Source organism: Pseudophaeobacter leonis (genome assembly GCF_002087335.1).
GTDB classification, from domain to species: Bacteria; Pseudomonadota; Alphaproteobacteria; order Rhodobacterales; family Rhodobacteraceae; genus Pseudophaeobacter; species Pseudophaeobacter leonis.
The window spans coordinates 54,591-112,261 of record NZ_MWVJ01000076.1 but is presented as its reverse complement, the minus strand read 5'-3'; the positions used below and the strand labels follow the sequence as shown (position 1 = coordinate 112,261).

At 59.5% G+C, this 57,671-nt stretch carries 47 protein-coding genes, 1 other RNA gene, 8 pseudogenes and 1 riboswitch (2 of these 57 cut by a window edge); of the genes and pseudogenes, 34 read left to right on the top strand and 22 right to left on the bottom strand.

Annotation, left to right across the window (positions count from 1 at the left end):
* Together B4968_RS17045 and ltaE are read left to right on the top strand one after the other, a co-directional pair.
* Positions 1-597: the 3' portion of a DUF1013 domain-containing protein gene (locus B4968_RS17045; RefSeq protein ID WP_083100615.1), read on the top strand. It extends 165 nt beyond the left edge of the window; only the last 597 of its 762 coding nucleotides appear in the window; the start codon falls outside the window, past its left edge; the stop codon is at positions 595-597.
* A gap of 257 nt (positions 598-854) precedes the next feature.
* Positions 855-1,907 (top strand): low-specificity L-threonine aldolase, encoded by a 1,053-nt coding sequence (ltaE, locus tag B4968_RS17040; RefSeq protein ID WP_083100614.1) that lies wholly within the window; start codon positions 855-857, stop codon positions 1,905-1,907.
* A gap of 40 nt (positions 1,908-1,947) precedes the next feature.
* Here the strand turns inward: ltaE and recR are convergent, their stop codons facing one another.
* Positions 1,948-2,547, bottom strand: a complete 600-nt coding sequence (gene recR, locus B4968_RS17035) for a recombination mediator RecR (RefSeq protein ID WP_083100628.1) — start codon at positions 2,545-2,547, stop codon at positions 1,948-1,950.
* Positions 2,548-3,086: 539 nt separating this feature from the next.
* Between recR and B4968_RS17030 the strand changes: the two genes are divergently transcribed.
* Positions 3,087-3,293: a cold-shock protein gene (locus B4968_RS17030; RefSeq protein WP_009809887.1), complete on the top strand. Its 207-nt coding sequence runs from the start codon at positions 3,087-3,089 to the stop codon at positions 3,291-3,293.
* 173 nt (positions 3,294-3,466) lie between these two features.
* On the opposite strand, the gene B4968_RS17025 is transcribed toward B4968_RS17030, so the two are convergent.
* Both B4968_RS17025 and B4968_RS17020 read right to left on the bottom strand, forming a co-directional pair.
* A complete protein-coding gene (locus B4968_RS17025) occupies positions 3,467-3,811 on the bottom strand; it encodes a YbaB/EbfC family nucleoid-associated protein (RefSeq protein WP_083100613.1) in 345 nt (114 codons plus the stop codon).
* A 157-nt stretch (positions 3,812-3,968) separates the two neighbouring features.
* A pseudogene (locus B4968_RS17020) lies at positions 3,969-5,825 on the bottom strand (DNA polymerase III subunit gamma/tau).
* A 195-nt stretch (positions 5,826-6,020) separates the two neighbouring features.
* On the opposite strand from B4968_RS17020, the gene B4968_RS17015 reads away from it, so the two are divergent.
* Positions 6,021-6,566 (top strand): protein-tyrosine phosphatase family protein, encoded by a 546-nt coding sequence (locus B4968_RS17015; protein WP_420916543.1) that lies wholly within the window; start codon positions 6,021-6,023, stop codon positions 6,564-6,566.
* A gap of 83 nt (positions 6,567-6,649) precedes the next feature.
* Here the strand turns inward: B4968_RS17015 and B4968_RS17010 are convergent, their stop codons facing one another.
* From B4968_RS17010 to nudC, 3 genes are all read right to left on the bottom strand, one after another.
* The gene (locus tag B4968_RS17010; RefSeq protein ID WP_083100612.1) at positions 6,650-7,060 is read right to left on the bottom strand and encodes a hypothetical protein; all 411 of its coding nucleotides are present in this window, start codon (positions 7,058-7,060) and stop codon (positions 6,650-6,652) included.
* A gap of 105 nt (positions 7,061-7,165) precedes the next feature.
* Positions 7,166-7,397: riboswitch (cobalamin riboswitch) on the bottom strand.
* Positions 7,398-7,614: 217 nt separating this feature from the next.
* Positions 7,615-8,082 carry an SRPBCC family protein gene (locus tag B4968_RS17005; RefSeq protein WP_083100611.1) on the bottom strand — a complete coding sequence of 156 codons (468 nt, stop codon included), beginning with the start codon at positions 8,080-8,082 and terminating at the stop codon, positions 7,615-7,617.
* Between the two features lie 68 nt (positions 8,083-8,150).
* A complete protein-coding gene (gene nudC, locus B4968_RS17000) occupies positions 8,151-9,137 on the bottom strand; it encodes an NAD(+) diphosphatase (RefSeq protein ID WP_083100610.1) in 987 nt (328 codons plus the stop codon).
* A 345-nt stretch (positions 9,138-9,482) separates the two neighbouring features.
* Here nudC and B4968_RS16995 point away from each other — a divergent pair, with 345 nt between their 5' ends.
* The 7 genes from B4968_RS16995 (at position 9,483) to B4968_RS16965 (ending at position 18,841) form a co-directional block, all read left to right on the top strand.
* The gene (locus B4968_RS16995) at positions 9,483-11,363 is read left to right on the top strand and encodes a 5'-nucleotidase C-terminal domain-containing protein (protein WP_083100609.1); all 1,881 of its coding nucleotides are present in this window, start codon (positions 9,483-9,485) and stop codon (positions 11,361-11,363) included.
* Positions 11,364-11,552: 189 nt separating this feature from the next.
* An RNA gene (gene ffs, locus B4968_RS16990) (signal recognition particle sRNA small type) lies at positions 11,553-11,651 on the top strand.
* A 598-nt stretch (positions 11,652-12,249) separates the two neighbouring features.
* Entirely contained in the window at positions 12,250-13,152 is a 903-nt protein-coding gene (locus B4968_RS16985; protein WP_083100608.1) for an ABC transporter permease, read from the top strand.
* A 17-nt stretch (positions 13,153-13,169) separates the two neighbouring features.
* Positions 13,170-14,141 (top strand): sugar ABC transporter substrate-binding protein, encoded by a 972-nt coding sequence (locus tag B4968_RS16980; protein ID WP_083100607.1) that lies wholly within the window; start codon positions 13,170-13,172, stop codon positions 14,139-14,141.
* A 66-nt stretch (positions 14,142-14,207) separates the two neighbouring features.
* A complete protein-coding gene (locus B4968_RS16975; protein WP_161492603.1) occupies positions 14,208-16,337 on the top strand; it encodes an ABC transporter permease in 2,130 nt (709 codons plus the stop codon).
* A gap of 3 nt (positions 16,338-16,340) precedes the next feature.
* Positions 16,341-17,354, top strand: coding sequence for a hypothetical protein (locus B4968_RS16970; RefSeq protein WP_083100605.1), 1,014 nt, complete (start codon positions 16,341-16,343; stop codon positions 17,352-17,354).
* Positions 17,351-18,841, top strand: a complete 1,491-nt coding sequence (locus B4968_RS16965) for a sugar ABC transporter ATP-binding protein (protein WP_083100604.1) — start codon at positions 17,351-17,353, stop codon at positions 18,839-18,841. The genes B4968_RS16970 and B4968_RS16965 overlap by 4 nt, the downstream gene beginning before the upstream one ends.
* Before the next feature lie 41 nt (positions 18,842-18,882).
* Here B4968_RS16965 and B4968_RS16960 read toward each other — a convergent pair whose 3' ends face one another.
* The 3 genes from B4968_RS16960 to B4968_RS16950 form a co-directional block, all read right to left on the bottom strand.
* A complete protein-coding gene (locus tag B4968_RS16960; protein ID WP_083100603.1) occupies positions 18,883-20,796 on the bottom strand; it encodes a helix-turn-helix domain-containing protein in 1,914 nt (637 codons plus the stop codon).
* A 174-nt stretch (positions 20,797-20,970) separates the two neighbouring features.
* Positions 20,971-21,831 (bottom strand): PAQR family membrane homeostasis protein TrhA, encoded by an 861-nt coding sequence (gene trhA, locus B4968_RS16955; RefSeq protein WP_338153298.1) that lies wholly within the window; start codon positions 21,829-21,831, stop codon positions 20,971-20,973.
* Between the two features lie 117 nt (positions 21,832-21,948).
* On the bottom strand, positions 21,949-22,782 hold the full coding sequence (locus tag B4968_RS16950; RefSeq protein ID WP_083100602.1) for a prephenate dehydratase: 834 nt from the start codon (positions 22,780-22,782) through the stop codon (positions 21,949-21,951).
* Between the two features lie 121 nt (positions 22,783-22,903).
* Between B4968_RS16950 and B4968_RS16945 the strand changes: the two genes are divergently transcribed.
* The 5 genes and pseudogenes from B4968_RS16945 to B4968_RS16925 all read left to right on the top strand — a co-directional run bounded on the left by B4968_RS16945 (position 22,904) and on the right by B4968_RS16925 (position 29,496).
* The gene (locus tag B4968_RS16945; protein ID WP_083100601.1) at positions 22,904-23,410 is read left to right on the top strand and encodes a c-type cytochrome; all 507 of its coding nucleotides are present in this window, start codon (positions 22,904-22,906) and stop codon (positions 23,408-23,410) included.
* A 278-nt stretch (positions 23,411-23,688) separates the two neighbouring features.
* Positions 23,689-25,680: pseudogene (locus B4968_RS26235) on the top strand (extracellular solute-binding protein).
* A gap of 9 nt (positions 25,681-25,689) precedes the next feature.
* Positions 25,690-26,779 (top strand): annotated as a pseudogene (locus tag B4968_RS16935) (microcin C ABC transporter permease YejB).
* A 4-nt stretch (positions 26,780-26,783) separates the two neighbouring features.
* Entirely contained in the window at positions 26,784-27,920 is a 1,137-nt protein-coding gene (locus tag B4968_RS16930; protein WP_083100600.1) for an ABC transporter permease, read from the top strand.
* Positions 27,917-29,496, top strand: a pseudogene (locus tag B4968_RS16925) (ABC transporter ATP-binding protein). Before B4968_RS16930 ends, B4968_RS16925 begins: the two are co-directional and overlap by 4 nt.
* Positions 29,497-29,738: 242 nt before the next feature.
* Here B4968_RS16925 and B4968_RS16920 read toward each other — a convergent pair.
* Positions 29,739-31,061, bottom strand: coding sequence for a radical SAM protein (locus B4968_RS16920; RefSeq protein WP_083100599.1), 1,323 nt, complete (start codon positions 31,059-31,061; stop codon positions 29,739-29,741).
* 61 nt (positions 31,062-31,122) lie between these two features.
* Between B4968_RS16920 and fnrL the strand changes: the two genes are divergently transcribed.
* Positions 31,123-31,863 (top strand): transcriptional regulator FnrL, encoded by a 741-nt coding sequence (gene fnrL, locus B4968_RS16915; RefSeq protein WP_083100598.1) that lies wholly within the window; start codon positions 31,123-31,125, stop codon positions 31,861-31,863.
* Positions 31,864-32,162: 299 nt separating this feature from the next.
* Here the strand turns inward: fnrL and B4968_RS16910 are convergent, their stop codons facing one another.
* Positions 32,163-33,002, bottom strand: a complete 840-nt coding sequence (locus B4968_RS16910) for a universal stress protein (protein WP_083100597.1) — start codon at positions 33,000-33,002, stop codon at positions 32,163-32,165.
* Between the two features lie 206 nt (positions 33,003-33,208).
* Here B4968_RS16910 and ccoN point away from each other — a divergent pair, with 206 nt between their 5' ends.
* From ccoN to ccoP, 4 genes are read left to right on the top strand one after another with little or no spacing between them, the layout of a single operon-like run.
* Positions 33,209-34,819: a cytochrome-c oxidase, cbb3-type subunit I gene (gene ccoN, locus B4968_RS16905; protein ID WP_083100626.1), complete on the top strand. Its 1,611-nt coding sequence runs from the start codon at positions 33,209-33,211 to the stop codon at positions 34,817-34,819.
* Between the two features lie 13 nt (positions 34,820-34,832).
* On the top strand, positions 34,833-35,561 hold the full coding sequence (gene ccoO / locus B4968_RS16900; protein WP_083100596.1) for a cytochrome-c oxidase, cbb3-type subunit II: 729 nt from the start codon (positions 34,833-34,835) through the stop codon (positions 35,559-35,561).
* 12 nt (positions 35,562-35,573) lie between these two features.
* Positions 35,574-35,786, top strand: coding sequence for a cbb3-type cytochrome c oxidase subunit 3 (locus B4968_RS16895; protein ID WP_083100595.1), 213 nt, complete (start codon positions 35,574-35,576; stop codon positions 35,784-35,786).
* Entirely contained in the window at positions 35,783-36,652 is an 870-nt protein-coding gene (gene ccoP / locus B4968_RS16890) for a cytochrome-c oxidase, cbb3-type subunit III (RefSeq protein ID WP_083100594.1), read from the top strand. Before B4968_RS16895 ends, ccoP begins: the two co-directional genes overlap by 4 nt.
* 342 nt (positions 36,653-36,994) lie before the next feature.
* Here ccoP and B4968_RS16885 read toward each other — a convergent pair whose 3' ends face one another.
* Positions 36,995-37,240 (bottom strand): hypothetical protein, encoded by a 246-nt coding sequence (locus B4968_RS16885; protein ID WP_139792878.1) that lies wholly within the window; start codon positions 37,238-37,240, stop codon positions 36,995-36,997.
* 100 nt (positions 37,241-37,340) lie between these two features.
* Here B4968_RS16885 and B4968_RS16880 point away from each other — a divergent pair, with 100 nt between their 5' ends.
* The 5 genes and pseudogenes from B4968_RS16880 to ccoS all read left to right on the top strand — a co-directional run bounded on the left by B4968_RS16880 (position 37,341) and on the right by ccoS (position 42,657).
* Complete coding sequence (locus B4968_RS16880) at positions 37,341-38,234, top strand: LysR family transcriptional regulator (protein ID WP_083100592.1); 894 nt, start codon at positions 37,341-37,343, stop codon at positions 38,232-38,234.
* 134 nt (positions 38,235-38,368) lie between these two features.
* Positions 38,369-39,814 carry a cytochrome c oxidase accessory protein CcoG gene (ccoG, locus tag B4968_RS16875; protein WP_083100591.1) on the top strand — a complete coding sequence of 482 codons (1,446 nt, stop codon included), beginning with the start codon at positions 38,369-38,371 and terminating at the stop codon, positions 39,812-39,814.
* Positions 39,815-39,816: 2 nt separating this feature from the next.
* Positions 39,817-40,281: a FixH family protein gene (locus B4968_RS16870; RefSeq protein WP_083100590.1), complete on the top strand. Its 465-nt coding sequence runs from the start codon at positions 39,817-39,819 to the stop codon at positions 40,279-40,281.
* A 6-nt stretch (positions 40,282-40,287) separates the two neighbouring features.
* Positions 40,288-42,466: pseudogene (locus tag B4968_RS16865) on the top strand (heavy metal translocating P-type ATPase).
* A gap of 32 nt (positions 42,467-42,498) precedes the next feature.
* Positions 42,499-42,657 (top strand): cbb3-type cytochrome oxidase assembly protein CcoS, encoded by a 159-nt coding sequence (gene ccoS / locus B4968_RS16860; RefSeq protein ID WP_083100589.1) that lies wholly within the window; start codon positions 42,499-42,501, stop codon positions 42,655-42,657.
* Positions 42,658-42,786: 129 nt separating this feature from the next.
* Here ccoS and B4968_RS16855 read toward each other — a convergent pair whose 3' ends face one another.
* The 3 genes and pseudogenes from B4968_RS16855 to B4968_RS16845 all read right to left on the bottom strand — a co-directional run bounded on the left by B4968_RS16855 (position 42,787) and on the right by B4968_RS16845 (position 46,265).
* Positions 42,787-44,463 (bottom strand): D-alanyl-D-alanine carboxypeptidase family protein, encoded by a 1,677-nt coding sequence (locus B4968_RS16855; protein ID WP_083100588.1) that lies wholly within the window; start codon positions 44,461-44,463, stop codon positions 42,787-42,789.
* Positions 44,464-44,801: 338 nt separating this feature from the next.
* On the bottom strand, positions 44,802-45,128 hold the full coding sequence (locus B4968_RS16850; RefSeq protein ID WP_083100587.1) for a hypothetical protein: 327 nt from the start codon (positions 45,126-45,128) through the stop codon (positions 44,802-44,804).
* A gap of 422 nt (positions 45,129-45,550) precedes the next feature.
* Positions 45,551-46,265, bottom strand: a pseudogene (locus B4968_RS16845) (HAD family hydrolase).
* Positions 46,266-46,352: 87 nt separating this feature from the next.
* Between B4968_RS16845 and clpS the strand changes: the two are divergent.
* The 4 genes from clpS (at position 46,353) to hemF (ending at position 49,620) form a co-directional block, all read left to right on the top strand.
* Positions 46,353-46,697: an ATP-dependent Clp protease adapter ClpS gene (clpS, locus tag B4968_RS16840; RefSeq protein WP_083100586.1), complete on the top strand. Its 345-nt coding sequence runs from the start codon at positions 46,353-46,355 to the stop codon at positions 46,695-46,697.
* A 27-nt stretch (positions 46,698-46,724) separates the two neighbouring features.
* The gene (locus tag B4968_RS16835; RefSeq protein ID WP_083100585.1) at positions 46,725-47,741 is read left to right on the top strand and encodes a class I SAM-dependent methyltransferase; all 1,017 of its coding nucleotides are present in this window, start codon (positions 46,725-46,727) and stop codon (positions 47,739-47,741) included.
* Between the two features lie 93 nt (positions 47,742-47,834).
* A complete protein-coding gene (locus B4968_RS16830) occupies positions 47,835-48,638 on the top strand; it encodes an SDR family NAD(P)-dependent oxidoreductase (RefSeq protein WP_083100584.1) in 804 nt (267 codons plus the stop codon).
* Positions 48,639-48,726: 88 nt separating this feature from the next.
* A complete protein-coding gene (gene hemF, locus B4968_RS16825) occupies positions 48,727-49,620 on the top strand; it encodes an oxygen-dependent coproporphyrinogen oxidase (RefSeq protein ID WP_083100625.1) in 894 nt (297 codons plus the stop codon).
* A 12-nt stretch (positions 49,621-49,632) separates the two neighbouring features.
* On the opposite strand, the gene B4968_RS16820 is transcribed toward hemF, so the two are convergent.
* The 3 genes from B4968_RS16820 to B4968_RS16810 are packed head-to-tail and all read right to left on the bottom strand — an operon-like array spanning position 49,633 to position 51,069.
* Positions 49,633-50,229, bottom strand: a complete 597-nt coding sequence (locus B4968_RS16820) for a hypothetical protein (protein ID WP_083100583.1) — start codon at positions 50,227-50,229, stop codon at positions 49,633-49,635.
* Positions 50,230-50,233: 4 nt separating this feature from the next.
* Complete coding sequence (locus tag B4968_RS16815) at positions 50,234-50,647, bottom strand: hypothetical protein (RefSeq protein ID WP_139792877.1); 414 nt, start codon at positions 50,645-50,647, stop codon at positions 50,234-50,236.
* Positions 50,648-50,694: 47 nt separating this feature from the next.
* Positions 50,695-51,069, bottom strand: coding sequence for a hypothetical protein (locus B4968_RS16810; RefSeq protein WP_139792876.1), 375 nt, complete (start codon positions 51,067-51,069; stop codon positions 50,695-50,697).
* A 537-nt stretch (positions 51,070-51,606) separates the two neighbouring features.
* Between B4968_RS16810 and B4968_RS16805 the strand changes: the two genes are divergently transcribed.
* On the top strand, positions 51,607-52,248 hold the full coding sequence (locus tag B4968_RS16805) for a glycoside hydrolase family 25 protein (protein WP_420916541.1): 642 nt from the start codon (positions 51,607-51,609) through the stop codon (positions 52,246-52,248).
* 37 nt (positions 52,249-52,285) lie between these two features.
* Here the strand turns inward: B4968_RS16805 and B4968_RS16800 are convergent, their stop codons facing one another.
* Entirely contained in the window at positions 52,286-53,230 is a 945-nt protein-coding gene (locus B4968_RS16800) for a fatty acid desaturase family protein (protein ID WP_083100580.1), read from the bottom strand.
* A 124-nt stretch (positions 53,231-53,354) separates the two neighbouring features.
* Positions 53,355-54,314: a hydroxymethylbilane synthase gene (gene hemC / locus B4968_RS16795; protein ID WP_083100579.1), complete on the bottom strand. Its 960-nt coding sequence runs from the start codon at positions 54,312-54,314 to the stop codon at positions 53,355-53,357.
* Positions 54,315-54,435: 121 nt separating this feature from the next.
* Between hemC and hemE the strand changes: the two genes are divergently transcribed.
* The 3 genes from hemE to B4968_RS23715 all read left to right on the top strand — a co-directional run bounded on the left by hemE (position 54,436) and on the right by B4968_RS23715 (position 56,313).
* Complete coding sequence (gene hemE, locus B4968_RS16790) at positions 54,436-55,470, top strand: uroporphyrinogen decarboxylase (protein ID WP_083100578.1); 1,035 nt, start codon at positions 54,436-54,438, stop codon at positions 55,468-55,470.
* On the top strand, positions 55,463-56,002 hold the full coding sequence (locus B4968_RS16785; RefSeq protein WP_241525814.1) for a GNAT family N-acetyltransferase: 540 nt from the start codon (positions 55,463-55,465) through the stop codon (positions 56,000-56,002). Before hemE ends, B4968_RS16785 begins: the two co-directional genes overlap by 8 nt.
* Positions 56,003-56,154: 152 nt before the next feature.
* On the top strand, positions 56,155-56,313 hold the full coding sequence (locus B4968_RS23715) for a hypothetical protein (RefSeq protein ID WP_162843574.1): 159 nt from the start codon (positions 56,155-56,157) through the stop codon (positions 56,311-56,313).
* A gap of 128 nt (positions 56,314-56,441) precedes the next feature.
* Here the strand turns inward: B4968_RS23715 and B4968_RS16780 are convergent.
* Positions 56,442-57,601 (bottom strand): annotated as a pseudogene (locus B4968_RS16780) (acyl-CoA dehydrogenase family protein).
* A gap of 5 nt (positions 57,602-57,606) precedes the next feature.
* Positions 57,607-57,671 (bottom strand): annotated as a pseudogene (locus tag B4968_RS16775) (CaiB/BaiF CoA transferase family protein); it runs 1,029 nt beyond the window's last position.

Genomic DNA, 57,671 nt, shown 5'->3' with positions numbered 1-57,671 from the left:
AACAATCAGCTGACCCAGGAAGAGATCGACAGCGCCGAAGGCAATCCGCTGCACAAGCTGAAGATCAAGTTTTATGCCGCAGCCGCCGGTGAAGAAAAACGCCGCGGTCCGCGCTACACGCCGCTGTCCAAACGTCAGGACCGGCCCAACTCGATCCTGTGGCTGGTCAAGTTCCACCCCGAACTGTCCGATGGTCAGATCGCCAAACTGGTTGGCACCACCAAGCCGACCATTCAGTCGATCCGCGAGCGCACCCACTGGAATATTTCCAACATGCAGCCGATCGACCCTGTTGCTCTGGGCCTGTGCAAACAATCCGAGCTGGATTCGATCGTGCAAAAAGCCGCCGCGAAAAAAGCCGCCGAAGGTGGCGTGATGAGCGACGATGAGCGCCGCAAGCTGGTCTCTACCGAGCAGTCGCTTGGCATGGACACAGAGCCCAAGATGCCCTCTGGGATTGAAGGCCTCGAAAGCTTCACCCTGGGCGGCGGCAACGCGCGTCCCTCGTCGACGAACCCGATTGCGGATGCGGACAGCTTTTTCAATCTGCCCGACGCAGATCAGGACGACGATGAGGATGAAGACGCCCGCGGCTGATCTGATCGCGCGCCTCAGTTTTTATTAAGGCCATGCCCCGTGGGGTGTGGCCTTTTTTCATGTTCAAACCTGACCCCGCTGATGCAGCCTCAGCGCGCACATCATTCGCCGGGACAGTCAGATGTAATGGGCTGTCAGAGACACGATAAAGACCCCAAATAGTGCGCAGGCCCCAATTGTAACCGGTGCAATGATCTCTTTGTCTTTGGGCGATGCTGCTTTTAGGGTGACGCAACACTCAAAAGCAGGAGAGCGCCATGAACCAATATGCAGGCATGACCCAGGCCGAGGGGCGCAATCATCCGATCTGCGATCTGCGCAGTGATACTGTGACCCGGCCAGACGCCGGTATGATGGCGGCAATTGCCGCTGCTGATCTGGGGGACGACGTCTACAGAGAAGACCCACAGGTCAATCGCCTTGAGGCCAGTCTGGCCGAGCGTTTGGGCAAGGAGGCGGGGCTTTTTCTGCCAACGGGGACGCAAAGCAATCTGGTGGCGCTGCTGGCGCATTGTGGCCGCGGCGAAGAAATCCTGGTGGGGGTCGACTACCATGTGAACAAATACGAGGCCGCCGGGGCCTCGGTTTTAGGCGGTATCGCGCTGTGCCCGCTGCCAATCAGCGAGACGGGCGCGCTGCTGCCCGAGGCGATCCGCGCGGCGGTAAAGCCAGACGACAGCCATATGGCGATCAGCCGCCTTTTGTCGCTTGAGAACACCCATAACGGTCAGGCCATCTCGCTGGCGCAAACGCAGGCCGCCGCCGATGCTGCCCGCGCATCCGGTCTCGCGGTGCATCTGGATGGCGCCCGGTTCTTCAATGGCATCGCGGTGCTGGGCTGCGCCGAAGGTGATTTGGCAGCCATCCCCGATACCCTGTCGATTTGCCTCTCCAAGGGCCTCGGCACCCCGGCGGGATCGGTTCTGGTCGGGCCAAAGGATCTGGTCACGCGGGCGCGGCGCTGGCGCAAGATGCTGGGCGGCGGCATGCGTCAGGCCGGCATTCTGGCGGCGGCCGGGCTTTATGCGCTGGAGCACAATGTGGCCCGTCTTGGCGAAGATCATGCCAGGGCCGAAGCGCTTGCTGCGGTGCTGCGCAGGCTGGGGGCAGGGCCGGTGACACAGGCCAGCAATATGGTCTTTTTCACCCCGCAGGACGGGTGCAATGCGGCACTGCAGGCCCATTTATCACAAAGCGGAGTGGTGATTGGTGCAGGCGACAGCGGCCCGATCCGTCTGGTGTTGCACCGTGATGTCAGTGATGCCGGACTGGATCTTGTGACAGAGGCCCTGCAACGGTTCTACAGTTGAGCCGGCCAGCCAGCCCTGACGGGGCAAAAGCACGCGGGGCCTAGAGCGCCTTGCGTGCCTTCAGCGCGGCAGTGATCGTGCCATCATCGAGATAGTCCAGCTCGCCACCGATGGGCACGCCCTGCGCCAGCGTGCTAAGCTGCGCCTGGTTCTCCAGCTGATCTGCGATGTAATGGGCCGTGGTCTGGCCGTCGATGGTTGCGTTGAGCGCGAGGATCACCTCTCTGACGCCCTCGCTGGCGACCCGGTCCACCAAGCGTGGGATGCGCAGATCTTCGGGCCCGATGGCATCCAGCGCCGACAGGGTGCCGCCCAGCACATGATAGCGACCTTTGAACACCGCAGCCCGCTCCATCGCCCAAAGATCCGAGACCGTCTCGACCACGCAGATCTCGCCATTGGCGCGGCGCTCGTCGCTGCAAATACCGCAGATATCGCTGGTGCCCACGTTGCCACAGTTCAGGCATTCACGGGCGGTTTCGGCCACCGTGCTGATGCACTCGGCCAGCGGCGAAAGCAGCAGCGCCCGTTTGCGAATGAGGTGCAGCACAGCCCGCCGGGCCGAGCGTGGCCCCATGCCGGGCAGTTTTGCCATCAGTGCAATCAGGTTCTCGATGTCGCTGGTGCTGTCGTCGGTCATGCTTTGGTCCTTTGCGCTTGCCGCATATAGGCGCAAAGCCAAGGGCGGCTGCAAGGGGTGTGAATGATCTGGCTGCCAGTTGTCTTTACGTAACGTCCAAATGCAGCGCCCCATTGACCCAAAGAGGGCTGCGAATCAAGTGGGCCGGAGTCAATCTGTTGGGATACTTAAGAAGGTGCCGGCAGAGATTTTGCCCTCTCTTTACGCGTGTGCGTCAAAATTTGTGCAACTCAAAGCTATGCGGAATTCCGCTGAATGCATCCATTTTGGGGCAAGGTGAATTTTGTTAAGCTATTTGTTTTATTGTTAAAATCATCACATTCTGACAAAAATAACACGGCTTCACCGGGTGGCAGGGCGACAAGAGCTGGCATCATATTCTCTCTTGAAAAAAAAATCCCTTGCGCGCATATAGAGCGGGCTAACGTTTTTCTTTTTCGACCACTGTCTCCCGTTTACGGCGCTCAGTCTTTCGATCCAGACCTACCACGCCGGGCTGTCGCACCTAAGCGGACAGCAAATTACAGGAGACTACGGACATGGCTTCAGGCACCGTAAAATGGTTTAACTCGACCAAAGGTTTTGGCTTTATCGCACCCGATGGCGGCAGCAAAGACGTATTTGTTCACATTTCAGCTGTTGAGCGTTCCGGTCTGACCGGTCTGGCCGACAACCAGAAAGTGACTTTTGACATCGAACCCGGCCGCGACGGTCGTGAGTCCGCTGTGAACCTCGAACTGGCGTAAGCCTTTTCCGAGCCAGAATTTGAAACGCGGTCTCCTGTCTGGAGGCCGCGTTTTTTTGTGTCTGCTCTCGTCTCACCCGGGCGGGCACAGATCCGCCGCCAGGTTGACAGGCCACAATGAAAAAAGGCGTCCTCATCGGAGCCGCCTATTGAGCGATGTCGCTGTGCTACGTATTAGAACGGCAGCTTGATATCCTTGGGCAGGCCCATGCTCTCGGTCAGGCGGGCCATTTCTTCCTGCGCTTTCACCGTGGCTTTGGACTGGGCGTCCTTGACGGCGGCGAGGATCAGATCCTCGACAACTTCCTTGTTGTCGCTGGTGAAAATCGAAGGATCAATGTCGAGCCCCTTGAGCTCACCCTTGGCAGAGGCGGTTGCCTTTACCAGGCCGGCGCCTGCTTCGCCTGTGACCATGACATTGTGCAGCTCTTCCTGCATCTCTGCCATTTTGGTCTGCAGTTCCTGTGCCGATTTCATCATCTTGGCCATATCGCCAAGACCACCAAGGCCTTTAAGCATAGTCTTCTCCTATTTGCGGGAGCGCAGCGCGCCATACGTCATTAGGGCACATATCGCAATTGCGAGCGCAATGAACAAGTGGGGCAGGGCAATGAAGCCCTCTTTGATGGCGATGCCGTTAAGGTCATTCACCACAGCTCAGGCGCGTGTTCCAGTATCAGTCTTCCTCGAAGGGATCCCATTCGTCTTCCACTTCGGGCAGGGCCTCGGCCTCAACCTCGGCGGCCAGTTCTTCGGCGGTGCGGATGCGGGTGATTTTGGCCTTGGGAAAGCTTTCGAGCACAGCCTGAACCAAGGGATGCGCCCGCGCTTCGGCACGCAGCGCATTTTCTACGGCGTTTTCACGCTCGGTAATGGTCTCGCCGCCGCCCTCGTTTTCAAGGGAAATGATCCAGCGGGCCTGGGTCCAGTTCTGCAGCTGCTGTCCCAATCGTGCGGCCAGATCCTTTGGCGCGTCCTGAGTGGGCTGGATAGTGATCCGGCCCGGCTGGTAGGACACAAGGCGCAGATAGGTTTTTACATATTCAAGCAGCAGCCCGTCTCGTTTGAGGCGGATAAAGCGACCACATGTTCAAAGGTCGGATAGCGCGCCAGCGCCTGCAGGGTTTCGGGCGCCAATGCGGTTGCCGCTCCAGAGCCGCCCTGCAGACCCGAGGTACCATGCGCCGCACCACCTGATGCCATATGTGCGCCGCCCGGCGCGCCAGTATCTCCCGCAGGGGCTCCCATCGCCTGGGTTGCGCCCTGTCCGGCGGAAGGCCCGCCAGCATAGCCGCCGCCATTTCCCAGGACCACCATTTGGGCCACCACTGGGGGCACTGGGCGCACTGGGGGGAGGGGTGCTTTGCAACTTGCGGATCAGCTCTTCCGGGCTGGGAAGATCAGCCACATGGGTCAGGCGGATCACCGCCATCTCGGCCGCCATCATGGCGTTGGGGGCGGCGGCGACCTCTTCCAGGGCTTTCAGCAACATTTGCCACATCCGGGTGAGCACCCGCATTGGCAGGGCCTCGGCCATTTGCTGTCCGCGCGCGCGCTCATCCGGGCTGACGGTAGGGTCATCTGCTGCATCCGGGGTGATCTTCACCACCGAGACCCAGTGGGTGATTTCAGCCAGATCGCGCAGCACGGCCAGCGGGTCAGCCCCTTCTGCATATTGAGAGCCAAGTTCGGTGAGGGCTGCCGCCGCATCGCCGCGCAGGATCATATCTATCAGGTCAAGCACCCGCCCCCGGTCGGCCAGACCCAGCATGGCGCGCACCTGATCGGCGGTGGTTTCGCCCGCGCCATGCGAGATGGCCTGATCCAGCAAGGAGGTCGCGTCCCTGGCCGAGCCTTCGGCGGCGCGGGTGATCAGCGCCAGCGCGTCTTCGTTGATCTCGGCGCTCTCAGCTGCGGCGATCTTGCGCATCAGGGCAATCATCACCTCCGGCTCAATCCGGCGCAGATCGAACCGCTGGCAGCGCGACAGCACCGTCACGGGCACTTTGCGGATTTCGGTGGTGGCAAAGATGAATTTCACATGCTCCGGTGGCTCTTCCAGAGTTTTCAGCAGCGCGTTGAACGCACTGGTCGAGAGCATATGCACCTCATCGATGATGTAGATCTTATAGCGGGCCGAGGCGGCGCGGTACTGGACCGAATCAATGATTTCGCGAATGTCGCCAACACCGGTGCGGCTGGCGGCATCCATCTCCATCACATCGCCATGGCGCCCCTCCATGATGGCGGTGCAATGTTCACAAGCCCCGCAGGGCTCGGTCGTCGGCTGGCCGGTGCCATCGGTGCCGATACAGTTCATGCCCTTGGCAATGATCCGCGCGGTGGTTGTCTTGCCGGTGCCGCGAATGCCGGTCATGATAAAGGCTTGGGCGATGCGATTGGTTTCAAACGCATTTCGCAGGGTTCTGACCATGGCGTCCTGGCCGACAAGATCGGTAAAGGTCTCGGGGCGGTACTTGCGCGCCAGAACCTGATACTGAGTTTGGCTGGTGTCGCTTGTGCTGTCGTTCATGATGTCTCTTGCCGGATTCGGAAGGCGGGATCGCGCGTGGTGCAAGGTACGCGGGCAGACGGGCTTCGTCCACCGCTGTTGACAGGCTGGGTGACAGACTGGGTGACAGGCCGGTTGACCGAGGGGGGCTTCTCAGGCCAGTGTTTGATGCCTAGAGGGCGCAGGCGTGCAAATTGGCGTGGCCCATGGCTGGGTCTGCGCGGGAGGAGTAACGTGGGTGATGACATCGACAGCAGGGATGTAAAGCCTCTGACGCTGCACGCCCTCTCTGTCTCAAACGGGATACTGGCGCTGTGTCCTCTGCCCGGTGCCGGTGGCGACTACGCGGGAGATATGGACCATCTGCACGACTGGCTGCCCGGGCTGGTGATTTCGATGACCTCTGAGGCAGAACATGTCGAGGCAGGTGCCGCGGGGCTGGGGCAGGACTTCCCGTCGATGGGGTGCCGGTGGCACCATTTGCCGCTGCCGGACTTTTCTGCGCCAACGCCGGACATGTTGGCGCGATGGTCTGAGGTCAGCGGCCTCACGCTGCAGGCCTTAAAGGGAGGCGGCCGCGTTCTGGTACATTGTAAGGGGGGCTGCGGACGGTCTGGCATGGTGGTTTTACGGCTGATGATTGAGGCCGGCGAGGGGCGTGAAACCGCATTGCACCGCCTGCGCGCCGTGCGCCCCTGCGCTGTGGAAACGCAGGCCCAGATGCAGTGGGCGCTGGCGGCCGCCACGCGCGCCTCCTCATAGAGGGCCGCGAATAGAGGTCGCGAAAAGATTTGCCTTGCGGCCTTTTGCTGCCGCAAAACAACCTGCGGCACCTGCCTTGGCTGTTACAGCATCGCACTGGTGTCTTTAGGGGCTGACGGCTGATGCCGAGGCTGGGGGCGGACCTCGCCAAAGGCACAGGGGCGCTGCGTTATCCCGGTGGTGGGGGACCCCGGACCTGCGGTCATGAGGAGCGTGTCGGCAAACAGGTCCAGCTCGGCGGTGTCTGCCGCTGGGGTGACATCGCAAAACACCCGGACACGGTCATGCGTGGCGACAAACCGTGCCGGGCAGTGCCGGGCGCAGCCGCCCAGAACGCTGTCGCCACTAACCTCGAAATCCGCATCCGTAACCGTGCGTGCTTTGCTGAGGGCGTGAGCCAAAGTCTGCAGCATCTTTGTCAGGGCCGGGCAAGGGGCACCCAGATGCATGCATGTGGTTTGGGAGAGGTGATCTGAGTCGTCGGCCTGTGTCATAAGCGCCCTCCGCGCAGGGGCGGGGATCCGGTTTTGGCAGACGTCAAGGGGCCCCATGTGGAAAATAGCCCATCTCACGTACCCGCCAGGACTCCCCGTCCAGTTTCGAGTGGTCATGCGATGGCAGGTCTCCTGACTTGCGGGTCAAGGCGACTTCGGTCCTTCCCAGCTCAGGGGCTTATCCCCTGTGCCAGTGGCTGTTCCGACGCGCTCTCCGCCTACAGTTGCGGGGGCAGTCACGGAGTTGGCCAGGCTGTAAGAGCCAGGTCGCACCGCGTTCCCTTTTCATCCCGGACATAAAGCTGATGTCGCGAGAACCATCTTCCTAATGGCTACAGCCGCCGACATTGAGTCGTCAATCCTGTTTTGCCGCCAGTTTTGCCGCCAGTTTTGTCAATGGGCGAAGCTGATCTGCGCTGCTGTGGAGGGGTGCGTGGGGCTGGGGGCTGTGCGGAGGGCGCTATAGAATGGGCAGGCCTGACTTTGTCTTTGTCGCCACGGGGGGGAGGAGGCTGGGACTAGCGGCACTCAGGCGCGGCACTCAGGCGTTGTTCTCAGGCGCTGCGGTTGAGACGCTCTTCGGTCAGGCTGGCGAACTCAGCCACCCGATGCTTAAAGCGGCGGTTGGCCTTTGAACGCGCCAGTTTGAGCGATTGCAACAAAAGCCGCCCCGAGAGGGTCTTTGCCTTGAGCTTGACCGTCACCGAAAAGCGCGTGCGCTGAGGGGACAGGGCCAGAAGCTCGATCTGGCCGGAGCCCTGCAGGGCGGCGCTGTCACCGTCGAGACTGATCTTTGTGCTTGGCTCATAAGAGGAAACCTGCAACCGCATTTCGCGCGGCTTGCCACGGAAATCGGTGCGTACATCCCAGGCCAGACCAACCTGAGGTGTGATATCGTCGCTCAGGCGTTGTACGTCGACGCCCCGCCGGATTGCAGATCGCTCAAAGCTGGCAAAATCGGAGATCGCTTCAAACACCTCGGAGAGGGGTGCGTCTACGTCCTCTTTGCTCGATAATTCCATGATATACCCCCTGCCTTTTGGTCAGCTCTTAGTACTGATTATTGCGTCTCAGAGATAGGGTAATCTTCTTAATCCAAAGTGTCCGCAAGCCAGTTCTCAAGGAGAAAATGCGCAATCGCGCCCTTTCTTGCGGGTTTGAGGACCGGGTGCTCGCCTGCAAAGACAGTCATCATATCCTGACGGCTGACCCAGATTGCATCTTCGATTTCTTTCGGGTCAATCGTGATGTCCCGGCTGGTGGCGCGGCCGCTGCAGCCAAACATCAGCGACATGGGAAAGGGCCAGGGCTGGCTCGAGAGATAGCCAACCTCGGAAACTGCAACGCCGGTCTCTTCAAACACCTCGCGCCGCACGGCGGCCTCAAGAGTTTCGCCGGGTTCGACAAATCCGGCCAGCAGCGAATACATGCCCGCAGGCCAGCCGGGCGAGCGTCCCATCAGCACATCATCTCCATGGGTGATCAGCATGATGACAACCGGGTCGGTGCGGGGGAAATGCATCGCCTTGCAGGTGGGGCATTTGCGTTGCCAGCCGGCCTGGCTAACCTCGCTTTTGCTGCCACAGCGGGCGCAGAACTGATGCGACTGATGCCAGGACAACAGGGCCTTGGCCGTTGCGGCCAGTTCTGCCTCCAGCGGGGTGAGCCGGGCCATGATCCGGCGCAGCTCGGCAAAAACATTACCGGAGGGCAGGTCGGGGTGTTGCTGTTCGCTGAGATCGGCAAAGCTGGCCAGGGCCATCTCATCCAGCGCATCAGGCTGCCAGTTGCCCAGATCACAGGCAAAGAGCTCTGCACCATCCGGCCCGGCCCCAAGGTAGAGCGCGGTGGCGCGATGCGCGTCAGCCAGCGGGTGCGCGGCTGTGATCCAGGCCAGCCCGTCCGGGCCGCGATCCGGGTCAGAGCGCTGGCTGAGCACCTTGCCACGCCAGGTCATCAGGATCCTGGTGCCGGCAGCACTCCAGGCAGAGTCGAGGGCCGCAGGGTCTTCCCGCAGCTGCGCCTTGCGATCCAGTCCGCCACCACCGCCAAAGGTTACCTGTTCTGCACGTTTCATCCGCAGCTCCCTGCTGTATTTTGTGGCACCAAACTGTGGATGCGGTCCCGGCTTGGCTTGCTGTGCACCGTGATGCCTCCTTGTGGCATAAAAGACCAGAGTTTCGCTGCGCGAAGGTGCACAACGCGGGGTATGAGCCGCGAGCATTGCTTTTTGTCCCGCCTGCCTTGACTTTAAACGCGCTCCAACTAGCTGGTCTGCAACGTGGTTATTTTTTCTTAAAGACAATGTAATTGTTGGCTTTGCAAATCCATGAAACGCTGTTTCAAAGGTGAGGCAGCTCTCAGAAGGGGGCGGGGGAGGCAAGAGATTGGAACAGGCAGTGACAGCTGCGATTTCAGCATTATGACAGATACGGTATCTTCCGGGCGCGAGGGCCGCGCTCTGTTGCGCATTCTGGCGACAACGGATTTGCACAGCAACCTGCTCAGCCATGACTATTACGCGGACCGCGTTGATCCGGGCGTTGGTCTGTCGCGGCTGGCCAGCCTGATTGCTGAGGCCCGTCAGTCGGTCGAGGCGCTGGGCGGCGCCACCCTGCTGCTGGACAACGGCGATGCGTTGCAGGGATCTCCTATCGGTGAAGCCGCCCTGAATATGGATCGCACATTGGCCCCGGATGCGCCCGCCCCCGTCCACCCCCTGATGGCGGCGTTTGCAGCGCTCGACTATGATGCTTTGGGGCTGGGCAACCACGATTTTAATTTCGGCCTGCCGGTGCTTCAGGCTGTTTTGCAGGATGCGCCCTGTGCGGTTGTCTGCTCGAACATGCATGCGATTGGACCCGAGCGCGTGCTGCCCTTTGTCAAAACCACCATTGTTGAGCGTGCGTTTGCGGCTTTGCCAGAGGCGCCGGTCCTGCGCATTGGCATTCTTTCGGTTTTGCCACCGCAGACGATGATCTGGGACGCGCATCTGTTGCAAGGCAAAGTGCAGGTGCAGGACATGGTAAAGGCGGCGGCCGCCAGTGCTGCCGAGCTGCGGGCTGCGGGCTGCGATTTGGTTGTGGCGCTGGCTCATACCGGGGTTGGCGGTGAACACGCGGTACCTGAGATGGAAAACGCTCTGTATCCCATTGTGGCAACGGCCGGGATTGATGCCGTGATTGGCGGCCACACCCATCTGGTGCTGCCCGACCCGGAACATGCCTTTGCCAAACCGGTGGTCATGCCGGGAGCGCATGGCTCTCATCTGGGTCAAATCGACATTCATTTGCACCATGACGATGCGGGCTGGCGCATTGACACCTGGCGCGCCAGTGCCAAACCCATCGCGCGGCGGGATGCCTGGGGTAAGTTGACGCCTTTGGCGTCAGAAGACCCGGCACTTTTGCAGGTTCTGGCCGAGGCACATGGCCAGACGCAGGCCCGTATGAAAGAGCCAGTGGGGCGTAGCAAACAAGCGCTGCACTCGTATTTCACCTTTTTTGGCGAGGACCACGGTCTGTCCCTGGTGGCCTGCGCGCAGCTGGCGGCGGTGCGCCCGTTGCTCGAAGGCACCTCTGCGGGCGTTCTGCCGCTGCTTTCTGCGGTATCACCGGGTAAATTCGGCGGCCGCTCCGGGCCAGAACACTATACTGACATTGCAGCAGGGGATCTTTGCATGCGCAATGTCGCGGATCTGCAGATTTTCCCCAATGCTCTTTGGGGCGTCATGGTCAATGGGGCGCAGCTGCGCGACTGGCTGGAGATGTCGGCGGGAATGTTCAACCAGATCACGCCGGGCTCGCGCAATGTTGAGTTGGTCAACCAGGACCCGGCCGGCCATAATTTTGATGTGCTTTTTGGCGTGGAATACGAAATCGACCTGTCGCAACCGTCGCGGGTTTCGTCTTCGGGTCTGTTGATCAACCGCGAGGCGCATCGGGTCAGGAATTTGCGATGGAACGGGGTGGATGTCACCAGTCAGCAGAACTTTGCGGTGGCGACAAACAGCTATCGGGTCAGCGGCGGCGGCAACTTTAAAATGGTACAGCAGGCCGCGCGGCTGCAGCTGCCCGCGATCAAGGTCAGGGATGCGATCTGCGACTACGTCGCCGGTCATGTGGCCAAAGACCGCCTGGAAGAGGCGCGTTTCCCCTGGCGTCTGGCCGGGCTGGAGGGGACAAAGATCATCGCCTTTACCGGCCCGGTGGCGCGCAACTATCTTGCAGAGTTGCCCGCAGACCTGGCCGAGGATCAGGGGATTACGCCAAGTGGCTTTTTGAAACTGCGCCTGACCCTTTAGTTTATCAGCCTCTGCAGTTTACCTGGGCGCTGCAATAAACTTGGCCCCTGTGGAATAGCTGCCTCTGGACAGCAGTGTCTTTACGCGCTGTTTTCAGGGCTTTTGAGGGCATGCCTGTCAGGGGCGGTTTTCCATGGGCACAGCTGCAATGCCCTTGTCATTGCGCCATTCTCTGCCTATATTTCGAATCGAGAGGTTGGCGCGGGCAGGCGCCTCGCCAACCTGGTCAGATCCGGAAGGAAGCAGCCACAACGAGCCCCGCTTGGGTCGATGTCCAACCTCTCACCTTATCCTCCCTTACGTTTTGAAGCTCGGAAAACCCTGCCTGCAGGTCTATGCCAATGCGCTGGATAAACCCACAGAAAATGCGGGTTAGCTCGTCGGCAAAGCGTGGCCTGGCATTTCTGTCCTGTGTCGCTGCAGAGGCGTCTGGCAAACCGCGTGGTTTCAGGCAGGGCAGCCTCCTGGAATGTATGATGCATACAGGTGAACGTCAAAAAACTAGAGCCTCCGCACATAGTACATCCGATCGGTGAATGGTCAGATGCCCGCATACGGACACGCGTTTCAATGGCGCGCTTCCAGAGGGGGACTGATGATCAATTTAGGAAACGTGGTAGCCTTTAGGGCAGCTGTTGTACGGTGTGAAATGCCCGCTGGCGCCTATGAAAAGGCTGGCTCCTGTGAGCAGACAGGCCCCTGTGAGCAGACAGGCCCCTGTGAACAGACAGGCCCCTATGAACAGGCGGGCCCCTATGAACAGGCGGGCAGCCCGTTTTTGGCAAAGCACCTCTCGTTCGGGGTGAACGCAAATGGCTGATCTGGTCTTGCGCTACAACAAAAACAGCTTGCTTGAATACATCGTGATGGCGGCAACGGCTCTCTGGTGCTGTTTTTTTCGCTATTTGTTGATGGGTTTGCCAACCTGGGCAACTTCAAAGTGATCGCCTCCAATTCAGCGGCGCTGCTGATGCTGAGCTGCGGCATGGGGGTGGTTATCATCTCTCGCGGGCTGGATCTTTCTATTGTCGCGGCGATGGTTGCCGGGGCGGCAACCTTTGGCATTCTGACCGTGGCTGGCTGGTCTGTGTTTCCGGCCTTTGTGGTGACGGTTTTGGCTGTTCTTGCAATTGGCGTCTTTAATGGCTGGCTGATTGCCTATGTCGAAATTCCAGGGATGCTGACAACCCTGGCCTCCGCGATGGTGATCACCGGTTTCTTTCGCTACGAGGTCCTCAACGGCGAATACCTCTTGATGCTCCCGAGCGATAGCCGGGCGGTCCAGCTGTTATCGGGGGATGCCCCTGCGATCCTGGCTGTGCTGGTGTTTATCGCGAGCTGGTTGATCCTGCGCTACACTACAATGGGGCGGGTGACCTATGCCCTGGGCGACAACGCCGCTGCGGCGCGCCTGTCAGGGCTTCCTGTCCGGCTGACCACCCTGGGGATTTATGCCTTTGCCGCCCTGACAGCGCTTTTTGCAGGGCTGGTGGTGGCTGCGGCCAGCAGCACGGTCGACTTTCGCATTGTCACAAACGGCAGCCTGCTTTTTGAAGCGATTTTGGTTGTCGTGCTGGGCGGCATCCCTCTGCGCGGCGGGCGTGGCGGCATGCGCAACATTCTCGTGGGTCTCGCGCTGATCGCCGTGCTGCGCAACGGCATGACCCTGCTGAATCTGACAACCCAAACTCAGGACATGTTCAAGGGTGTCGTCCTGCTCATCGCTATTGTGATCGACAACTACATCAACCCTAGAGACACCGAGAACGACACGGTTGGGGATCTATAACTTTGGAGGAGGAAACTATGAAAACAACAACCAAAACAAGGCTTTTGGGTCTGGCAGCAAGCGCAATTCTGGCGACAGGCTCTCTGGCACATGCCGAAAGCAAAATGGCGGGAAAGAGCGTTATCTTTGTTCCGATCACCATGGGTATCTCGCTGACTGAGGCCTGGGCCAAGCGGATGAAAGAACACGCAGAAATCGGCGGATATACCGTTGAGATCAAAGATGCGGCGCTGAATACCGGCGTGATGTCGGAACTTCTTGCGGCGGCAATTGCGCAGCGCCCGGACGTTCTGGTTGTCCATAACCCAACTGTTCAGCTGCTCGCGCGGCAGATCAAGCAGGCCGAAGCCGCAGGCATCAAAGTTTTGCAGCTGAAACTGCAATCCAACCAGCAGTCCTCTGCATTTACCGGTGCCAACTGGACCCGCATCGGGACCGAAGTCGCCCAGGATATCGTCAAAGAATGCGGCGCGGGCAGTGGGAAATCCGGCAAGGTCGCGATCATTCCGGGCCAGCTCACGGCGGCGGACAGTGTTTTGATGAACGAAGCCTCTTTCAAGGTCTTTGCCGAACACCCTGAAATTGAAGTTGTGTCCAATCAGGCCTCCGACTGGGAGCCGGAAAAAGCCCGTCAGATCACCGCGACAGTGCTGCAACAAAACCCTGATCTCTGCGCCATCTTTGGCCATTGGGATGTTCACACCATGGGCGCGGGCGCCGCTGTCAAAGATGCAGGCAAGCAAGACAGCGTTTTGGTCTATGCCACCGGCGGTGGCGATGCGGATGCGTGCAAAGCCATCGAAGACGGCATTCTGGATCGCGAATGGAGCTATGACGCAGACGGACAGGGCCGTGATGCGGCCACGATGATCGACTTGCTGTTGCAGGGGGTCACCTCAGCTGATGGCTCGATGATTTCTGTTGAGTCGCCTCTCAAAGTTATCAAGGCCGGTGAGGGCTACCGGCCCGATCTGTGCTTCAAGCTCTAAGGCACAGGCGGGGCCCCAATGGCGGGCCCCGCACCTTTTCCCATGCGTCCGACTGATGGAAACAACGTGAATAATTCAATTAAGTTTAACAGCTTAACGCGGTACAAGGTGCCGCGTCTGGTCCTGTCTCCACGTCGGATCTTTTCCGATATTCTTTCCAAAGGCTGGGTGGAAAGTGCCATCCCTCTTTTGGGGTTCCTCGCCGTCGTGATCACCATTGCGCTGACCACCGACTCGTATTTTTCAGGCTCTAACATGCGTATTCTGGCGCTTTATGGCGCCGATACCGGATTGGTGATCCTGGCGCTGCTGATTGTCGTGGCTGTGGGCGGGCTGGATTTATCGGTGGGATCAAGTCTGGCCATGTCCGCCTTTGTCGCGCTGTATGGGTTTCACATTCTGGAATTACCGGTCCTGCTTGTGCTTGTGATGAGCGTGGCAAGCGGTGCGGCGGTTGGTGTCGTGAATGGCGTTCTGGCCGGGTTCATGGGCTGTGGCGCATTGCTCACGACCCTTGGCACAATGATCACGGTGCGCGGTTTGTTTACCCTGGCGTCGCAGGCCAAACTGGTGGAAATTTCATTGAGCGCCCGCTCCGATGATCTGTGGGATTGGGTTGGGTTTGCGCAATTCATGACATTGCCGGTGGTGTTTTGGGTGCTGGCCTGTGTGGCATTGCTGACATTTTTCATGTTTCGGCAATCCCGGTTTGGCTGGCATATTCTGGCGGTCGGCGGCAATCGCAAGGCGGCGCGCAATGGCGGGATTGGCGTCAAGAAAACGATCTTTTCGGCCTATGTTCTGGCGGGGGCGATTGTTGGCCTTGCCGGCTTTATCTATGCGGCGCGGCAAAACAGTATCGCCGCAGATACCGGGATCGGGCTGGAGTTCTTTGCCCTGACAGCGCTTGTGGTTGGCCTGGGCGGCTTTGTGCCCGGGCGCGGTGCTGTGGTCTCGGTTCTGCTGGGCTTTGCGACGATCTATTTTATGAACAATGTGCTGGTGAACTCGGGCTTTCGGGGTGATTTTGTGCAGCTCGTGATGGGCAGTGTCATTATCGTGATCCTCGCCATTGATGTGCGGTTTCGCAAAAACCGCCATCGTCTGCTGGCGGCCACATATCTCGACCCCGTGGCGCTAAAACTGCCGCCTGTTCAGAACATGACGGGCCTCATGCCCTCGGATCTTGCACCAAAACTGGCGGAGGCGACGGTTTTGGGCTCAGGCGAGATTGACGGCCCGGAGGATGTGATCCTCGACGCCGGGGGCAATCTGTATTGTGGCACGCGCGATGGGCGCATCATGCGCCTTGCTGCCCCGGATTTCACCGAAATCACGGTGCTGGCCAAAATTGGCGGCCGTCCGCTTGGGCTGGCGTTTGATGCCGCGGGCGATCTCATCGTCTGTGTGGCTGGCATGGGGCTGGTGCGCGTTGGCCTGAACGGCGATGTTGAGCTGTTGAGCGATCAGACAGAACGCAGCCTCGTTCAGGTGCAGGATGATACCAGCATTCGCATGGGTGATGATCTGGATATTGCGCCGGATGGCACCATCTACTTTACCGATGCGACCAAACGATACGACATGGAGAACTGGGGGCTCGATCTTTTGGAGGGGCGGCCAAACGGGCGGCTGCTGAGCTATGATCCCAAGACGAAAAAAACCCGCACGGTCTGTGACAATCTGATATTTCCAAACGGAGTGTGCCTGACCCACGATGGTAAACATCTTTTGGTCGCCAGCACCTGGACCTGTTCAATTCTGATCTTTGATCTGGCAGATCTGGCGGCAGGCCCCCGCGTTTTCATGAGCGGGCTGGCGGGCTATCCCGACAATATCAACCGCGCCTCAGATGGCGGCTATTGGATCGCGCTGGCCGGCATGCGCAACCCGGTGGTCGACCTCGCAATGAAGCTTCCGGCGCTTCGCTTGCGCATGTCAAAGCAGGTGCCGCCAACCGACTGGCTGTTTGGCAACCTCAACATCGGCGGCGTGCTTAAGGTGAACGGCACCGGCGACATCAAGGATGCGCTTTGGGACAGGGCCAGCGGACCGCTTTATATGATCACCTCGATGCGGGAACATAAGGGGGCACTGTACCTGGGCGGCGTGAACAACAACAAGATCGGGCGGCTTGATCTTCCGGGTGCAGACCCGGACTGGACCGGCCCGAACCGTTATCGGAAGGAGAGCTGAACGATGTTTTTTTTCCGCAAAAAGATGGCGCCACCCCCGTCCCTGACGCTGGAAGGCTCACTTGGCCCCAATGATCGTCTGGATGAGGCCGATGCCATCCCGGTTACCGCACCCGAAACAATCTGCGTTGCAGGTGATGCGCTGTTGATTTCCTCCGGGCGTGATCTCTACCGCCTTGAGGCATGGGGCGCGCCGCTTGAACGGGTGCAGAGCTTTGAGGCCGATATAACAGCCCTCACCGCCAGCCCTGAGGGGCAAATCGCTGTGGTCCTTACAGGCGGCCAGCTGCAGGTCTTTGGCGGCGAGACGCCCTGGAGCGCGCCGCAGCTGAACGGTGTCGCCGACCTTGTGTTCCTGTCCGAAAGCGAGCTTGCGGTGGTGGAGCACGGCTACGCCGAAGATCAGCCGGTGCTCTCTTATGCGCCCTGGGACACTGCGCGGCGCGGGCAGGTGCTGGCGGTTCACCGCAATGGCAGCACCCGGCGCCTTTCAGAGGCGTTGCATTGTCCGATGGGCATCGTCGCCGCTGGTGAAGCGCTCTGTGTTTCGCAACTGGATCAGGCCTGCATTGTTGAGGTCGAAGGCGCGTTGCGCCAGCAGGGCTTTCCGGCCTATCTGGGCAGACTGTGCGAGACCAGAACCGGCTATGCCATTGCCTGTCTGTCGCGCCGCAACCCGCTGATTGAATTTCTCAAAACCGAGAAATCCTTTGTTCGGATGATGAAAGAAACCATTGATCCGCGCAACTGGATCGCGCCGCGCGCCACACCAGAATTCGCCCATGACTTTCCGATGGCGCTGGGCGCGACACGGCTGTTTGGCGAAATAAAACCCTGGGCTCCCTCCTTTTCCTATGGGCTGATCATCGAAACCGACAAGAACTTTGTGCCTGTCGGGTCGGCCCATTGCCGTGCAAACGGCCACCGTCACGCGATCACCGATGTTGTGGAGTGGAACGGCGATTTGATTGCGGTCTCCCGGGCCAGCGGCGAAATTCTAAATCTTGGTGCAATATGACCTCTCAACCCATTATCCGCTTTGAAACTGTGACCAAAACCTACGCAGGAACCGCTGCGTTGGACGCCGTCGATTTTGAGCTATACCCCGGCGAAATTCACGCGCTCGCGGGCGAGAACGGCGCGGGCAAATCAACCCTGTGCAAATTGATCGCCGGCGGGATCGAACCCTCTCTGGGCAAGGTCTTTATTGACGGCTCTGAGGCAACCCTGAAGGCGCCAAAGGATGCCAGCCAGCTGGGCATTTCCATGGTCTATCAGGAAACCAGTCTGGTGCCGCAGCTGACGGTTGCGCAAAATATGATGCTGGGGCGCGAACGCACGTTCAACTCTGTGCGCCGGGTGCGCAATACCGCGCGGCAGATTTTGCAGCGGTTGAATTTCAATATTGACCCGTCGCAACTGGCAGGCTCGCTTTCTGCGGCAAAGCGGCAAATGGTCGAAATCGCCCGCGCCGTGCTGAATGATGCCCGCGTTATCATTTTTGATGAGCCAACGGCCTCTTTGACACCTGAAGAAACCGAACATCTGTTTGATCTGATGAAGACGCTGCAAGACAGGGGCGTGGCGATTATCTTTATCTCACACGCCCTGGAAGAAGCGCTGTCCTATGCCGACCGGATCTCGGTTTTGCGCAACGGGCGCCTGATCACAACCGGGCCCGCAGGCCGCTTTGATCGTGCGGATTTGATCCGGCATATGATTGGCGAAGACCTGACGCCGCAAGCCACCCCCGCAACAGCCCTGAAACGCACGGCAGTTCCGATCCTGCGGGTTGAAAACATCCGTATGGCCAGCATGGTCAACAACATGTCCTTTTCCGTGTTTCCCGGCGAGATCACCGGTATTGCCGGGTTGATTGGATCCGGGCGCAGTGAAATCGCCCGCGTTATTGTTGGCCATACCAAGCGAAATTTTGGCGGCGGGCGCATCTGGCTGAACGGCCGGGAGGTAAAGTATACCCTGCCAGCACAGGCGGTGCGCGACGGGATTGCCTATATCAGTGAGGATCGCAAACTGGACGGCATGTTTGACAATATGAGCGTCGCGCAAAACATCGGTTTGGGCTGGATGGCCAAGTTTGGTCGCGGCAAAATGGTTGCACCGCTGGCCAGGATGACTGCGGTTGCGCGCGACTGGTCAGACCGGCTTTCGATCCGGCGGATCGGCGCGGACCAATCGGTCATCTACCTGTCGGGTGGCAATCAGCAAAAGGTGGTTATTGCAAAATCTCTGGCGCAAAAGCCCAAGCTGGTGATCTTTGATGAGCCAACGCGCGGCGTTGATGTGGGGGCAATTGCTGAAATCCGCCAAATCATTCGCTCTTTTGCCGAAAGCGGCGCAGGCGTCATTCTTATTTCTTCTTACCTGCCGGAAATTTTGGATCTTTCTGATCGGGTGCTGGTCGCCAAAAGCGGCACTATCGCGGCTGAATTCACCCGCGAACAGGCAAGCGCAGAGCGCATTTTGCATGCCGCTATTCACTGATCTACGGGCCACTGATCTGCGGGCCGCTCGTCAACAGCCTGCTACTCAACGATGTCATTCATCCGCAGCGCTATATGTAGCTCCAGCGCGGCCACCGGGTCGTCCCAGCCGCCGGTGATCTCGCGCAGGGTTTCCAGGCGTTGGCGCACCGTATTGATGTGAAGACCCATCTGCGTGGCGGTGCGGGCAATGTTGTATTGGCACTCAAAAAAACAAAGCAAAGTCTGCTTTAGCCGGGTCTTTTGCTTTGGGTCGCGCTTGTCGATGGGCAAAAGGATTTCACCGACATAGCGCGCGATCCTTGCCGCATCGCCGACCTCAAACAGTTTGGCAAAAAGATTGACCTTTGAGTGCTCCACAAACCGTTCAAACCGGCCCATTTGCTGCAACACGCGCAGGGCTTTCATGATCTTTGCATAGTGCGTGGCGGCCTGGGAAATGTCCGGGAAGGGCTCGGAGATGATACCGCCAAACCTTTGCTCGCCAGCAAGCCCGCCCACCAGGGTGTGAAGCGTCCCAGCAGGCCCGACTGCGAGGTAGATGTCATCGGTGAAATCCACCAGTAGCTTGAGCTGTGCAGCCCGCTCACGCAGCGCGCTGAATTGGCGCGGCAGCACCGCATCCGGTATGCAGACACCCGCCATCTCGATCGACTGGTCTGCTTGCAGGCCAAGCCTTTCGCGCACAGAATCCAGCGTCGTTTGATCCGGGGGATTCATCATCGTCAGATGTTGCAGCAAGGTCGACGAGGCGATCAATTTGTCGGCGTGGCGCTTTTCTGTCCACAGCTTTGCAACAGCAAGCAGGGCGGCGCTGCGCTCAAGATTGCGCAAATCGATGGCGTCTAACGTGTTGTGATGAAAAACAATCAGGCTCTTGCCCTGCGCCGTTCCTCCGTGGAGCGCGATAGCCAGGCATCTGGCACTGCCCTTTTTCGCCAGCACCACGGCGCGCCCGGTCTGACGGGATTTTGACACCGCAGAGGTCAGATTTATGTGGTCAATGCCGCGCAGCAATGCGCCGCTCTCAAGCGCGCCTTTAAAGGCGGGGGAGCCGTATTTGCCAAGCACCCGAAGCGAGCGATCAGTCAGGAGAACCACGCCCTCAATCTGGTTGGCCATATGCTGCATGAGCACGGGTGGGTCGGCCCCCCGGGTCAGCAGGGAGGTCAGCTCATCATGGGTGGCGGCAGAGGTTTGTATGCGGTGGATATGATCCGTCAGGGTGATGCGGGTGCGTTCTGCGTCATCCAGCGCGTCCGAAAGCATCGTAAAGGCGCGGGCATTGCGCATGGCAACACCTGTGTGCAGGACAAAGGATCCGAGAACCGAAATTTCGCGACCCGAAAGTTTTCGGCTATAGCGATCCGCAACAAACAGGATCCCCTGTACTTTGCCGCCAGAAATGATCGGAAAACCCGCCAAGGATACGATCTTTTCATCCGACAGCACCTGATCAAGGTCGCTCATGTGCTCAAACCGGCTGTCGTTCAAATAGTCCTGCGTGTCGAAGACGCTTTTGCTCCGCATAACAAGGCTCACTGCGCCCCCGTCCAGGTGGGACGTCATTTCTGCTATGGCTGGTGACAAATGGCCTTCGGCGGTGACGGTTCGAAACCGCTTGGAGGTCTCGTCCAGAATGGTCAGCCATGCGACATTGGCCCCCACAAGGGCGCGGGCGCGGCTCACAATCATGCCGAGCAAGTCCTGCAACGACAGGGTGCTTGAGAGGTCATAGACAGTGTCGATCAGGAGATTCAGGCTGCGTTCCGTCGGGCCACGTTCGCGGACACCCTGCGCCAGAGCGGTCAGCATGATGCGGATCTGATCAAAGGTTTCGGCGGCGTCTGGCTGGTTGCGAAAAGAGGCGATAGCAGAAGAAATGCCTTCCTCGTCCTCGCCGCGCGAGACCTTTTCCAACGCATCAATCCAGAACGAAAGCGCTCCATCGGTCATTTTGGCCCTGCTTCAAATAGTGGAGACAAAAGCCATGGTGAAAATGGATTTCATCGCCATGAAGGTGGAGATTTGATCATGTGTACTATCAAATAAGAACGAAAATTTACGGAAAAAATCAAGTTTTAATTGAGGATGTGTATCTAGCCTTTTGGATTTTCGTGAATATTTTGTTCATTTGTACTGATAGTTTTCACCCCGAGGCAGGAGGCCTTCCTCAAGAGAGCGCAGCAGCCAGGGGCGGATGCAAACAGCTCGCCGGGAGCCTGCGCGCACTTCTCTTTTTGACGCTGGGCGCAGGCAGGAGGAGGGGGCCGGGGGCAAGCGGGGGGTGCAGAGCGCGGCGCTGCTGTGGTGCGGGCAGGGCTGGCAGGTTGGGCTCAGATCACGAGGCCCTACTGGAAAAGGGCGATCCAAATCCCGGCATACATAGATATCCCGCCCAGATTGACCCAGACGTGCCAGACAGGATAGCGGAAGGGCATGCTCTTGCGGGTGTAAAACCCGGTTCCGATGACATAGCAGCCGGCGCCGACAATGATGCCACAGCGTTGCTACCGGGACATTTGTCAAATCTGGCAAGGCGCACATTCCCAGCGCCCCCAGCCCCAGATACGAGGCCGTCGACCAGCGCGATTTGACGGTTTCATGGGTGATCTTGTTCCAGACAGCCAGCGCGGTCAGCCCCCAGCACAGCCAAAGCAACGTCAGGGTCCAGAGAGTGTCGGCCTGAACAAAAAACGGCGTGAAGGTGCCCGAAATGCTGGGATAGATTGCAGCGTGATCAATCCGCCGCAACAGTTTGCGCCGGTCATGCCAGGGCGCGAAGTGGTAACAACAGGAGGCCAGATTTGAGACAAGCGCGCAGGCCACATAAAGCCCGGCAGCCAGGGCAAGCCGAACCTCCAGCTCGGCACTGGCCTTAAACACCAAAAAACCACCCGCCGTCAGGATCAGGAAAAGTCCAACAGCATGCACAGCTATGTCAGCATGGCGATGGGACTGCGCGGCGCTTGGATAGGTTGGTGCGGTCATTGGGAACTCTGGCAAAGTGAACTCTGGCAAAAGACCAGATGTCGATAGGGCCGATTTGGGCCAGAGTCCATGCTTCCGGTGCGTCAGCCCTGCGCAGGCCGGTGGCGGTCGGCGGCGCTAGTAGCGGCCGTTGTCGGCCGGGTAGACGCCCAGAATCTCCACATTGGTGGTGAAATAGGCCAACTCATCCATGGCAAGTTGCACGTTTGCATCATCCGGGTGGCCTTCGATATCCGCATAGAACTGCGTTGCGGTGAACGATCCGTCGACCATATAGCTCTCGAGTTTGGTCATGTTGATGCCATTGGTGGCAAAGCCGCCCATGCCTTTGTAGAGCGCCGCCGGAATGTTGCGAACCTGAAAAACAAAGCTGGTGATCATGCCGTGCGCGCCCCGGCGGCTGGTGTCGGGCTCGCGTGACATAATAAGGAATCGGGTGGTGTTATCGCCGCGGTCCTCGATCTTTCGCGCCAGAACCTCCAGGCCATAAATCTCTGCTGCCAACTCGCTGGCCAGCGCCGCAGTATGGATGTCGCCCGCTGCGGCAACATCACGCGCCGCCCGTGCGTTATCGGGGCTAACGCGGCCCAAAATGTTGTTTTTGCGAAGAAAATCACCACATTGTGGCAGCAGCACCAGATGTGATTTAGCCTCGCGAATGTCTTCCAGCCTGGCGCCGGGCACGGCAAGCAGGTTGATATGAACCCGCACAAAGGCCTCGTCGATGATGTGCAAGCCGCTATGGGGCAGCAGCCGGTGGCTGTCGGCGACCCGACCATAGGTCGAATTCTCTACCGGCAGCATGGCCTGATCGGCCGCGCCCGAGCGCACAGCCTCGATGACGTCCTCAAATGTGCCGCAGGGAAGCACGTCCATGTCGTGGCGCGCATTGCGGCAGGCCTCATGACTGTAAGAGCCAAGCTCTCCCTGAATAGCAATTTTTCCGGTCATTCGGTGCGACTTTCCTGCAAAACTTCAACAAACGGGCATTTCGTCGCGTTGTCTATACCTTGCCACTGACGAGTGGAAGCCTTAGACAACGACCCAGACAGCTAAAACGGACACGCGATTCATGTTTGACACGATGACCCTAACCAAAGCGACTGCCGGCCTTTGTGGCTCGTTCCTGGTGCTTCTTCTGGGCCACTGGGCCGCGGATGTGCTCTACTCGGCAGATGCGCACGGTGAGCAATCTTATATTATTGAAGTTGAAGAGGCGGGCGGCGCCCAGGAAGAGGTCGCTGAAGTCAGCTTTGATGAGCTGATGGCCTCTGCTGACATTGGCAAAGGTGCCAAGGTCTTTAAGAAATGCGCCGCATGCCACAAAATCGAAGACGGTGTGAACTCCACCGGTCCTTCGCTCTATGATGTTGTTGGCCGGACCCAGGCCGCTGAGGATGGTTTCGGCTATTCCGGTGCCCTGGCCGGACTGGGCGGCACATGGTCGGCAGAAGAGCTTGATGCCTTCCTGGCCAAACCCTCGGCCTATGCCTCTGGCACTTCGATGTCGTTCAGCGGTCTTAAAAAGCAAAAAGACCGCGTGAACCTCATCGCTTATCTTGACAGCCTCGACGGCTAATTCAGGTCTGATCCCGGGATCAGCGGAACAGATACCAAGGGCCGCGACCTGTTTCGCGGCCTTTTTTGCGTTTCGCGCCAGCTGGCGCCGCCTGTCTGATACCTGTCCCACCACTGGCCCCACGACGGTTTCTGGAAAAGGGCGTTATCACGCCGTTTCGATCCGTTGAGAGCCGCGATGACGCATTCTCAACTTGAATGTTACCACCTGCGGCCATTAGCGTGGAGGACAGGAAAAAACCGGACCAGAGCAAGGCCGGGTATTGGAGGTTGTGACAGATGACATCCCATCAGGCAGGACAGCGACATCAGAACGGGGCGCCACACCGGGCGCCAAACGGGGCATCTCAAGGCCATGCGCGCACAGACGCGCGGGTCTTGCCGCGCGACCACCAGGGCGCGAGCCAGGCTCTTTTGTTGCAGGTTCTGGGAGTCGCTCTGAGCCTTATGCTGGCCTTGATGCTTGCGCTGCCGCTGCGCGCCGAGGGTGCCCTGATCAAAAGCCACGGCTTTGCCGAATTTGGCGATCTGAAATACCCAAAAGATTTTGCTCATTTCGACTATGTAAACCCGGAGGCGCCCAAGGGCGGCGAGCTGTCGATCTCGGCCGTTGGCACCTTTGACAGTATGAACCCCTTTACCCGCAAGGGGCGGGCCGGTGCGCTGGCCTCGCAACATTTCGAAGGGCTGATGGTGGAATCCTATGATGAACCTGGCTCCTACTACGGTTTGATCGCCGAAAGCCTGGAATACCCCGCGAGCCAGGACTGGGTTATCTTTAACCTGCGCCCGGAGGCGCGGTTTTCGGATGGCAGCTCGGTCACCGCTGAGGATGTGGTGTTCTCGCATAACATCCTGCTGGATCAGGGGCTGCAATCCTATGCCGAGGCCGTACGCAAGCGCATCCCCAAAGCCGAAGCGCGGGGGCCGCATCAGGTGAAGTTTCACTTCTCTCCCGATTCCCCCGCCGCGCGATGATTACACAGGTGGGCGGCACGCCGGTATTCTCCAAAGCCTGGTTCGACGCTGACCCCGAAAACCGCCGTTTGGATGAGCCGCGACTGGACCCCGGCATAGGGTCCGGTCCCTACATTTTGGACAAGGCAGAGGTCAACCAGCGCATTACCTATCGCCGTAATCCCGACTATTGGGCGCATGATCTGAACGTCAATATTGGCCGCCACAACTATGATGCTATCCGGGTGGAATATTTTGGCGATGCCATTGCCGCGATGGAGGGGTTCAAGGCGGGCGTCTACACTTTGCGACCTGAAAACAACTCTAAAAGCTGGGCAACCTCTTATGAATTTGACGCAGTTGCCAATGGCGATGTGATCAAGGACGAGATCGCGGACGGCAATGTGCCTGCCGCCAATGGGTTTGTGATGAACCTGCTGCGGCCCAAATTTCAGGATATCCGGGTCCGCGAGGCGGTGCAGCTTGCCTTCAATTTTGAATGGACCAATGAGAGCCTGCAATATGGGTTGTTCCGTCATCTCAGTTCATTTTGGCAAGACAGCGATCTGGAAGCCAAAGGCCTGCCGCAGGGCCGTGAACTGGAAGTTTTAGCCGCGCTGGGTGATCAGATTGATCCCGCACTCCTGACTTCCGAGCCCGTGATGGCCCATACCTCAAAGCCCAAACGCCCCAATGACCGTCGCAACCTGCGCCGCGCCATGAAACTGCTGGATGCGGCCGGCTGGGAGGTGAACGGCGATGGCATGCGCCAGAACGCAGCGGGCGAGGTGCTGAAGATCGAATTCCTGCTCGACAGCCCAACGCTGGAACGCATTGTTGGCCCCTATGTGTCAAACCTGCGCGCCATGGGCATTGATGCGGTGATGAACCGGGTGGACTACGCGCAATACACCAGCCGACGCCGGGAAAAGGATTTTGACATGGTCTCCTTTGCCTACCGGACCTCGCTGGAACCTTCGACCGGGCTGTATCAGCAGTATGGGGCCGAGGCGCACGCGTATTCGGTGTTCAATCCGGCAGGTCTGGCCGATCCGGCAGTGGATGCGCTGATTGATGATATCGTGGATGCCAAAACCCAGGAGGTGCTCTATTCCAGTGCCCGGGCTCTGGATCGGGTGCTGCGGGCGAAACGGTTCATGGTGCCGTCCTGGTATCTGGACGTCAGCTGGATCGCCTATTGGAAGCAATATGCCTACCCGGAAAATCTGCCACCCTATGACACTGGCCTGCTGGACCTGTGGTGGATTGATGCAGACCGCGAGGCTGAATTCAGCCTCGGGCGCGTTGCGGTAAGGGCGCGACATGGCAGCCTATATTCTTCGACGGCTTATGCTGGTGATCCCAACCCTGTTTGGCATCATGGTGGTGAATTTTGCCCTGGTGCAATTCGTGCCCGGTGGCCCGGTTGAGCAGGTGATCGCGCAGCTGCAGGGCAGCGGTGATGTGTTTGAGGGCTTTGCCGGCGGCGGCGGAGATGCCGGTGGTGCCAGCGCCATTGAGGCCAATGACAGCTATGCGGGTCGTCAGGGCCTGCCGCCAGAGCTGATCGAAGAGCTGAAAGAGCAGTTTGGCCTTGATCGGCCGCCGCTTGAACGGTTCGGGCTGATGCTGTGGAATTATTTGCACTTTGATTTTGGCGAGAGCTATTTTCGCAAGATCGACGTGACCGAGCTGGTGCTGGAAAAGATGCCGGTTTCGATCTCGCTAGGCCTGTGGTCGACCCTGATCGCCTATATCATCTCGATCCCGCTGGGCATTCGCAAGGCGCTGCGCGATGGCACCCGCTTTGACACCTGGACCAGTGGCGTGATTATCGCCGCCTACGCCATCCCCGGCTTTCTGTTTGCCATTATGCTGTTGGTGCTCTTTGCCGGTGGCTCTTATTGGCAGCTTGTTTCCGCTGCGTGGCCTGACCTCTGACAACTGGGAAAGCCTGAGCCTGTTGGGCAAGGCAGCGGACTATGCCTGGCACATTGCGCTGCCGGTGATTGCCTCGACCATTGGCGCCTTTGCGACGCTGACGCTGCTAACCAAGAACTCGTTTCTGGATGAGATCAAAAAGCAATATGTCATCACCGCGCGGGCCAAGGGGCTGGGCGAACGTCAGGTGCTCTATGGGCATGTGTTCCGCAATGCCATGCTGATCGTGATTGCCGGCTTTCCTGCGGTGTTCATTGGCGTGTTTTTCTCTGGCAGCCTGATTATCGAGACGATTTTCTCGCTGGATGGTCTGGGCCGTCTGGGATTTGAGGCCGCCGTGGCGCGGGACTACCCGGTGATCTTTGGCACCCTGTTCATCTTTGGCCTGATGAGCCTGGTGGTCGGGATCGTGTCAGACATCATGTATGTGCTGGTCGATCCGCGCATCGACTTTGACAAGCGGGAGGGCTGAAGCAATGGCATCGTCGCGTTCAAAACTGTCGCTTTTTAAATTGTCACCCCTGAACCAGCGCCGCTGGAATACCTTTCGCCGCAACAAACGGGCCTATTGGTCCATGTGGATCTTTGCGGTGCTGTTTGGCCTGTCGCTGTTTGCCGAATTTCTGGCCAATGACAAACCCATCCTGGTGAGCTATCGCGGCGAGATCTACGCGCCGATTTTCAAGTTCTACCCGGAAACCACCTTTGGCGGCGATTTCAAGACCGAGGCGATCTACCGCGACCCGGAGGTGGAATGCCTGATCCGCTCTGGCGGCATTGAAGACTGCTTTGATGAGCCAGAAGAGATTCTGGCGCAGATCAAGGCAGGCAGCTACGCGGATGGGGCGTTCTACAAGGGCTGGAGCCTGTGGCCGCTGATCCCCTATTCGTTCAACACCACGGTGGACCGTCCGGGTGCTGCACCTCTGCCGCCCAATGGGCAGAACCTGCTTGGCACCGATGACACCAAACGCGATGTGCTGGCGCGGGTCATTCATGGCTTTCGCCTCTCGATCGTCTTTACCCTTATTGTGACCGGTGCGGCGACGGTGCTGGGCATTCTGGCCGGGGCGGTGCAGGGCTATTTTGGCGGCTGGATTGATCTGGTGTTTCAGCGTTTTATCGAGGTCTGGAGCTCGACCCCGACGCTCTATGTCATCATCATCATGTTTGCCATTCTGGGCCGCAGTTTCTGGCTGTTGGTGGGGCTGATGATCCTGTTTGGCTGGACCTCGCTGGTGGGGGTGGTGCGCGCCGAATTCCTGCGCGCCCGCAATCTGGAATATGTCCGCGCCGCCAAAGCGCTGGGGGTGGGCAATATGACCATCATGCTGCGCCATATGCTGCCCAATGCCATGGTGGCGACCCTGACCATGCTGCCCTTTATTGTCACCGGCACCATCAGCGCCCTCGCAGGACTTGATTTCCTTGGCTTTGGTCTGCCCTCCTCGGCGCCCTCGCTGGGCGAGCTGACGCTGCAGGCAAAACAAAACCTTGAGGCCCCCTGGCTGGCCTTCACCGCCTTTTTCACCTTTGCCCTGATGTTGTCGCTGCTGATCTTTATCTTTGAAGGCATCCGCGACGCGTTTGATCCAAGAAAGACCTTTTCATGAGCGCCGTACTTGAGGTCCGCAATCTGTCTGTGTCTTTCCGGCAGGATGGCAAGATCACCCAGGCTGTCAAAGGCGTGTCCTTCTCTGTGGGGCGCGGCGAAACCGTGGCGCTGGTGGGCGAGTCTGGCTCGGGAAAATCCGTCTCAGCCCTGTCAACCGTCTCGCTGCTGGGCGACAGCGACATCGTCGAGGGCTCTGTCACCTATGACGGAGTTGAGATGGTAGGCGCCGATGAAAAGCACCTGATGCAGGTGCGCGGCAACGACATCAGCTTTATCTTTCAAGAGCCGATGACCTCGCTCAACCGCTGCACACCATCGAGAAACAGCTGGCGGAATCGCTGGCGCTGCATCAGGGGCTGGTGGGGGCTGCGGCGCGGGCGCGGATCCTTGAGCTGATGCAAAAGGTCGGCATTCGCGATGCCGAAAGCCGCCTTGGCGCCTATCCGCACGAGCTCTCTGGTGGTCAACGCCAACGGGTGATGATCGCCATGGCGCTGGCCAACAAGCCCGAAGTGCTGATCGCGGATGAGCCGACCACGGCGCTGGATGTGACCATTCAGGCGCAGATCCTGGACCTGCTGGCCGAGCTGAAAAAGAGCGAGGGCATGGGGCTGTTGTTTATCACCCATGACCTGAACGTGGTGCGCCGCATTGCCGACCGGGTCTGCGTGATGAAGGGCGGCGAGATTGTCGAGGAAGGTCCGGCGGCGGCGGTTTTTGACAACCCGCAGCACCCCTACACGCAAAAGCTTTTGGCGGCGGAACCCTCGGGGCAGCCCGAACCGGTGGCACCAGACGCGGCCGAGATGATCCGCACCCAGGATCTGAAAGTCTGGTTTCCGATCCAGAAAGGCCTGCTGAAACGCACCGTGGGCTATGTGAAGGCGGTGAATCCCACCTCGATTTCGGTGCGCACCGGTGAGACGCTGGGCATTGTGGGCGAGTCGGGATCGGGCAAGACCACGATGGCGCTGGCGATCATGCGGCTGATTGCCTCTGAGGGCGAAGTGCGCTTTTGCGGCGATGATCTGCGGCAATGGTCGACAAAGGAGCTGCGCAGCCTGCGCAAGGATATGCAGATCGTGTTTCAGGACCCCTTTGGCTCGCTCAGCCCGCGGATGACCTGCGCCCAGATCATTGCAGAGGGGCTGGCCATTCACAACGTCGACCAGCACCGCGCGCCGCGTGAGCTGGTGACCGAGGTGATGCAGGAGGTCGGGCTGGATCCGGCCACCATGGACCGCTACCCGCATGAGTTTTCCGGCGGGCAACGCCAGCGGATCGCCATCGCCCGTGCCATGGTGCTGCGGCCGAAACTGGTGGTTCTGGATGAGCCAACCTCGGCGCTGGACATGACCGTGCAGGTGCAGATTGTGGAGCTGCTGCGCGATTTGCAAAAACGCTATGGGCTGGCCTATTTGTTTATTTCGCATGACCTCAACGTGGTGCGCGCCATGTCGCATCAGGTGGTGGTGATGAAGCAGGGCGATATTGTTGAGGCTGGTGTCTCGGAAGAGCTGTTTGAGCATCCCAAAGAAGACTATACCGGCCAGCTGCTGGCAGCGGCCCGTTAGGACATAAAAACCCCCGGGCGACTGATGTTTGGGGCATTTTGGGGGCGCGCTGGGCTGTTTGCACAGTAAGGTTTGCGCAGAGGGGGCGCTCCCGCCTGTTTTGCAATTTGCCCAGGGGCAAAATGGCACACAGTTGGGCCCGGCGCCGCTGACGCGGCGCGGTGGCCGCCATAAATCGCACTCCCTAAACTGCGGTGCCGCCCGCAGGCCCGGCAACACAGGCAGGCCCGGCGACATAGGCATCAACTCACGACATATGCATCAAAATGACGGGCGATCACCCGCGCAAGCGCACGGGCGGGCTCTGGCAGGACGGCGCCCTCTTCGGTGAGGGCCAGTATTTCGGGAAAAGCCTTGCAGGCATCGCTCACAAGCGCGTTGAACCGCGCCTCCTGATCTGGAAACCTCTGCATGATTTCATGGCGTGGGATTTTGAACGTGCACAGGAGGGCTTCGATCATGCGCCCGCGCAACCGGTCCTCACCCTGAAAGGCATGTCCGCGGTCGGTGGCGAGGGATCCGCTCCCAATGGATGTGATGTAGCGGGCCGTGCCGGGGGCGTTTTGCGCGTAGCCTTGCGGGAAGCGGGAGATGGCTGAGGCTCCAAGGCCAATCAGCACCTCCGATGGATCATTGCTATAGCCCTGAAAGCCGCGTTTCAGGCTGCGGGCCTGGGTCAAGCCGTCGTTGGGGCGGGCAAAGGTGTCGATACCGATGGCCTGATAGCCCTCTTGCAGGCAGAGGGCGCGGGCTGTCTCAAACAGGTCCAGCCTGTCCTCTGGCCGGGGCAGGGCCTCGGAGGGGATCATTGCCTGACGCCGGATGAGGGCTGGCAGGTGGATATAGGCATAAAGCGTCAGCCGGTCCGGGGCGAGGGACAGAACGCTTTGGATGCTTTGGCTCATCTGCGCCTGCGTCTGATGCGGCAGGCCATACAACAGATCCATGCTGAGGCATTGCACGCCGCCGCGCCGCAACATCTCGGCTATGGTCTGGACGCGGGCAAAATCGAGACTTCGGCCAATCGCCTGTTGCGTGGTGCTGTCAACTCCCTGCACCCCAATCGAGGCATGTGTCATACCGGCCCTGATCAGGGCCTCACAGCGGGCCAGGTCAAAGGCATTCGGGTCGATCTCGACGGAGAATTCAGCGCCTGGGCTCAGCGGGGCCAAATCGGCCAGCGCCGCCGTCACCTCGCGAATCATCTCGGGGGACAAAATTGTCGGAGTGCCGCCTCCCCAGTGCAGCCGCGACAGGGTTACCCCTTTTGGCAGATGCAGTTTCAGCGACATGATCTCTTGCTTCAGAGCGTCGATATAGGCGGCAATGGGGGCATCTGACCGGGCGCCCTGGGTGCGACACATGCAAAACCAGCACAGGTTCCGACAAAAGGGGACATGAAGATAAAGGGAAATTTGGTTGCCGGGGGGAATTGCCCTGATCCAGGACATGAAATGCCCGGACCCTATTGTGGGGTTGAAATTTGCGACGGTAGGGTAGCTGGTATAGCGCGGCACTTTGGCATCGAATAAACCGAGCTTCGCCAATTGTGATTTCTGGCACATATCACTACCATAGAATGTATTCGTGCGACAAAACTTTGACTCAGATCAAACGGGACTGCTTATGAATGCCCCCATACCTGCGCAGATTAGCTGCGCCGATTGTCCAATCCGCCACCGGGCCGTTTGCGCACGCTGCGAGACAGACGAGCTGGAAACGCTGGAAACCATCAAGTATTATCGTAGCTATGAGGCGGGGCAGTCGATCATCTGGTCTGGCGATGTGATGAACTTTGTCGGCTCCGTCGTTTCCGGGATCGCAACCCTGACCCAGACGATGGAGGACGGCCGCACCCAGATGGTGGGGCTTTTGTTGCCAAGCGATTTTGTCGGACGCCCGGGGCGCGAAGGGGCGGCCTATAACGTTGTGGCGACCACTGATCTGGTGATGTGTTGCTTCCGCAAAAAACCCTTTGAAGATATGATGGTCAGAACCCCGCATATCGCCCATCGCCTGTTAGAGATGACGCTGGATGAGTTGGATGCCGCGCGCGAGTGGATGCTGGTTCTGGGTCGTAAGACCGCCCGAGAAAAGATCGCCAGCCTGTTGTCGATCGTCGCGCGGCGTGATGCTTCGCTGACGCCCAAGGGGGTGGTGAATGCCATGACGTTTGATTTGCCACTCACCCGCGAAGCCATGGCGGACTACCTTGGCCTCACGCTGGAGACGGTCAGTCGCCAGATGTCCGCCCTGAAAAAAGACGGGGTGATTACGCTGGAAGGCAAGCGCCGGGTGACCGTGCCGGACATGGCACGTCTGCTCGAGGAAGCGGGTGACGATAGCGATGGTGGCTTCCTCGGCTGACGATCAATCAGCCTGCGCCCTGTGTTTGCCCACCCCTGTGTTTGCCCAGGCCCTATGAGCTGACACCCGTTGAGGCCTGCGAAGGCCTGCGCGCAGGGACGAGGCGAAGAGGCAGGGCGAACTCTGCGCACAGGCAACTCTGCGCACAGGCAGGCTGTGCGCAAAGCCCGGTATTCTTTAAAAGTAACTGCGCGCATTTTCGCGCTTTTACGCAGCCCAACAGGGTGAGCGATCAATAGGGCGACCTGCCAGCTGTGCGGCCAAGCGGACAACCAGCAGGGCGATTGGTGAGCGCAGGTCTAGTGCGCCAAAAAGATCGGAACAGTGGCCTTTTCCAGCATGTTGCGGGTGGCACCGCCCAGAATTGCCTCGCGGAACCGGGAATGCCCATAGGCCCCCATCACGATCATGTCTGCATCCATATCGGTTGCATGGCGGATCAGGACGTCCGAGACCCGCGGCATGGTTTTGCTCAGCACGTCGATCTCACATTTCACCCCATGGCGCGTCAGCATTTGCGCCAGCATGCCACCGGGATCAGACCGCTCTGGGCCGTGCTGTGGCGGATCAATCACCACAATGCGCACCCGATCGGCGCCAACAAGGAAGGGCAGGGCCTTGCGAATAGAGGTCATCGCCTCAATGCTTTCATTCCAGGCGACCAGAATGGTTTTTGGCTGCCCCACAGGGGCGGCATCGTCGGGAACCACCAGGACCGGAGTGCGCCCCTCAAACAGAGCGGCTTCGACTACGGGCTCGGCCTCGACGCCTTTGCCATCTCCATAGGGCTGACCCAGCACAACCAAATCGGAAAACCGTGCGAGACGGGCAACGTGACGTCCCATGTCGGCAATCTGAGCAATGCCGGCATCCGTTGAAAACTGGATGCCTGATTTTTCCAGGTAGTCATTGGCATAGGTCTGCAGGGCGCTGGCGTCTTCCTTGGCGCGGGTCATGGTCTCTTGCAGAACCATGGCATTGGCACCAGCATAATAGTAACCGGTCTGGGTCCGGTCGACCCCAAGACACAGCGCTTCGGTGTGGCCGTCAAAGGCCGCCGTCAGGGAAACCGCCTGCGAAAGGGGCGTCTCGGCTGTGTCCTTTGATGTCAGGACCGTCAGAATGGTTTTATATGTCATGTCTCACCTCATGCTGGCAGAAATCCGGATCTCCAACAGGAGACCTGCTTAGTGTAGCCGTACTATCCGAGGTGTGTCACACTCCAATGGCAATTGTCTTGATGCAGATCAATGCATTCACTGCACATGTTTTGCAATTAAAGCTCAGAATATATGGGTTCCACGCGGCGAAAAGAATCGCGGGGGACATGGTGAAGGGACGTAACATGTCTAATTATATCAAGCTGATAGCGCTTGGTTTGGTCACGCTTTTTGCGATGATCGCGACCAACTATGCGCGAGATCTGGCTTATCAGGTGCATGCGATTATCGTCATGCTGGTGGCTGGTGGTCTGTTTCTCTACACGCTGCGCCAGACTGGCGAAGCGCAGGTGGCCACTGGCAGTCTGCAAAATGAATATTTTGATAGCGTTGTGCGCGCCGGGGTGGTCGCAACCGCCTTTTGGGGCGTTGTGGGGTTTCTTGTCGGGACGTTCATCGCTTTCCAGCTGGCATTTCCGGCGCTGAATTTTGAATGGGCGCAGGGCTTTGCCAACTTTGGCCGCCTGCGTCCTCTTCATACCTCGGCGGTGATCTTTGCCTTTGGCGGCAATGCGCTGATCGCCACCTCGTTTTACGTGGTGCAGCGCACCTCGGCGGCGCGGCTCTGGGGCGGGAATCTCGCCTGGTTCGTGTTCTGGGGCTACCAGCTCTTTATCGTGCTGGCGGCAACCGGCTACCTGCTTGGCGGCACCCAGTCGAAAGAATACGCCGAGCCCGAATGGCATGTCGACCTGTGGTTGACCATTGTCTGGGTGGCTTATCTGGCGGTCTTCCTCGGCACCGTGATCAAGCGCAAAGAGCCGCATATCTATGTGGCCAACTGGTTCTGCCTGGCCTTTATCGTCACCGTGGCGATGCTGCATCTGGTCAACAACATGACCATTCCAGTCTCCATCTGGGGCTCCAAATCGGTTATTGTCTGGTCCGGTGTGCAGGATGCCATGGTGCAGTGGTGGTACGGCCACAACGCGGTGGGCTTCTTCCTGACGGCGGGCTTTCTGGGCATGATGTACTACTTTGTGCCAAAGCAGGCTGAACGCCCTGTGTTCAGCTATAAACTGTCGATCATCCACTTCTGGGCGCTGATCTTTCTGTATATCTGGGCTGGTCCGCACCACCTGCATTACACCGCGCTGCCGGACTGGGCCTCGACCCTTGGTATGGTGTTCTCGATTGTTTTGTGGATGCCCAGCTGGGGTGGCATGATCAACGGTCTGATGACGCTGTCTGGTGCCTGGGACAAGCTGCGCACCGATCCGGTGATCCGCATGATGGTGATCTCGATCGGGTTTTACGGCATGTCGACCTTTGAAGGCCCGATGATGTCGATCCGCGCGGTGAACTCGCTGTCGCATTACACCGACTGGACCATTGGGCACGTACACTCTGGTGCCCTTGGCTGGAACGGTATGATCACCTTTGGCGCGCTCTACTTTCTGGTGCCGGTGCTGTGGAAACGCGAACGTCTCTATAGCCTCAGCCTGGTGTCCTGGCACTTCTGGCTCGCCACCATCGGCATCATTCTCTACGCCGCCTCAATGTGGGTGACGGGGATCATGGAAGGTCTGATGTGGCGCGAAGTCGACGCCAATGGTTTCCTGGTGAACTCCTTTGCTGACACCGTTGCTGCGAAGAAACCGATGAACATCGTGCGCGGTCTTGGCGGGGTCATGTTCCTCTCCGGTGCCATCATCATGTGTTACAGCCGGTGGATGACAGTCCGTAAGGCCCCGGCGAAAGAGTCGAGCCTCACGGTTGTGGTCCCGGCAGAATAAGGAGGGATGGTATATGTCAATTCTCGATAAGCACAAAATCCTCGAGACCAACGCAACCCTCCTTCTGGTCTGCAGCTTTCTGGTTGTCTCCATTGGCGGGCTGGTCCAGATCGCACCGCTGTTCTGGCTGGAAAACACCATCGAAGAGGTGGAGGGCATGCGTCCCTACCCCCCTTTGGAGCTGGCCGGTCGCGACATCTACATCCGTGAGGGCTGTTACACCTGTCACAGCCAGATGATCCGCCCGATGCGCGATGAGGTCGAACGTTACGGCCACTACTCGCTGGCGGCGGAGTCGATGTATGACCACCCCTTCCAGTGGGGATCCAAACGGACCGGGCCGGATCTGGCCCGTGTTGGTGGCCGCTACTCTGATGAGTGGCACGTCGACCATCTGCGCGACCCACAGGCCGTGGTGCCGGAATCGGTGATGCCCAAATATGGCTTTTTGGAAAACGCCAGGATCGACGGCAAATACATCGGTGATCTGATGGCGGTGAATGCGATGCTGGGCACCCCCTACAGCGATGAGATGCTGGAGAGTGCAGAGGCTGATTTCAAAGTGCAGGTTGACCCCGATGGGGATTATGACGGCTTGCTGGAACGCTATGGCGACAAGGTCAGCGTGCGCAATTTTGATGGCCAGCCCGGTATCTCTGAGGCCGACGCGCTGATCGCCTATCTGCAAATGCTGGGGACGCTGGTTGATTTCTCGACCTTCACCCCCGACGCAAGCCGTTAAGGAGGACACCAGATGGAAATCTATACTCTTTTGCGGGAATTTGCCGACAGCTGGATGCTCTTGTTTCTGTTCTCGTTTTTCACATTGGTTGTTGTCTGGGTGTTTCGCCCCGGCAGCTCCAAGACCTACGAGGACACGGCCAGCATTCCCTTTCGCCACGTAGACGCCCCGGCTCCGCAAGGGGACGAGGCAGCAGCCGCCGCATCCAAGGAGGCGAGGACATGAGCAAACCCGTCAAGAAGTTCGACGACGATCCTAACACCACCGGCCACAGCTGGGATGGGATCGAAGAGTTCGACAACCCGATGCCGCGCTGGTGGCTCTGGACTCTCTATGCCACCATCGTCTGGGGGATTGGCTATACCATTCTCTATCCGGCCTGGCCCATGGTGAGCTCGGCAACCTCGGGGGCTTTGGGCTGGTCGACACGCGGCGATGTTGCCGCCGAGATCGCCGCCGTTGAGGAAGCCAACGCGCCGATGAATGCCAAACTTGAGGCCGCAGAGCTGACCGCGATCTCTGGCGATGCGGAAATGGGGCCCTATGCGGTTTCGGCCGGCTCTGCCGCGTTCAAACCCTGGTGCGCCCAGTGCCACGGATCCGGGGCTGCGGGGGCCAAGGGCTATCCCAACCTGCTGGACGATGACTGGCTCTGGGGTGGGTCGGTTGAAGACATCAATCACACCATCAGCCACGGCATTCGCAACGAGGAAAGCGACGACGCGCGCTACTCCGAGATGCCTGCCTTTGGCCGTGATGAGCTGCTGGAGAAAGAAGAGATCGACCAGGTGGTGAACTTTGTCATGTCTCTGTCTGGTGACGCCCAGGATCCTGCACAGGTCGCAGCAGGCGCTGTGGTGTTTGAGGACAATTGTTCTGCCTGCCACATGGAAGACGGCACTGGCGATCGCAGCCAGGGCGCGCCCAACCTTGTGGATGCAATCTGGCTCTATGGCGGGGATTATGCCGCCTTGAGCCAGACTGTGAACAACTCCCGCTATGGCGTGATGCCAGCCTGGAACAGCCGCCTCACCGAGGCGCAGATCCGCGCGGTTTCGGCCTATGTGCATCAGCTGGGCGGCGGCGAATAGACGTCTGACGCTCTGAGCCAAAACACATATCCGGGGCTGCTCCTGTTGGGGCGGCCCCTTTTTTGTGCGCGGCGTTTGGCGCGTTTTTTGACCCAATTTGATCAGTGTCAAGTCAGGCTTTTGCAAAAGCTGCTTAACTACTCTCACGACAGAGCCACACTGGCTGGCTCATCCGCTCTCACAGGGCAATGGGCGGGGCAGTATAAAATCCCTACAGCCCGACGTGCAGGGCCATAGGGATCAAGCGTCGGCTTTTTGATCTGTTCGCGCGTTTCCTGAAAAGCCGACGCCCTTTTTCTGTCTCTTTCCCATTCTCCAGGGATCAGGGGCGCATCGCAGCTGTTACAGTTTTTGCAGATCAATGCAGCGCACCGGCTGGTTCAGCCCACGCGCAAAAGGGGTGCGCCCGGCGAGGGCCCCTCTGGACCAGCTCAGCAGCCTGGCAAAAATCCCTGGCGTGCGTTCTGGCAGCGTATAGGCCGCAGGCAAGGCGCGCGGTGGTTTTGCTGCAGGGGGTATATCCCGGACCCGAACACAGTCGTGGCGCGTCGCGGTCATCATGGAGCGGGCGTAGATATCGATCAGCATCTTGAAATCTCCTGTGCTGGTGTTTCTGCCTTTGACTGTCGCCAAATTCGGCGCAACATGCGACTCAGGAAAAATGTAGTTATGTAAGTTTGGATTACACATGGATTGGCTGTCTATGCCGCCTCTTGCTGCTTTGCGCGCCTTTGCGGCCTATGCTGAACACGCAAACCTTGCCAGGGCAGGGGCGGCGCTAAATGTCAGTCATGCTGCCATCAGCCAGCACCTGCGCAGTCTGGAGGACCATCTTGGCGCGCAGTTGCTGGATCGCAGTGGCCGGGCTTTGGCCCTGACCCCTGAGGGCAGCCATCTGGCCCAGGCCCTGTTGCTGGGCTTTGGCGCGATGCAGTCTGCAGTGCAGGATATCAGCACGCAGGGGGCGGCGCGGCCGCTGCATATCAGCTGCACGCCGATGTTCGCCGCCAACTGGCTAATGCCGCGTCTGGCGGAATTTCGTATGAAGCAGCCTGAAATCGATCTGGTCATTGATCCCCGCGGCGAGATTGTCGAGCTGCACCCCGGCGGCGTCGATATCGCCATTCGCTATGGTGATGGCAAATGGGCCGGGCTGGAGGCGGAAATCCTGCTGGCCTCTCCCATGGCGGTGGTGGCGCACCCCAGCCTGCTGCAGGGGCGGGTCGTGCGCAGCCCAGAGGATCTGCTGGACTATCCCTGGCTCGAAGAACTGGGCACCACCGAGGCGGCGCATTGGCTGCGCTCACGCGGGGTGGCGGATGCGATTCGCGGCGCCAGCATCAAACTGCCGGGCAATCTGCTGATGCAGGCGGTGCGCGACGGGCAGGGCGTGGCCGTGGGTGTAAAAGATTTTGTCAGTGAGGATCTGCAAGCCGGACGACTGGTAGAGCTTTTCACCAGTAATGAAGAGCGCGGCTATCATATTGTAACGCGCCCCGGAGTGCAGCGGGTGCAGGCGCGCCTGTTTATCTCCTGGCTGCGGCGGCACAGAAAGGCGCAAGACAGCGCGCCGCAGCTATAAATCGTGCCGCAGCTATAAATACGCTTTGAGAGATAAAGATACTTGTCTGATGCTCTTTTTGATCCACGTCAAAGAGTGCGCCGGTCTCTTTTGAGAGAACCCAATCAGAGAAATAAAGAAAGTGGAGTGAGTCCGTGAGCGATTCCGATCCCGCCCCCAGCCTGTATGCCGCCAGGGAACCCGTCTTTCCACGACGTGTCTCGGGCGTTTTTCGCAATCTGAAATGGTACATTCTGGCGATCACTCTGGGGATTTACTATATCACCCCCTGGATTCGCTGGGACCGGGGTCCTGCTCTGCCGGATCAGGCGGTATTGCTGGATCTGGCCAATCGCCGCTTCTACTTTTTCTGGATCGAAATCTGGCCGCATGAGTTCTACTTTGTTGCCGGGCTGTTGATCATGGCCGGGCTGGGATTGTTTCTCTTTACCTCGGCTCTGGGGCGGGTCTGGTGTGGCTATGCCTGTCCGCAGACCGTCTGGACCGACCTGTTTATTCTGGTCGAGCGCTGGATCGAAGGCGACCGCAACGCCCGCCTGCGCCTGCACCGGCAAAAGAAGATGGATTTTCGCAAAGCGCGCCTGCGCCTGACCAAATGGGCGTCCTGGCTGCTGATTGGTCTCGCCACTGGCGGTGCCTGGGTGTTCTATTTTGCCGACGCCCCAACGCTGTTGGTCGATCTGGTGACGGGGCAGGCCCACCCGGTGGCCTATACCACCATGCTGCTGCTCACCGCGACGACCTTCTTCTTTGGCGGCATCGCCCGCGAGCAAATCTGCATCTATGCCTGCCCCTGGCCACGTATTCAGGCGGCAATGATGGATGAAGACACGCTGGTGGTGGGCTACCGCGACTGGCGCGGTGAGCCCCGTGGCAAGCTGAACAATAAGAAGGGAAAGGCTGAGATCGCGGAGGAGCCAAAGGGCGACTGCATCGACTGCATGGCCTGCGTCAATGTCTGCCCGATGGGGATTGATATTCGCGACGGCCAGCAGCTCGAATGTATCACCTGTGCGCTGTGCATTGATGCCTGCGATGATGTCATGGCCAAGATCGGCAAGCCACGCGGGCTGATCGACTATATGGCGCTGTCGGACGAGGCGCACGAGCGCGCAGGCCAGCCGCCAAAGAACATCTGGAAGCATATCCTGCGGCCCCGGACCATCATGTATACTTCGATGTGGAGCTTTGTCGGGCTGGGGCTGGTTTTTGCCCTGTTCATCCGCTCGGACATCGACCTGACGGTGGCGCCGGTGCGTAACCCGACCTATGTCACGCTGTCCGATGGCTCGGTACGCAACACCTATGATGTGCGTCTGCGCAACAAACACGGTGAGGCGCGCCAGTTCCAACTGTCCCTGAAAGGCGACCCCTCGATGCGGGTTCAGCTCGAAGGCACGCCCTATGCCTCGGTTGAGGTTCCGGCGGATACCGCCTATCTTCAGCGGGTCTATATCGTGACACCAAAGGGGGCAGCCGCGACGGACGCGGAATCAACGCCGGTTCGGATCTGGGTCGAAGACCTGATCACCGGCGACCGGGCCTATAAAGACACCACCTTTAACGGAAAAGGAAACTGATCATGGCCAAGGGGACGCGAGAATTCACTGGTCGTCACATGTTGATGGTCTTTTGTGGCGCCTTTGGGGTCATCATCAGCGTCAATTTGGCGCTGGCCTACAATGCGGTCAAAACCTTTCCGGGGCTGGAGGTAAAGAACTCCTATGTCGCCAGCCAGGAATTCGATGTGCGGCGCAGTGCGCAGCAGTCGCTGGGCTGGTCGGTCTATGCCTCGGCACTGGACGACCAGGTGATGCTTGAGATCACTGATGCGACGGGCGCTCCTGTTGAGGTGGCCAAGCTTAGCGCGACGCTGGGCCGGGCCACCCATGTAAAGGATGATCAGTTCCCTGATTTCCAGTTCAACGGCACCGCCTATGTGGCCCCGGCAGATCTGGGGCCGGGCAACTGGAACATCCGTATGGTGGCGCGGGCCAAAAACGGTGTTGAGTTCACCCAGCGGGTGATTCTGCACGTCGGAGGCTGACCGGAAATGACCGCCCAGATGCGCCCCGCGATGGCTGTATGCCCCGGCTGTGTCGCCGCTCCGTCTGAGGCGGTGGAACAGGCCCCGACCGAGGCGCGTCTGGCGCTATCCTTGCCAACCATCCACTGTCAGGCCTGTATCGCGGCGGTTGAGCGGGGGCTGAATGCCCATCCCGGCGTCCATTCCGCGCGGGTCAATCTGACCCTGAAACGCGCCCTGATTGAGGCAGAGCCAGACCTGCGCGCCGCAGATCTGATCCCGGTTCTGGCGGGGCTGGGGTTTGAGGCGCATGAGCTGGATCTGGCCAGCCTTGCCGCCAGCCAAAGTGACCGCGCCGGGCGCGACCTGCTGATGCGGCTGGCGGTGGCGGGTTTTGCCTCGATGAATTTGATGCTTCTGTCGATCTCGGTCTGGTCCGGGGCCACAGATGCCACCCGTGACATGTTTCACTGGATCTCGGCGGCCATCGCTTTCCGGCGGGGATCTTTGCCGGTCAACCCTTTTTCAAAAACGCCTGGAGCGCTCTGCGCGTTGGCCGTCTCAACATGGATGTGCCGATTGTACTGGCGCTGGTGCTGGCGCTGGCCACATCGCTCTGGGAGACCAGCCTGTCGGGTGAGCACGCCTATTTTGATGCCGCCCTGACGCTGACGTTCTTTTTGCTCGCCGGGCGCTATCTCGACTATCGCACCCGCGCCGTGGCGCGGTCGGCCGCCGAAGAGCTGGCCGCACTGGAGGTGCCCCGCGCCATTCGTATGCAGGCAGGCGCTGAGGTCGAGGTTGCGGTGGCCGAGCTGGCGATTGGAGATCTCATTCTGGTGCGCCCCGGCGGGCGTATGCCGGTGGATGGCGTCATCTCCGAAGGTCAGTCAGAGCTGGACCGCTCGCTGCTGACCGGCGAGACACTGCCGGTTTTTGCCGCACCCGGCACGCAGGTTTGTGCAGGCGAGGTCAACCTCACAGGACCGCTGGTGGTGCGGGCCCAGGCCGTGGGTGAGGACACCTCGTTGCACCGGATGGCGGATCTGGTGGCCATCGCTGAATCGGGGCGCTCGCGCTATACCTCATTGGCGGATAGCGCCGCAAAGCTCTATGCGCCCGGGGTGCATATCCTGTCGGCGCTGGCCTTTGTGGGCTGGTATTTTTATACCTTCGATTTGCGTGTCGCCCTGAATATCGCGGCCGCCGTGCTGATCATCACCTGCCCCTGCGCGCTGGGCCTTGCGGTGCCTGCGGTGACCACAGCGGCCTCGGGACGGCTGTTCAAAAAGGGCATGCTGATCAAACATTCCACCGCATTAGAGCGTCTGGCAGGGGTCGATACCGTGGTGTTTGACAAGACGGGCACGCTGACGGCCGGCACGCCGCAACTGGAAAACATCGGTGATTTTACCCGAGAGGATCTGGAGATCGCTCTGGCCCTCGCTGAAGGCTCGTCCCATCCGCTGTCGCGGGCCTTGACCGCGGCCGCGCGCGCCGCAGGCGTGTCGCCAGCCGCAGTGAGCGATCTGCAGGAGCGACCCGGTTTTGGCACCGAGGGCCAGTTTCAGGGACGCCGCGTGCGCCTTGGCCGGGCCGCCTGGCTGGGTGCCGATCAGAGCAGCCAAACCGCGGCCTGGCTAGAGACTGGCACGGGTGCGGCGCCGCAGGGTTTCTTGTTTCACGACAGCCTGCGTCCCGGTGCCGCGAAAGCTGTCTCTGCTTTGATTGCGGCGGGCAAAGAGGTTTTGTTGATCTCGGGTGATACCACCGGCGCGGTTGAGGCGCTGGCAAAGCGTCTGGGCATTCAGAAATGGGTGGCCGAGGCGCTGCCGGAGGATAAGGCGGCACGGGTGCAAATGCTTGCGCAGCAGGGGCGCAAGGTTTTGATGGTGGGCGATGGCCTTAATGATACGGCGGCGCTCACGGCGGCACATGTGTCGATCTCACCTGCTTCTGCGCTGGATGCGGCGCGGGTGGCTCTGATATTGTGCTTCTGGGCCAGGACCTTGAGCCCATCGCAGAGGCCTGCGTGGTGGCGCGCAAGGCCACCAAACGTATTCGCGAAAACTTTCGCATTGCCACGCTCTACAACGTGATTGCGGTGCCGCTTGCCATTGCGGGCTTTGCAACACCCTTGATTGCAGCCCTGGCGATGTCTACCTCGTCCATCACGGTCTCCCTCAATGCCCTGCGCCTGAAATAATCAGTGCCGAGCCCCATAACAGGTCCCGAGTCATGAGCGTTCTTGCCTATCTCATCCCGATTTCATTGCTGCTTGGCGGCTGTGCCCTCGTGGCCTTTATCTATACGGTGCGCTCGAACCAATATGAGGACCCCGAGGGGGATTCGCGCCGTATTCTGAGCGATGAATGGGATGATCACCCCAAGCCCTGACCAGCGCCGATTGCGGCCTTACAGAGACGTCCAGATGTAGAAAAGGCCCCTTCGCCAATGACAAGGGGCCTTTGCTGTTGCGGCCTGTCACGAGGTAAGATCGTGGCCGTCAGGGGTATGGCCCCGCCCCTATGAGGCGGGACCCAGGGTGTCGCAGGTCACATTGCGGGCGCGCAGGCGGCGGCAGGCCAGCTCAGCGCCTTCTTTGCTCATGCCCAGAAAATTTGCGTCAAAGCCAAGGCGCGATTCCGCCACTTTGCGCAGGGTTCCGTCGAGGCTTTCCATTTCAGACAAGGCGGTGCGCAACAGGACTTTTTCCGCCTGATAGCGGCTGGTGTAACGGCCGACATTGATGCCCCAATAGCGCCCCCCCGAGGTCGAAAGCCGGGTGATTACAACCGGCGCCGGGCTGCCCGTGGTTTGGGCCTGGGCAAAACTGGCCGGGCGGGCCAGGGGGCGCAGCCCTTTAAAGGGAACGGTTTGCGCGCGGGGCAAGACTGCTTTTGCGAGCACCACCTGACTGGGTTCGGCGGTGGCGGAGGCGCTGCTGCCAGTTGAGGCGGGCAAGATCTTGGCCTCTGCAATCGCGGCTGTGATGCTGGCCTGCAAAATCTCGGGGTCTATGCCTGTTGCCGTATCTGTTTTCGTATCTGTTGCCGTATTTGAACTGCTGGCTGCTGTCTGCGCCTCTTGCAGCGCACTCTCGGTCAGATCCTTTGAGGTAGCGGTGGCCTCTGCAATCTGGATCGGAGCTGCGGGCAGGGGGCGGCCCTTGGGGCGCAGGCTGGATTTGACAAGGCCATTGACGCGAATGGTTTTGCCCGCGCCGCCATTTTGGCCGCTGGTGGTGGCTTGTTCGGCACCGGCAACCAGGGTGGAGGCTCCAATCCCCTTGTTACCAACATAGGCGGGTCGGCCTGGCGTGCGCAGTTTGGCACGCGAGGGCGCCCGACGGAAGCCAAGGTCCAGAAGCTCGGCAACCTTGGCGTTGCGCGAGGTGGAGGATTTGCCCCCAAACACCGTGGCGATGATGCGCTCGTTGCCGCGTTTTGCCGAGGCCACCAGATTGGAGCCGGCAGCGCGGGTATAGCCGGTCTTGATCCCGTCGGCGCCCTTGTAAGAGGCCAGCAGGCGGCGGTTGGTATTGGGAACCGTGCGCACACCTGCGTCAATTGTGGTGCGGGAAAACAGGTGATAATACTCGGGGTAGTCATAGAGGATGTGGCGGCCCAGCTTGGTCATGTCGCGGGCGGTGGACATGTGACCCGTTTCCGTGAGCCCATGAGCATTTTTAAAGGTGGTGCGTGACATGTCGAGCGCTTTGGCGGGGCGGGTCATGCGCCGGGCAAAGGCGGCTTCGGTCCCCGAGATGGCCTCGCCAATGGCGGTGGCGGCATCATTGGCGGATTTTACCCCAGCGGCCCGGACCAGATAGCGAAAGGCAATGCGCTGGCCGGTCTTCAGCCCCAGCTTTGAGGGCGGCTCGGCGGCGGCGTTCTTGCTGATACGCACCTTTTGATCCAGCGAGATTTCGCCGTTCCGCACGGCCTCGAAGGCGATGTAGAGGGTCATCATTTTGGTGAGAGAGGCAGGATGCAATCGGGTGTCGGCGTTGCGCGAGTGCAAAACCTCGCCCGTACGTGCGTCGACAACAACGGCGGCATAGGGGGCCGCCTGGACGCTACGCGGGGGCGCCAGCGCCATCCCGAGAGAGAGAATCACACCCATGATCCACAGCACAGCCCGGGCGCAAGCCCGCTGTCCGCGAATCAGGTGAAACCACCTGATCTGCACTATATCTGCCATTTTTGCCTCTTGTCGCCGGTTTCCGGCTGACGCTTTTGCCTGCTTGCCTGAGAACGCTAGCACATTGGAGGCATGGAATAAACCATGGTGAGCAGGGGTTGGCTGGCCCTGAGAAAGGGCTTCCCCCAGATATAGTGGCGTGGCGCAGCGGTACTCCTAGATCGGGGTTGTGTTAATAAAGTGTTTATAAAATCCGCCGCGGCGACGGCTCTGACTTTTTGCTCATCACCGGGAGGTTTGGACATTTGCTGCGCTTAAGCAACAGGTCGAGATTGTTTTTCTGCAGCCAGGGTCTGGGTTCGGTGGGTTTGGGCGGCAGATGCAGGGGGCTCAAGGGGCTAAGGGGTATGTTGGCGGGTGACGTAGAAGGGGGAGGAATACTGCAGCCCCAGGGAAAATGCGCAGGGTGAGAGAATCATCGCGCTGACGCGTTGTTCCAGCTCTGCAAGCAGAGCGTTGGAGAATTCCGCGTCACGGTGCGGTTTTTCCAGCAGGCTGATACTGACGGTGACGTGGCTGTGATGGTAGCCACCAGTGGGGTAGGCGCGCCCTTTGCAGGCCCCGGCGCCGGCATCGTGGCGCTGTATGATGGTCTCGATCTCAGCCAAAATCGCAGGGGCGTCGAGGTCGAGGTCGTTTGAATATTTTATTTCGGCATGTGGCATTTGACGTCTGCTCCTGGCGGCTTGTGTCGGTTTTGGATGGTACTTTTGTGCCAGCGTAAAACCAACCCGACCAGCAGGAATTTCCAATTTCCCAAAGGTAGAGTTCATTGTGAATACGATAGCTGTACGCGGGCAAAGGAGCGGCTCCCGCCGTTGCGTTGGGCATTAAAATGCCCGCCTCACGTTGGGCCCGGCGCCGCGCTTTGCGCGGCGCCGGGCCCAAGGCCGCTCCGGAGGCTCTGACCGTAAGGTCAGGGCATATGGCGGGCGCGGGAGCCCCCCCCTTTTTTGTGCAGTCTTTGCCCCAGTCTGATTGCCCAGTCTGATTGCCCAGTCTGACCTGCTCGGTCTGACCTGCTCGGTCTCTTCTGCCCGGTTCTATCTGCCCGGTTCTATCTGCGCGGTTCTATTCGACTGAGCGCTTAGTCGATCTCGGCAACCAGATCTGGCAGTTGGCTAAGATCTTTCAGGGCGCGATAGCGTGGGCTGTGAAGCGGAGGCTCGGCGTGCTCCACCTCCCAAGTCTGCCCAATGCGGCACATAGATGCCCCAGCCGCCGGCACTGATTGGCGGCACCACGTCAGAGCGCATGGAGTTGCCGACCATCATGGCGCGCTCTGGCCCCTCACCGTGGCGCGCAAAAATTTGCTGGTAGATCTCGGGTGTTTTCTCCGAAACAATTTCGACGGCGTCAAACAAATCACCCAGGCCCGATTGCGCCAGTTTGCGCTCCTGATCCAGCAGATCCCCCTTGGTTATGAGCACAACGCGGTGGCTTTGCGCCAGTTGTTCGACCGCCATCTGCGCATGGGGCAGCAGCTCGATCGGATAGGAGAGCATCATCTGTCCGGCGGTAATCAACTCCTGGATCACCACAGCAGGAACCCGCTGATCCGTCACCTCAATCGCGGTCTCAATCATCGAGAGGGTGAACCCTTTGACACCATAGCCGTAGCGTCCCAGATTGCGCTTTTCCGCCGCCAGCAAACTGCGTTCCAGCGCCGTACGGTCCATCGCCCGTGGCGTGTGGTCTTGCAGAAGTTCTGCAAAACGCTCTTGCGTGATGCGGAAAAAGCGCTCGTTATGCCAGAGCGTGTCATCGGCATCAAAACCGATTGTTGTTAAATTACGTGTCACGGTGCCGTTTCAATCCCTTTTCCTGCGCAGTCTTTACGCTATATAAGCAGATGAAAGATTTCCATGCATGACTGGAACCGATAGCCGATGCTGCTGCAGCCTGTGATGATGTCCAAAATGTCGGACGACGACGATACTGATCTTGGTCTGTTGACAAAAACACGCCCCAAGACCAAACGCCCGCCGCGCTACAAGGTGCTGCTGCTCAATGACGACTACACGCCTATGGAGTTTGTCGTTCTGGTGCTTGAGCGGTTTTTTAGCATGACCCATGCGCAGTCGTTTGAGATCATGCTCACCGTGCACAAAAAAGGCCTCGCGGTGGTGGGGGTCTTTACCCATGAAATAGCCGAGACCAAGGTTGGTCAGGTTATGGACTTTGCCAATCGGCACCAGCATCCGCTGCAGTGTACGATGGAAAAAGAAGAATAATTCCAACCCTCAAAGAGGCCCTTTAATATGTCCCTGCGCCTGTCCCTGGCCTTTGCTCCGGGTGGCTGTGCCATGCCCGATGAGGGTCGCATTGCCGTCTTTTCTCCCAGCGCCGGGCTGGATCTGTCCGCCCTGCCAAAAGAGCGCGTGCTGATTTTGCATCCCACGCGGCCTGTTTTTGAAAGCTATGAGGCGGCCGGCTTTGCCTGCCTGCCGGGGGTGAGTGCCGTGCCCGAGGGCGAGAAATTCGCCGCCGCCGTTGTTTTCCTGCCGCGCGCCAAAGCCGAGGCCCGGCTGCTGGTGGCGCAGGCCTCGGCTGTCACCTCCGGTCCTGTGCTGGTGGATGGCGGCAAGACCGACGGTATCGATTCGGTCCTGAAAGGGCTGCGCAAACTCGTTGAGGTCTCGGCACCGATATCAAAAGCCCATGGCAAGATCTTTTGGTTCCAGGGTGGAAACGCTGCCCTTGCGGACTGGATGCCAGATGAAACAAGCGAGGTTGACGGCTACGTCACCGCACCGGGGGTGTTTTCCGCAGATGGCATTGATCCGGCCTCGGCGCTTCTGGCGCAGAGCCTGCCGGAAAAGCTGGGCCGCGTTGTGGTCGATCTGGGAGCCGGCTGGGGCTATCTTTCGTCACAGATCCTGACCCACACGGGCGTGGAAGAGCTGCATCTGGTTGAGGCCGATCACGTCGCACTGGACTGCGCGCGACGCAATGTCACTGATCCGCGGGCCAAATTCTACTGGGCCGATGCGCGCCATTGGCAAGCTTCAGGTCCGGTGAATACAGGTCCGGTAAATACGGGGGTGATGAACCCGCCGTTTCACTCTGGCCGCAGTGCCGAACCCGAATTGGGCCAGGCCTTTATCGCAGCCGCCGCCAAGATGCTGTCAGCCTCGGGTCATCTGTGGATGGTGGCCAACCGCCATCTGCCCTATGAAACGATTCTGGGCGAGCGGTTTGCCGTCGTGAGCGAGGTTGCGGGGAACAATCGGTTCAAGGTGCTGCACGCGCAACGTCCGCGCCGCGCCAAGCGCTAGGCTGTCTTCTGCTGGGCTTTAAATTCTCCGTTCCAATATCGGGTGCCGGGGGATAGTCTCGCAGCCAAAATCAATTCTCGGGAGTGTGCCGACGTGTCCTTTTCGATCTCTGGCAAGACAGCCATCGTCACCGGCGCCTCGACCGGCATTGGCCTTGCCATTGGCCGCCAGTTTGTTGCGGCCGGGGCCAATGTGATGTTTGCCGATACCCATGAAGCCGCCCTGGTCCACGAGCTTGGCGCCCAGGCGGATGAAAGCAATATCCGCTACTTTGCTGGTGATCTGCGCGAAAGGCTGACCATTGCCAATCTGCTGTCGGCCACCATTGACGCGTTCGAAGACGTGGATATTCTGGTCAACGGCGCCCGGCAGGTGGTGCAGAGTGATCCTCTGGACCCCAATGATGACTCGCTGGAGCTGCTGCTGAAAGAGAACCTGTTGCCCACGTTGCGCCTGTCGCAGCAGGTGGCGCGCCGGATGATCAAGCAGGGTGAGAAACGCGAAGGCACCGATGCATTAGGGGCGATCATCAACCTGTCCTCTATTGCGGCGCGCCGCACCCACCCGGAACTGATGGCCTATTCGGTGGCCTCGGCGGCATTGGATCAGCTGACCCGGTCGCTGTCCGTCTCTCTGGCACCGCATCGCGTCCGGGTGAATTCCATCGCCTTTGGCTCGGTGATGAGCGCGTCAATGCAGTCCACCCTGAAGGACAACCGCAGCTACCGCGATGACATTGAGGCGCATACGCCGCTGTGCCGGATTGCCTCACCGACCGAGCTCACCGAGGCGGCGCAATTCCTCGCGTCGGATGCCTCTGGCTTTATGACCGGACAGATCATGACCCTGGACGGCGGCCGCACCCTGTTGGACCCCGTGGCTGCACCGGTTCACTAAACCTGTGCACTAAACCGGTGCTTTATTCGGGCCACCCCCGGTTTCACGCGCTGGCCACCCAGTTGATTACTTGCAGAAAGACGCCTTGATGACCGCTGACATGACTGACCAAAAAGCCCAGGCCGCCGCCTGGTTCCGCTCCCTGCGCGATGAGATCGTCGCCGCCTTTGAAGCACTTGAGGACAGCCATACTGTTGGGCCTTTTGCGGATCTTGCGCCGGGGCGATTTGAGATCAGTGAAACCACGCGGGCCTCGGCCGATGGATCTGACGCCGGTGGTGGTTTGATGAGCGTGATGCGTGGCGGCCGGGTGTTTGAAAAGGTCGGCGTCAATATCTCCGAGGTCTACGGCAGCCTTGGCGAGCGGGCGCAAAACGCGATGGCGGCCCGCAAGGGGCTGCCGGGCATGAAGGAAGATCCACGCTTTTGGGCCTCGGGTATCTCGCTGGTGGCGCATATGCGCAACCCGCATGCGCCAGCGGTGCATATGAACACCCGGATGTTCTGGACGCCGCATGCCTGGTGGTTTGGCGGTGGCTCGGACCTGAACCCCTGTATTGAATACGCCGAGGACACCGCGCATTTTCACGCCACCCAGCGCAAGTACCTCGACCCGCATGGCACAGCGCTTTATCCGCGCCTGAAAGACTGGGCGGACGAGTATTTCTATATCCCTCACCGCAACCGTGCCCGTGGCGTTGGCGGCATCTTTATGGATGATCACAATACCGGCGACTGGGCGGCAGATTTTGCCCTGACGCAGGACATTGGCCGCGCCTTCCTGCCCGCCTATCTGCCGCTGGTGGAAAAGCGCCGGGTGCAGGAGTTCTCCGAGGCCGACAAAGACGCGCAGCTGGTGCATCGCGGGCTCTATGCCGAATACAATCTGGTCTATGACCGGGGGACTAAATTTGGTCTTGAAACCGGCCATGATGCCAATGCGGTGCTGATGAGCCTGCCGCCAATGGCCAAGTGGGTCTGATCCTGGTTTTCCCTATTGCTCGCATGTTTGCACCAGCTTCCCAGCGTCGTTTTTTTGATGAACCCACTTGCCGCCTAAGTCCAGGCAGGCTTTTTGATAGCTCTCGGCGGCTATTTGCTTTGATGAGGCCTTGGCGACCTGGGCCGGTCTCATAACTGACGCGACGGCGGCGAGGGTTTGCTTTTCATCTTTGGGTGCGATGGCTGCTGCAGTCTCGCCTGTAGGGAGAACCTTGGTGCTTTGAGAAGAGCCGCTCAGTTCTCCAATCAGGGCGAGGGCAGCAGGCCCTGTTGCATAGCCACTGGCGACTCTCACGGTGGTATTAAAAACGTTGTTGTCGTCGGGGTCTTGTACCACCTGGAAACCGCCTACCAAGTTCGCAGCCTCGCCATCAGAGTTGCCGTATTTGTCTTTTCTGATAGGTGGAACCAGACCGGCAACACGACGGGTGAGCCCCAGATTGGTCTCGATCGGTGAGCCCTGAGCCGCATCAATATTGACGGCGGCATTGAAGCCAGTTTTCTCTGTGAAAACAAGGGACTCACTACATCCAGCTATCGATAATAACATCAGGATAGCGGTTTTTGGGGTGAACAGATATCTGATCATCAGTCTATTCTCCATCGGTTGAAGTGCTTTTGCTCGTTGTCAAATCGAAGTGATTGCAATCCAGGAATTTATCGTTTTCCTCTTTGATTTTGGCGGCCAGTTTGATGGCGGCTTCACCCGTGATCACCATATCCGAATAGCGCTTTAGCGTGGGGCCTTCAGCCTCCAGATAATTACAGCCAAGTGAGGACATGACATCCCGGCTGGCGTTGCTTGTGGAAGTTTGATCCTCTTCACCTGTGACCGGTTCCGTTCGGCTGCCTTTTGGGACGATGGTGATGAATTCGCGATCATAGCCGATGACCAGTTTGCCTGCCGCGCGATCCTTGTTCAGTCGTGCGTTTATGCCCAGTACTGTGTCATGGGCGACATAGAGGTTCTGGTCGCAGCCCAAAAGGGCCAGTATGGGAATTCCCAAGATGAAAAACGTCCTCACGGTCTATTCCTTTCCCTGTGTGTCTTCATTTAAATATCCATGCATTTGGCAGGCTGCATGAGGGCCAGCTTGTTTTGTTCTGGTGCACTCGGCACAAAGGCCAGGCGGCGGCCGTAGCTGCTGTCAGCCGGGAGTGAAAGCATGGCGGTGGTTTCTCGCAGGCCCAGGCCCAGTTCGATCCCCTGTGCGCCCAGACTGAAATACGCGCCGATGATACGGCGGGAGGGCAGTTCTGCGATCTGACGTTCAGGTGCCGCCTGTGGGCAGGCCGCAGGATAAAGATACTGTCCTTGAAACGCGCCAAGTGTGAGGCCCAACCGATCTGGTTCCAGTTCCAGATGTAGTCCAGGGGCATAGCGCTCCAGGACCATAGCGGTTTTTGTTGTCTGGCGGGTTTGCTTCATCAGGCCAACTCCGTTCGCCGAGCAGCCTGCAACAGGTCCAAAACCAAGCAACACAATTGTCAGGCCAAACAGCCTGCGCTGTTTTGGCCAAGTCTCCCAATAGCTCACATCTCCCCCTTGTGACCGCTTGGAGCCCATCTAATAGTGAACGCCGTCGGCAGCTTTGGCCACGAAATCACCCTCTAGGTGTTTTTCGATTCCATCAAACACTTTATGGGGTGTTTGCTTGATGACCCAACGTGGCCTTACACTGCACCGTGTGGTCTATTTCATTGGGATCAGCGTAGGTGGTGGACTAGTCATGCGAGTCGGGAAGTTCTTTTTGGCATTTCTGTTGCTGACTTTGGTCGGCTGTACTCCAGGCCCCGTTTCTGATCTGGCGCCTGACCTCCTCAGATCAGAGGCCGTAGGGACACCGACCCGGCGCCCTTCGCAGGCGCAGTTGGCGCAGCTGATCACCTACCCCCGGTTTGGCGATAGTGATCCACATTCCTGGCAGGGGCGGGGCCCAACAGCTATGCGATCCACGGCATTGATGTGTCGCGCTATCAGGGCGTGATCGACTGGCCGCAGGTGCAGCGCGCCGGGGTCTCCTTTGCCTATATCAAGGCGACCGAGGGCGGTGATCTGGCCGATCCGGGGTTTAACAGCCACTGGCAAGGGGCGGCGCGGGCCGGGGTGCAGCGCGGCGCCTATCATTACTATTGCTTTTGTCGCAGTGCTGCAGAGCAGGCCCGCTGGTTCATCAAACATGTGCCACGTGATGCCTCGGCGCTGCCACCGGTGCTGGATATGGAGTGGAACCCGCGCTCAAAGACCTGCACCAAACGCCCCGATGGCCGCCTGGTGCGCACGGAGGCGCGCAAGTTTCTGTCGCTGCTTGAAGCGCATTATGGCCAGCGCCCGGTGATCTACACCACGGTGGATTTCTTCGCGGAGACTGGCATAGGCAAACTGCGCGGCGTTGAGTTCTGGCTGCGCTCAGTCGCCGGCCATCCGCGCCAGGTCTATCCCGGCGCCCATTGGCGCCTTTGGCAATATAGCGGCACTGGTGTTGTGCCCGGCATCAAGGGCAATGTGGATCTGAACGTGTTCCACGACAGCCCCGAGACCTGGCTGCTGGTCTGGTCAGTTGCAGCAGCCAGCCCAGTAGGGCTGAGTCTGGGATCTTGCCTGTGAAAACACCCATTCAGAACAGGCCAGATAGGCCGTGCTTTCAGGCGCGCTTCCAGCCTGCTTCAGCCATGGCCTGACCGTAGCCCTTGGCGATGCGCATCTCTTGCCCCAGCCCCTTGCTTAGCAGCGCCTTGTGCATGTGTTTCAGCTGCCAGCAGGGCACATGCATCACCATATGGTGCTCCAGGTGGTAGTTGACCCAATAGGGCGCCACAAACAGCCGCGCGAGAGGGCCGGCCCTGGTGGTGCGGACGTTTTGCAGCGGGTTTTCCGACTGCTCGGTGGCGCCGTGTTCGGCGATATTGCGCACCCGCAGCACAAACTGGAACCAGGTGAGGTACGGCAACAACCAAAAGGCAAAGCCCCACCACCAACTGCCCAACAGGCTCATCCCCAGCATGATGCCCAGAAACACCGGCAGGGATTTCCACAGATGTGGCGCCTTAAAGCTCTGGGCAAAATCTGAGGCGGCGGCCTCAATGGCGTCTTTGTCACCGGCGAGTCGAAAGCTCATCAGGATTTGGCCCAGCAGCTGCTTGGCGCCGGTCTGCCCGGTCAGATCGCGGGTGAATTTGCGCCGCAGTGAGGCCTTGGAGGTGGGGAATTTCGAGCTCAGCACCAGATCGGGGTCTTTGTCGGTTTGGGTGAAACGGTGGTGCGTCAGGTGATAATGGCGATAGGCGGCGAGCTCAGCCAGAACCGGACGACCACAGAGCCATTCACCGATGGTCTCGTTCCACCGGCGCGTTTTGAACAGGGCATTATGGGCGGCCTCATGCATCAGGATCGCCAGGCCCAATTGACGCGAGCCGATCACCATGACGGCAAGAACAAAGGTCAGCACATTGGGCCAAAGCCCAAACAGCGCCAGCGCGCCTGCAATCACGCCCCAGCAATGCAGCACGAGCCAGGCCCCCATGACGTCGGACCGTTCGGCCAGGGGACGGATTTCTTCGCTGCTCAGATAGGTCTTTCCGGGTGTCATGTGGCGCTCCTCCTGATCTCAGGGTCACCTAAAATCAGGGGGGCGGTCAAATGGGGCGTGGCGTCATACTCTGGCGTATGTCGTGGCGTCCTTTTGGGGAAACTGCCGCGTCTACAGGCGCACCTTACTGGCGCCAGTCAAAGAAACCGGGACCGGCCTGCGCCAGCAGTTTGTCGGCCATAGCGCGGCCCAGCTCGGCGCCGTCTTCAATGGCACAGCTCTGGTCCTCGGCAATGGCTTCTGAGCCATCCGGCCGCAGCACTTCACCGCGCAGGCGCAGACTGCCGCCCGTAAGCTCTGCCAGCCCGGCAATTGGCGTCTCGCAAGAGCCATCCAGGGCGGCCAAAAAGGCGCGTTCGGCCGCAGGCCGCTGGCCGGTGGCCTGGTCGTGGATGGCCTCCAGCATGGCGGCGACGCGATTGTCATTGCCGCGCCGCTCAATCCCGATGGCGCCCTGGGCCACGGCAGGCAGCATATCATCGGTCTCGATGGCGGTGGCAGGCACATCCTGCATCGCCAACCGGTTAAGCCCGGCCATGGCAAGGAAGGTGCACTCGGCGACGCCCTCGTTCAGTTTCTTCAGCCGGGTCTGCACATTGCCGCGAAACTCTACCACCTTCAGGTCCGGGCGGCGGTTCATCAGCTGGGCCCGGCGGCGCAGCGACGAGGTGCCGACCACTGCACCCGCCTCAAGGTCCAGCAGGCGGGAGAACTTTGGCGACACAAAGGCGTCGCGCACATCTTCGCGCGGCAGATAGCAATTCAGCAACAACCCGGCAGGCTGGGCCACCGGCATGTCCTTCATCGAATGCACCGCGATATCAATGGCACCCGACAAAAGATCCTCTTCGATCTCTTTGGTGAACAATCCCTTGCCGCCCAGCTCCTTTAGCGGCTTGTCCGCCGCGATCAGCGCCTGATTGTCGCCACTGGTCTTGATCACCACGATCTCAAAGGCCGCATGCGGCAGATCAAAGGCCCCGGCCAGACGGCGGCGGGTCTCATAGGCCTGAGCCAGCGCCAGAGGCGATCCACGGGTGCCGATTTTCAGCGGAGAGGCGGGGGAGGGCAGGTTCTGTGTCATAGTCAAACCTTTAGTAGCGGCGATTTGCCGTTGCAAGCTCTGGTCCAGCTGCCCTTGACAATTTGCCGCTTTGGGCCGACCTCATGGGGCAAGCAAATGAGCACGTAAAACCGAGGGTGACATGGCCGAACAGAAGAAACTGCTGCGCGCATTGGCGGGTGAAACACAAGACGTCCCACCGATCTGGATGATGCGCCAGGCGGGTCGCTATCTGCCCGAGTACCGCGCCACCCGTGCCCAGGCCGGTGATTTTCTGAAACTCTGCTACAATCCCGACCTTGCCGCCGAGGTTACCCTGCAGCCGATCCGCCGCTATGGCTTTGACGCCGCCATCCTGTTTGCCGACATTCTGCTGATCCCCCAGGCGCTGGGCGCGGATCTGTGGTTTGTCACCGGCGAAGGCCCGCGTCTGTCGACCATCACCACCGAGGGTGATTTTTCCAAACTGGGCCCGGCTGCGGATATCCATGAGACGCTGAACCCGATTTATGAAACGATCAAGATCCTGAAATCGGAACTGCCTGCCGAGACCCCGCTGATTGGGTTTGCAGGCGCGCCCTGGTCTGTGGCGACATATATGATTGCCGGTCGTGGCACGCCGGATCAGGCTCCAGCGCATGCCCTGAAACAGGAAAACAACGCTCTGTTCGAGGCGCTGCTGGCGCGCATCACCGAGGCGACGATTGACTATCTGTCCATGCAGATCAAAGCCGGCGCCGAAGTGGTCAAGATCTTTGACAGCTGGGCCGGCTCGCTCAAAGGTGAGGATTTCCGCAAATACGCGCTGGAGCCCTGCCGCCAGATCACTGCCGCGCTGAAACAGCGTCATCCCGGTATTCCCGTGATTGGCTTTCCCCGTGAAGCAGGCGAAAAATACCTCGGCTTTGCCAAGGCTACCGGCATTGACTGTCTGGCGCTGGACAACTCGGTTGATCCCGTCTGGGCGGCGCAGAACCTGCAGGTGGATGGCTGCGTGCAGGGCAACCTCGCCTCGCGCCATATGGTCACCGGTGGTCAGGATCTGGTGGATGAGACCCGCGCCATTGTTGAGGCGTTCAAGAACGGTCCGCATATTTTCAACCTTGGCCATGGCATCACACCTGATGCCAACCCGGACAATGTGCAGCTGATGATTGATACGGTGCGGGGTGGCTGAGAGCCATCAGGGCAAGATCAGCCTGCGCCCGGCGCGTTCTGAGGACGCGACGAGTCTGGCGGCCTTGTCGATTGAGGTCTGGGTTGGCACCTACCTGCGCCGTGGCGTGAACGATCTGTTTGCGGGCTATATCTTTTCCGAACTGACCCCGGAGCGGTTTCAGTCGCTGCTGCAACAGCAGAATGAGACCGTCATTGTCTCGCAGAATGTTGAGGGCATTGACGGCTTTATCCGCATCTCTGAGGGGCCAACGCCGCCTGCGGGGCCGGGGTCCGCGGTTGAGATCGCAACGCTTTATGTGCAGCCACGCCACCATGGGCGGGGAGTGGGCCGCGCGCTGCTGCAGGCGGGGCTGAAGCGCTGCGCTGAATTGGGCGCTGAGGCCCCTTGGCTGACGACAAACGCGCAAAACACTGCAGCGATTGCCTTTTATCAACGCATGGGGTTTGAGATCAGCGGCCAAACCCATTTTCGCATTGGTGAGGAAGGCTATCTGAACCAGGTGCTGACCTACCAGCCACCTGTTGCCTGACATCGCCGGCCTGACATCAACGGCCTGACATCAGCGGCCTGGCGCCTGTGTTACAGTGCCGTGCAGCGGCCTCACCTTGCAAATAAGCCGCATTTGGGGCATCAGCGCGACAACAGAGATTCCTCTCATCCCCAACATACAAAGGCAGAGCCATGGACTATGGAAAGACCGGCGCCGCACGGCGGGGCACCAATGCACCGCGTCACGCGGAGCACAACGCCAAGGGCAGCCGCAAAAACCCCTATGATAAAGCCGAAGATAAGACGGCGCTGCTGCAACGCATGAAGGCGGCGGCTGCCAGCAAAAAGTAGGACTGAGTGCCCCGCTTTTGACCCCAGTTTAACCCGCGCGACAGGATGCTGTTGCGCGGGTTTTTCGTGTGGATTGCCTGCGTGGCTCAGGCTGCGTGATTCAGGCTGTGTGGCTCAGGCTGGGCGGATCAGGGTGTAAGGCTGCGGGCGATCAGCTCTTTCATGATCTCGTTTGAGCCGCCGTAGATTTTTTGCACCCGTGCGTCGGCATACATCGTCGAGATCGGATATTCCGACATATAGCCATAGCCGCCAAAAAGTTGCAGGCACTCATCCATGGTGTCGCATTGCATCTGTGTCACCCACCATTTCGCCATCGACGCAGTTGTGGCGTCCAGCTCACCGCGCAGATGTTTGGCAACACAGTCATCCAGAAATACCCGGGCAATATGGGCCACTGTCTTGACCTCGGCCAGCTTGAACCGGGTGTTTTGCATCTCCAGCAGCGGCTTGCCAAAGGCCTTTCGCTCGGCGGTGTAGGCGACGGTCTCTTCCAGCGCTTTGTCCATCGCGGCCGCCCCGCCCAGAGCCACCACAAGACGTTCCTGTGGCAGCGATTTCATCAGCTGATAAAACCCCTGACCCTCAGTGCCGCCCAGCAGGTTTTCCGGTGGCAGCCGCACATTGTCAAAGAACAGCTCGGATGTGTCCTGGCTTTTGAGGCCCAGTTTTTCCAGATTGCGCCCCCGGGCAAACCCTGGCGCATCAGCGGTTTCCACCACCATCAGCGAGATGCCTTTGGCCCCCATGCTGGGGTCGGTCTTGGCCACCACAAAATGACCAGATCGGCCTGCTGGCCATTGGTGATAAAGGTCTTTGAGCCGTTCACCACGTATTCATTGCCATCCAGCTTTGCGGTGGTTTTGATGTTTTGCAAATCCGACCCGGTGCCCGGCTCTGTCATGGCGATGGCGCAGACCATCTCGCCACTGGCCATCTTTGGCAGCCAGCGCTTTTTCTGCGCTTCTGAGCCGTAATCCAGGATATATCCGGCACAGATCTGGCTGTGTACCGAATTGCCAAAGCCGGAAAAGCCGGCGGCGCGGTATTGCTCGGTGGCGATCACCGCCTCATGACGAAAGTCGCCGCCCATGCCGCCGTATTCTTCCGGAACCGAGGCGCAGAGGATGCCAAATGCGCCGGCCTTGTTCCAAAAGTCGCGGTCAATATGGCCCTGCTCCTGCCAGCGGGCCTCATGCGGCACCATTTCAGTGGCATAAAATGTGCGCAGGCTGTCCTGCAGCAGGGTCAGTTCTTCATCCATCCAGGGCGAGATATGGGCAGTCATGGCGATCAGTCCTTGTTGAGGCCGAGTTCGGCCAGAATATCCGCGCTGTGTTGGCCACGGTCCGGGCTGG

Bases quoted from the DNA above. Each gene is read 5' to 3' on its own strand.
- B4968_RS16910 (WP_083100597.1), bottom strand. From the start codon at position 33,002: ATGACATATAAAACCATTCTGACGGTCCTGACATCAAAGGACACAGCC.
- B4968_RS16820 (WP_083100583.1), bottom strand. From the start codon at position 50,229: ATGATCAGATATCTGTTCACCCCAAAAACCGCTATCCTGATGTTATTA.
- B4968_RS23715 (WP_162843574.1), top strand. From the start codon at position 56,155: ATGGACTATGGAAAGACCGGCGCCGCACGGCGGGGCACCAATGCACCG.
- B4968_RS16835 (WP_083100585.1), top strand. From the start codon at position 46,725: ATGTCCCTGCGCCTGTCCCTGGCCTTTGCTCCGGGTGGCTGTGCCATG.
- nudC (WP_083100610.1), bottom strand. From the start codon at position 9,137: ATGAAACGTGCAGAACAGGTAACCTTTGGCGGTGGTGGCGGACTGGAT.
- ccoO (WP_083100596.1), top strand. From the start codon at position 34,833: ATGTCAATTCTCGATAAGCACAAAATCCTCGAGACCAACGCAACCCTC.
- fnrL (WP_083100598.1), top strand. From the start codon at position 31,123: ATGAATGCCCCCATACCTGCGCAGATTAGCTGCGCCGATTGTCCAATC.
- ccoN (WP_083100626.1), top strand. From the start codon at position 33,209: ATGTCTAATTATATCAAGCTGATAGCGCTTGGTTTGGTCACGCTTTTT.
- B4968_RS16800 (WP_083100580.1), bottom strand. From the start codon at position 53,230: ATGACACCCGGAAAGACCTATCTGAGCAGCGAAGAAATCCGTCCCCTG.
- B4968_RS17010 (WP_083100612.1), bottom strand. From the start codon at position 7,060: ATGACACAGGCCGACGACTCAGATCACCTCTCCCAAACCACATGCATG.
- ccoS (WP_083100589.1), top strand. From the start codon at position 42,499: ATGAGCGTTCTTGCCTATCTCATCCCGATTTCATTGCTGCTTGGCGGC.
- B4968_RS16920 (WP_083100599.1), bottom strand. From the start codon at position 31,061: ATGTGCCAGAAATCACAATTGGCGAAGCTCGGTTTATTCGATGCCAAA.
- B4968_RS16950 (WP_083100602.1), bottom strand. From the start codon at position 22,782: ATGACCGGAAAAATTGCTATTCAGGGAGAGCTTGGCTCTTACAGTCAT.
- B4968_RS16980 (WP_083100607.1), top strand. From the start codon at position 13,170: ATGAAAACAACAACCAAAACAAGGCTTTTGGGTCTGGCAGCAAGCGCA.
- clpS (WP_083100586.1), top strand. From the start codon at position 46,353: ATGCTGCTGCAGCCTGTGATGATGTCCAAAATGTCGGACGACGACGAT.
- B4968_RS16965 (WP_083100604.1), top strand. From the start codon at position 17,351: ATGACCTCTCAACCCATTATCCGCTTTGAAACTGTGACCAAAACCTAC.
- B4968_RS16945 (WP_083100601.1), top strand. From the start codon at position 22,904: ATGTTTGACACGATGACCCTAACCAAAGCGACTGCCGGCCTTTGTGGC.
- B4968_RS16970 (WP_083100605.1), top strand. From the start codon at position 16,341: ATGTTTTTTTTCCGCAAAAAGATGGCGCCACCCCCGTCCCTGACGCTG.
- B4968_RS17005 (WP_083100611.1), bottom strand. From the start codon at position 8,082: ATGGAATTATCGAGCAAAGAGGACGTAGACGCACCCCTCTCCGAGGTG.
- B4968_RS16930 (WP_083100600.1), top strand. From the start codon at position 26,784: ATGGCATCGTCGCGTTCAAAACTGTCGCTTTTTAAATTGTCACCCCTG.
- trhA (WP_338153298.1), bottom strand. From the start codon at position 21,831: ATGACCGCACCAACCTATCCAAGCGCCGCGCAGTCCCATCGCCATGCT.
- hemE (WP_083100578.1), top strand. From the start codon at position 54,436: ATGGCCGAACAGAAGAAACTGCTGCGCGCATTGGCGGGTGAAACACAA.
- B4968_RS16870 (WP_083100590.1), top strand. From the start codon at position 39,817: ATGGCCAAGGGGACGCGAGAATTCACTGGTCGTCACATGTTGATGGTC.
- hemC (WP_083100579.1), bottom strand. From the start codon at position 54,314: ATGACACAGAACCTGCCCTCCCCCGCCTCTCCGCTGAAAATCGGCACC.
- recR (WP_083100628.1), bottom strand. From the start codon at position 2,547: ATGACCGACGACAGCACCAGCGACATCGAGAACCTGATTGCACTGATG.
- B4968_RS17025 (WP_083100613.1), bottom strand. From the start codon at position 3,811: ATGCTTAAAGGCCTTGGTGGTCTTGGCGATATGGCCAAGATGATGAAA.
- B4968_RS16960 (WP_083100603.1), bottom strand. From the start codon at position 20,796: ATGACCGATGGAGCGCTTTCGTTCTGGATTGATGCGTTGGAAAAGGTC.
- B4968_RS16850 (WP_083100587.1), bottom strand. From the start codon at position 45,128: ATGCCACATGCCGAAATAAAATATTCAAACGACCTCGACCTCGACGCC.
- B4968_RS16810 (WP_139792876.1), bottom strand. From the start codon at position 51,069: ATGAAGCAAACCCGCCAGACAACAAAAACCGCTATGGTCCTGGAGCGC.
- B4968_RS16995 (WP_083100609.1), top strand. From the start codon at position 9,483: ATGACAGATACGGTATCTTCCGGGCGCGAGGGCCGCGCTCTGTTGCGC.
- B4968_RS16885 (WP_139792878.1), bottom strand. From the start codon at position 37,240: ATGCTGATCGATATCTACGCCCGCTCCATGATGACCGCGACGCGCCAC.
- B4968_RS16855 (WP_083100588.1), bottom strand. From the start codon at position 44,463: ATGGCAGATATAGTGCAGATCAGGTGGTTTCACCTGATTCGCGGACAG.
- B4968_RS16880 (WP_083100592.1), top strand. From the start codon at position 37,341: ATGGATTGGCTGTCTATGCCGCCTCTTGCTGCTTTGCGCGCCTTTGCG.
- B4968_RS16895 (WP_083100595.1), top strand. From the start codon at position 35,574: ATGGAAATCTATACTCTTTTGCGGGAATTTGCCGACAGCTGGATGCTC.
- B4968_RS17030 (WP_009809887.1), top strand. From the start codon at position 3,087: ATGGCTTCAGGCACCGTAAAATGGTTTAACTCGACCAAAGGTTTTGGC.
- ltaE (WP_083100614.1), top strand. From the start codon at position 855: ATGAACCAATATGCAGGCATGACCCAGGCCGAGGGGCGCAATCATCCG.
- hemF (WP_083100625.1), top strand. From the start codon at position 48,727: ATGACCGCTGACATGACTGACCAAAAAGCCCAGGCCGCCGCCTGGTTC.
- ccoP (WP_083100594.1), top strand. From the start codon at position 35,783: ATGAGCAAACCCGTCAAGAAGTTCGACGACGATCCTAACACCACCGGC.